The organism is Pseudoalteromonas lipolytica, from assembly GCF_001306915.1.
In the GTDB taxonomy this organism is placed as follows: domain Bacteria; phylum Pseudomonadota; class Gammaproteobacteria; order Enterobacterales; family Alteromonadaceae; genus Pseudoalteromonas; species Pseudoalteromonas simplex.
Genome location: NZ_LJTC01000001.1, coordinates 1 through 57671 on the forward strand (window position 1 = coordinate 1; position 57671 = coordinate 57671).

General features: G+C 41.2%; 52 protein-coding genes and 2 rRNA genes (1 of these 54 running past the window's edge). 26 read left to right on the forward strand and 28 right to left on the reverse strand.

From position 1 onward, the window contains the following. A 23S ribosomal RNA gene (locus AOG27_RS00005) occupies window positions 1-149 on the forward strand; the annotation flags it as partial. A gap of 124 nt (window positions 150-273) precedes the next feature. Then, window positions 274-388, forward strand: a 5S ribosomal RNA gene (gene rrf, locus AOG27_RS00010). A gap of 675 nt (window positions 389-1063) precedes the next feature. Here rrf and AOG27_RS00015 read toward each other — a convergent pair. From AOG27_RS00015 to gpmM, 4 genes are read right to left on the reverse strand one after another with little or no spacing between them, the layout of a single operon-like run. Next, window positions 1064-1822 carry a divergent polysaccharide deacetylase family protein gene (locus tag AOG27_RS00015; RefSeq protein WP_054550969.1) on the reverse strand — a complete coding sequence of 253 codons (759 nt, stop codon included), beginning with the start codon at window positions 1820-1822 and terminating at the stop codon, window positions 1064-1066. Between the two features lie 35 nt (window positions 1823-1857). After that, window positions 1858-3126, reverse strand: coding sequence for a S41 family peptidase (locus AOG27_RS00020; protein WP_054550970.1), 1269 nt, complete (start codon window positions 3124-3126; stop codon window positions 1858-1860). 35 nt (window positions 3127-3161) lie between these two features. After that, window positions 3162-4301, reverse strand: coding sequence for a murein hydrolase activator EnvC family protein (locus AOG27_RS00025; RefSeq protein WP_054550971.1), 1140 nt, complete (start codon window positions 4299-4301; stop codon window positions 3162-3164). Window positions 4302-4304: 3 nt separating this feature from the next. Continuing rightward, on the reverse strand, window positions 4305-5849 hold the full coding sequence (gene gpmM / locus AOG27_RS00030; protein WP_054550972.1) for a 2,3-bisphosphoglycerate-independent phosphoglycerate mutase: 1545 nt from the start codon (window positions 5847-5849) through the stop codon (window positions 4305-4307). 192 nt (window positions 5850-6041) lie between these two features. On the opposite strand from gpmM, the gene AOG27_RS00035 reads away from it, so the two are divergent. The 4 genes from AOG27_RS00035 to gpsA are packed head-to-tail and all read left to right on the forward strand — an operon-like array spanning window position 6042 to window position 8299. Beyond that, window positions 6042-6473: a rhodanese-like domain-containing protein gene (locus tag AOG27_RS00035; RefSeq protein WP_054551326.1), complete on the forward strand. Its 432-nt coding sequence runs from the start codon at window positions 6042-6044 to the stop codon at window positions 6471-6473. A gap of 30 nt (window positions 6474-6503) precedes the next feature. Further along, entirely contained in the window at window positions 6504-6761 is a 258-nt protein-coding gene (gene grxC, locus AOG27_RS00040) for a glutaredoxin 3 (RefSeq protein WP_054550973.1), read from the forward strand. A gap of 41 nt (window positions 6762-6802) precedes the next feature. Next, the gene (secB, locus tag AOG27_RS00045) at window positions 6803-7288 is read left to right on the forward strand and encodes a protein-export chaperone SecB (RefSeq protein ID WP_054550974.1); all 486 of its coding nucleotides are present in this window, start codon (window positions 6803-6805) and stop codon (window positions 7286-7288) included. A 3-nt stretch (window positions 7289-7291) separates the two neighbouring features. After that, on the forward strand, window positions 7292-8299 hold the full coding sequence (gene gpsA / locus AOG27_RS00050) for an NAD(P)H-dependent glycerol-3-phosphate dehydrogenase (protein WP_054550975.1): 1008 nt from the start codon (window positions 7292-7294) through the stop codon (window positions 8297-8299). Between the two features lie 74 nt (window positions 8300-8373). Here gpsA and AOG27_RS00055 read toward each other — a convergent pair whose 3' ends face one another. Next, window positions 8374-10260, reverse strand: coding sequence for a putative bifunctional diguanylate cyclase/phosphodiesterase (locus AOG27_RS00055; protein WP_054550976.1), 1887 nt, complete (start codon window positions 10258-10260; stop codon window positions 8374-8376). 102 nt (window positions 10261-10362) lie between these two features. Further along, a complete protein-coding gene (gene trmL / locus AOG27_RS00060) occupies window positions 10363-10827 on the reverse strand; it encodes a tRNA (uridine(34)/cytosine(34)/5-carboxymethylaminomethyluridine(34)-2'-O)-methyltransferase TrmL (protein ID WP_054550977.1) in 465 nt (154 codons plus the stop codon). Window positions 10828-10928: 101 nt separating this feature from the next. On the opposite strand from trmL, the gene AOG27_RS00065 reads away from it, so the two are divergent. Next, entirely contained in the window at window positions 10929-11837 is a 909-nt protein-coding gene (locus AOG27_RS00065; protein ID WP_082389152.1) for a cation diffusion facilitator family transporter, read from the forward strand. On the opposite strand, the gene AOG27_RS00070 is transcribed toward AOG27_RS00065, so the two are convergent. The 3 genes from AOG27_RS00070 to AOG27_RS00080 are packed head-to-tail and all read right to left on the reverse strand — an operon-like array spanning window position 11816 to window position 14834. Beyond that, entirely contained in the window at window positions 11816-12757 is a 942-nt protein-coding gene (locus tag AOG27_RS00070; protein ID WP_054550978.1) for an alpha/beta fold hydrolase, read from the reverse strand. The genes AOG27_RS00065 and AOG27_RS00070 overlap by 22 nt on opposite strands. Beyond that, entirely contained in the window at window positions 12758-14143 is a 1386-nt protein-coding gene (locus AOG27_RS00075; protein WP_082389153.1) for an ATP-binding protein, read from the reverse strand. Window position 14144: 1 nt separating this feature from the next. Beyond that, complete coding sequence (locus AOG27_RS00080) at window positions 14145-14834, reverse strand: response regulator (protein ID WP_054550979.1); 690 nt, start codon at window positions 14832-14834, stop codon at window positions 14145-14147. 171 nt (window positions 14835-15005) lie between these two features. Between AOG27_RS00080 and AOG27_RS00085 the strand changes: the two genes are divergently transcribed. Beyond that, a complete protein-coding gene (locus AOG27_RS00085) occupies window positions 15006-15533 on the forward strand; it encodes a Spy/CpxP family protein refolding chaperone (RefSeq protein ID WP_054550980.1) in 528 nt (175 codons plus the stop codon). 60 nt (window positions 15534-15593) lie between these two features. Here AOG27_RS00085 and yacG read toward each other — a convergent pair whose 3' ends face one another. The 8 genes from yacG to nadC all read right to left on the reverse strand — a co-directional run bounded on the left by yacG (window position 15594) and on the right by nadC (window position 23818). Next, on the reverse strand, window positions 15594-15827 hold the full coding sequence (gene yacG, locus AOG27_RS00090; RefSeq protein ID WP_054550981.1) for a DNA gyrase inhibitor YacG: 234 nt from the start codon (window positions 15825-15827) through the stop codon (window positions 15594-15596). 73 nt (window positions 15828-15900) lie between these two features. Further along, window positions 15901-17577, reverse strand: coding sequence for a type IV-A pilus assembly ATPase PilB (gene pilB / locus AOG27_RS00095; RefSeq protein ID WP_054550982.1), 1677 nt, complete (start codon window positions 17575-17577; stop codon window positions 15901-15903). 198 nt (window positions 17578-17775) lie between these two features. Next, a complete protein-coding gene (gene coaE / locus AOG27_RS00100) occupies window positions 17776-18372 on the reverse strand; it encodes a dephospho-CoA kinase (RefSeq protein WP_054550983.1) in 597 nt (198 codons plus the stop codon). A 2-nt stretch (window positions 18373-18374) separates the two neighbouring features. Beyond that, on the reverse strand, window positions 18375-19271 hold the full coding sequence (locus AOG27_RS00105; protein ID WP_054550984.1) for a prepilin peptidase: 897 nt from the start codon (window positions 19269-19271) through the stop codon (window positions 18375-18377). 123 nt (window positions 19272-19394) lie between these two features. Beyond that, window positions 19395-20624, reverse strand: a complete 1230-nt coding sequence (locus AOG27_RS00110; RefSeq protein ID WP_054550985.1) for a type II secretion system F family protein — start codon at window positions 20622-20624, stop codon at window positions 19395-19397. Window positions 20625-20687: 63 nt separating this feature from the next. Beyond that, entirely contained in the window at window positions 20688-21488 is an 801-nt protein-coding gene (locus AOG27_RS21445) for an O-antigen ligase family protein (RefSeq protein ID WP_152967101.1), read from the reverse strand. Window positions 21489-22064: 576 nt separating this feature from the next. Next, entirely contained in the window at window positions 22065-22478 is a 414-nt protein-coding gene (locus AOG27_RS00120) for a pilin (RefSeq protein ID WP_054550987.1), read from the reverse strand. 491 nt (window positions 22479-22969) lie between these two features. After that, a complete protein-coding gene (gene nadC, locus AOG27_RS00125; protein ID WP_054550988.1) occupies window positions 22970-23818 on the reverse strand; it encodes a carboxylating nicotinate-nucleotide diphosphorylase in 849 nt (282 codons plus the stop codon). A 187-nt stretch (window positions 23819-24005) separates the two neighbouring features. Here nadC and ampD point away from each other — a divergent pair, with 187 nt between their 5' ends. The 6 genes from ampD to lpdA all read left to right on the forward strand — a co-directional run bounded on the left by ampD (window position 24006) and on the right by lpdA (window position 32816). Continuing rightward, the gene (ampD, locus tag AOG27_RS00130) at window positions 24006-24548 is read left to right on the forward strand and encodes a 1,6-anhydro-N-acetylmuramyl-L-alanine amidase AmpD (RefSeq protein ID WP_054550989.1); all 543 of its coding nucleotides are present in this window, start codon (window positions 24006-24008) and stop codon (window positions 24546-24548) included. A 21-nt stretch (window positions 24549-24569) separates the two neighbouring features. Further along, complete coding sequence (ampE, locus tag AOG27_RS00135) at window positions 24570-25421, forward strand: beta-lactamase regulator AmpE (RefSeq protein ID WP_054550990.1); 852 nt, start codon at window positions 24570-24572, stop codon at window positions 25419-25421. Window positions 25422-25799: 378 nt separating this feature from the next. Continuing rightward, window positions 25800-26549, forward strand: coding sequence for a pyruvate dehydrogenase complex transcriptional repressor PdhR (gene pdhR / locus AOG27_RS00140; RefSeq protein ID WP_036965924.1), 750 nt, complete (start codon window positions 25800-25802; stop codon window positions 26547-26549). Between the two features lie 85 nt (window positions 26550-26634). Next, complete coding sequence (aceE, locus tag AOG27_RS00145; RefSeq protein WP_054550991.1) at window positions 26635-29301, forward strand: pyruvate dehydrogenase (acetyl-transferring), homodimeric type; 2667 nt, start codon at window positions 26635-26637, stop codon at window positions 29299-29301. Between the two features lie 9 nt (window positions 29302-29310). Next, a complete protein-coding gene (gene aceF, locus AOG27_RS00150) occupies window positions 29311-31203 on the forward strand; it encodes a pyruvate dehydrogenase complex dihydrolipoyllysine-residue acetyltransferase (RefSeq protein ID WP_054550992.1) in 1893 nt (630 codons plus the stop codon). A 188-nt stretch (window positions 31204-31391) separates the two neighbouring features. Next, window positions 31392-32816, forward strand: coding sequence for a dihydrolipoyl dehydrogenase (gene lpdA, locus AOG27_RS00155; protein WP_054550993.1), 1425 nt, complete (start codon window positions 31392-31394; stop codon window positions 32814-32816). 189 nt (window positions 32817-33005) lie between these two features. Here the strand turns inward: lpdA and AOG27_RS00160 are convergent, their stop codons facing one another. From AOG27_RS00160 to lptD, 7 genes are all read right to left on the reverse strand, one after another. Then, window positions 33006-35021, reverse strand: coding sequence for a methyl-accepting chemotaxis protein (locus AOG27_RS00160; RefSeq protein ID WP_054550994.1), 2016 nt, complete (start codon window positions 35019-35021; stop codon window positions 33006-33008). A 141-nt stretch (window positions 35022-35162) separates the two neighbouring features. Continuing rightward, window positions 35163-35978 carry a symmetrical bis(5'-nucleosyl)-tetraphosphatase gene (locus AOG27_RS00165; RefSeq protein ID WP_054550995.1) on the reverse strand — a complete coding sequence of 272 codons (816 nt, stop codon included), beginning with the start codon at window positions 35976-35978 and terminating at the stop codon, window positions 35163-35165. 6 nt (window positions 35979-35984) lie between these two features. Then, window positions 35985-36374 carry a Co2+/Mg2+ efflux protein ApaG gene (apaG, locus tag AOG27_RS00170; protein WP_054550996.1) on the reverse strand — a complete coding sequence of 130 codons (390 nt, stop codon included), beginning with the start codon at window positions 36372-36374 and terminating at the stop codon, window positions 35985-35987. Continuing rightward, window positions 36358-37164: a 16S rRNA (adenine(1518)-N(6)/adenine(1519)-N(6))-dimethyltransferase RsmA gene (gene rsmA / locus AOG27_RS00175; RefSeq protein ID WP_054550997.1), complete on the reverse strand. Its 807-nt coding sequence runs from the start codon at window positions 37162-37164 to the stop codon at window positions 36358-36360. The genes apaG and rsmA overlap by 17 nt, the downstream gene beginning before the upstream one ends. Beyond that, window positions 37161-38153 carry a 4-hydroxythreonine-4-phosphate dehydrogenase PdxA gene (gene pdxA / locus AOG27_RS00180; RefSeq protein WP_054550998.1) on the reverse strand — a complete coding sequence of 331 codons (993 nt, stop codon included), beginning with the start codon at window positions 38151-38153 and terminating at the stop codon, window positions 37161-37163. The genes rsmA and pdxA overlap by 4 nt, the downstream gene beginning before the upstream one ends. A 5-nt stretch (window positions 38154-38158) precedes the next feature. Further along, window positions 38159-39451 carry a peptidylprolyl isomerase SurA gene (surA, locus tag AOG27_RS00185; protein WP_054550999.1) on the reverse strand — a complete coding sequence of 431 codons (1293 nt, stop codon included), beginning with the start codon at window positions 39449-39451 and terminating at the stop codon, window positions 38159-38161. A 36-nt stretch (window positions 39452-39487) separates the two neighbouring features. Then, entirely contained in the window at window positions 39488-41734 is a 2247-nt protein-coding gene (gene lptD, locus AOG27_RS00190; protein WP_054551000.1) for an LPS assembly protein LptD, read from the reverse strand. 103 nt (window positions 41735-41837) lie between these two features. On the opposite strand from lptD, the gene AOG27_RS00195 reads away from it, so the two are divergent. Genes AOG27_RS00195 through djlA form a run of 3 tightly spaced genes read left to right on the forward strand, consistent with a single transcriptional unit; the run spans window position 41838 to window position 44388 of the window. After that, window positions 41838-42839 carry an aminoglycoside phosphotransferase family protein gene (locus AOG27_RS00195; RefSeq protein WP_054551001.1) on the forward strand — a complete coding sequence of 334 codons (1002 nt, stop codon included), beginning with the start codon at window positions 41838-41840 and terminating at the stop codon, window positions 42837-42839. After that, complete coding sequence (murU, locus tag AOG27_RS00200; RefSeq protein WP_054551002.1) at window positions 42836-43492, forward strand: N-acetylmuramate alpha-1-phosphate uridylyltransferase MurU; 657 nt, start codon at window positions 42836-42838, stop codon at window positions 43490-43492. Before AOG27_RS00195 ends, murU begins: the two co-directional genes overlap by 4 nt. A 23-nt stretch (window positions 43493-43515) precedes the next feature. After that, entirely contained in the window at window positions 43516-44388 is an 873-nt protein-coding gene (gene djlA / locus AOG27_RS00205; RefSeq protein ID WP_054551003.1) for a co-chaperone DjlA, read from the forward strand. On the opposite strand, the gene AOG27_RS00210 is transcribed toward djlA, so the two are convergent. Together AOG27_RS00210 and rluA are read right to left on the reverse strand one after the other, a co-directional pair. Further along, the gene (locus AOG27_RS00210; protein WP_054551004.1) at window positions 44371-45306 is read right to left on the reverse strand and encodes a DUF3530 family protein; all 936 of its coding nucleotides are present in this window, start codon (window positions 45304-45306) and stop codon (window positions 44371-44373) included. The genes djlA and AOG27_RS00210 overlap by 18 nt on opposite strands. A gap of 80 nt (window positions 45307-45386) precedes the next feature. Beyond that, window positions 45387-46040: a bifunctional tRNA pseudouridine(32) synthase/23S rRNA pseudouridine(746) synthase RluA gene (rluA, locus tag AOG27_RS00215; RefSeq protein ID WP_082389154.1), complete on the reverse strand. Its 654-nt coding sequence runs from the start codon at window positions 46038-46040 to the stop codon at window positions 45387-45389. Between the two features lie 479 nt (window positions 46041-46519). Here rluA and AOG27_RS00225 point away from each other — a divergent pair, with 479 nt between their 5' ends. From AOG27_RS00225 to AOG27_RS00245, 5 genes are all read left to right on the forward strand, one after another. After that, window positions 46520-47179, forward strand: a complete 660-nt coding sequence (locus tag AOG27_RS00225; RefSeq protein ID WP_054551007.1) for a tRNA-uridine aminocarboxypropyltransferase — start codon at window positions 46520-46522, stop codon at window positions 47177-47179. A 956-nt stretch (window positions 47180-48135) separates the two neighbouring features. Then, the gene (locus AOG27_RS00230; RefSeq protein WP_054551008.1) at window positions 48136-49140 is read left to right on the forward strand and encodes a Fe(3+) ABC transporter substrate-binding protein; all 1005 of its coding nucleotides are present in this window, start codon (window positions 48136-48138) and stop codon (window positions 49138-49140) included. 77 nt (window positions 49141-49217) lie between these two features. Beyond that, complete coding sequence (locus tag AOG27_RS00235) at window positions 49218-50852, forward strand: ABC transporter permease (RefSeq protein WP_054551009.1); 1635 nt, start codon at window positions 49218-49220, stop codon at window positions 50850-50852. After that, window positions 50849-51892 (forward strand): ABC transporter ATP-binding protein, encoded by a 1044-nt coding sequence (locus AOG27_RS00240; protein ID WP_054551010.1) that lies wholly within the window; start codon window positions 50849-50851, stop codon window positions 51890-51892. Before AOG27_RS00235 ends, AOG27_RS00240 begins: the two co-directional genes overlap by 4 nt. A 61-nt stretch (window positions 51893-51953) precedes the next feature. Further along, on the forward strand, window positions 51954-52853 hold the full coding sequence (locus AOG27_RS00245) for a Dyp-type peroxidase (protein ID WP_054551011.1): 900 nt from the start codon (window positions 51954-51956) through the stop codon (window positions 52851-52853). On the opposite strand, the gene argR is transcribed toward AOG27_RS00245, so the two are convergent. Then, window positions 52850-53317 (reverse strand): transcriptional regulator ArgR, encoded by a 468-nt coding sequence (gene argR, locus AOG27_RS00250; RefSeq protein ID WP_054551012.1) that lies wholly within the window; start codon window positions 53315-53317, stop codon window positions 52850-52852. The two genes, AOG27_RS00245 and argR, sit on opposite strands and share 4 nt — an antisense overlap. Window positions 53318-53542: 225 nt before the next feature. Between argR and mdh the strand changes: the two genes are divergently transcribed. Further along, complete coding sequence (gene mdh, locus AOG27_RS00255; protein WP_054551013.1) at window positions 53543-54478, forward strand: malate dehydrogenase; 936 nt, start codon at window positions 53543-53545, stop codon at window positions 54476-54478. A gap of 89 nt (window positions 54479-54567) precedes the next feature. On the opposite strand, the gene ispB is transcribed toward mdh, so the two are convergent. Further along, window positions 54568-55539, reverse strand: coding sequence for an octaprenyl diphosphate synthase (ispB, locus tag AOG27_RS00260; RefSeq protein ID WP_054551014.1), 972 nt, complete (start codon window positions 55537-55539; stop codon window positions 54568-54570). A gap of 410 nt (window positions 55540-55949) precedes the next feature. Between ispB and rplU the strand changes: the two genes are divergently transcribed. The 3 genes from rplU to cgtA form a co-directional block, all read left to right on the forward strand. After that, window positions 55950-56261 carry a 50S ribosomal protein L21 gene (gene rplU / locus AOG27_RS00265; RefSeq protein ID WP_036965957.1) on the forward strand — a complete coding sequence of 104 codons (312 nt, stop codon included), beginning with the start codon at window positions 55950-55952 and terminating at the stop codon, window positions 56259-56261. A gap of 16 nt (window positions 56262-56277) precedes the next feature. Next, window positions 56278-56535, forward strand: coding sequence for a 50S ribosomal protein L27 (rpmA, locus tag AOG27_RS00270; RefSeq protein ID WP_054551015.1), 258 nt, complete (start codon window positions 56278-56280; stop codon window positions 56533-56535). A 154-nt stretch (window positions 56536-56689) separates the two neighbouring features. Then, a protein-coding gene (gene cgtA / locus AOG27_RS00275; protein WP_054551016.1) for an Obg family GTPase CgtA crosses the window boundary here: on the forward strand, window positions 56690-57671 show its 5' portion. It continues 173 nt past the right edge of the window; the window shows 982 of its 1155 coding nt (coding positions 1-982); the start codon lies at window positions 56690-56692; its stop codon lies off the right edge, out of view.

Below are 57671 nucleotides of genomic sequence, written 5' to 3' on the forward strand. Positions count from 1 at the left end.
TAAGCGCGAAGCAGGCCTCGAGATGAGTTCTCACTAGACTTTTAAAGTCTCTGAAGGGCCGTTGAAGACTACAACGTTGATAGGCAGGATGTGGAAGTGGTGTGAGCCATTAAGCTAACCTGTACTAATTACCCGTGAGGCTTAACCATACAACGCCAAACGCGTTTTATGACAGCGTAACAGACAGAAGTTAAGTTACTAAAGTAGACAATTACTTGATATCAGAATTCCAGATTTTAGTTAATTGCMAMRGCGATTAACRAACCAAATTTGCTTGGTGACAATAGCGTTTTGGACCCACCTGACCCCATGCCGAACTCAGTAGTGAAACGAAACAGCGCCGATGATAGTGTAGCAGCTGCTATGTGAAAGTAGGTCATCGCCAGGCTCCAAATAAGAGAAAGCCCGATTCAAAAGAGTCGGGCTTTTTTGCGTTTTAGCTTTCAGCCAGGTAGGTTGGGTAGAGCGGAGCGAAACCCAACACAATCCATGTGACCCTCTTCATAACCCATGGTTAAAAATTCTTAAAATCTCTACTGGTCTAACTGGTTGGCGATCTCTAAAATGGCTTATACCAATCCGCAATAATACTTAATCATTTTGAGGGATTAAACCTGTCGCTATCTGCGTTAAAAATTTCTGATTTAGAACAACTAAATAACGAAATTTTTGCCTTGCTATCAACGAGGTTTTCTTGCCTCAAAATAGATCACTTAATTAAGCGAATTGGTATTACTTCACCTTGCGCTAATTCGTCTGTTATTAATGAGCTTTACCTCTTCATTGTGCATGACGAATTACCACGCTGTTGGGTTTCGCTTCGCTCTACCCAACCTACGCCAGACCTTCAAGCTTTACCTTGCTAATAGAAAACTCTGAAGTGCCTCTGGCAGGGCTTTATTGTTTAAGGAGGCTCTGACCTAAACACCCACACCGCGGCTGATAGCTGACGGCTGAAAGCTGATAGCTCTGTGTTTGGTTTCGCTTCGCTCTACCCAACCTACGCCAGACCTTCAAGCTTTACTTTTTCAACTTTCCCCTCGCTAACTCTCGTTTATAACACTCATTCCCCTTGTTTTTGCTCAGCTTTGGCTAGTTGAATGTACTTTGTTTCGACTAGTTGTGAGAGGGGAACAAGTTCGAAGCCTTGCTGTTGTAGTTCTGGGAGGGCTTGTTGTAGAAAAGCAACGGTCTCTGGGTAGGGGTGGGCAATGGCGATTGCGTAGTTGAAGTGTTGAGCTTTGGTTTTTAGCTCTTCTAGTTGGTGTTGTAGCTGACTTTGGGTGACATTGTTATCAAGAAATACATGGCGAGATACATTTGCGACACCATACAGGTTAGCAACATTTTGTGCTTCACTTTGACTCGTTGTACGGCTGTCTAAGAAATACAAACCACGTTTCTTTAATACTTCCATCGTCCATTTCATTGGCTCGGTAAGCTGTGTTAGCTCAGATCCCATGTGGTTATTGACCCCTTTTACTTGTGGTAAAGAGGCTAATGCATGGCCAAGGGTTGTTTGTAACTCTGACTTACTCATAGTATCGGTGAGCGCACCAGGACCAAGTGCTTTAGTTTTATCAAGCGCTTGCATTGGTACATGTAAAAGTAACTCTTTGTGGGTTTTACTGGCGCGCTCTGCAAATATTTGTGAATAGGGGGTATGGGGCAAGATCGAGAAGGTCACTTGCCCTGGTAAGTTTAATATTTCAAGATCGCGCTGATGGTTGCCTATATCATCAATTACTATGGCTATTTGCTTTGCTTGGCAGAATAGCGGTAGGCAACATACGGCGAGTAATAAGCCTTTTTTTAAGTTCACTTTTTGTAATTATTATATCCGTTGTGAGCATTTACTTACTGCATAATAACGAGCTGCTTTGCTGTAAGTTGCTTTTTGTCTTGTCTATCTAGAAGTGAGCTAAAAAGCGCCAATTCTTGGATATTTTTTATTATAACGCCTTGGTCAATTTCTGAAAGCATTGTTTGATTAATACTCACATCTGGAGTGATCCCCTTCCCATCGATAGATTGACCCAAAGGTGTGTAATAACGTGCTGTAGTCAGTTTTAATGCGGTATTACCGTTACCTAGAGGTATCAATGATTGCACTGAGCCTTTACCAAATGAAGTTTCGCCAATTAGCACCGCTCGTTGATTGTCTCTCAGTGCTGCTGCGAGTATTTCAGCTGCAGAGGCTGAGTTTTCGTTAATTAGCACGGCAATAGGAGCGCCACTGAGTATGTCGCCTTTATGGGCTTTAAACTTCTGATTAGCTTCATTAAAGCGACCTTTGGTGGATACGATGGTGCCGTTATCTAAAAACAGATCTGCAACTTCAATCGCCCCTTGTAATGTACCGCCAGGGTTATCGCGTAAATCAATAATTAAACCTGAAAGAGGGAAGCTATTGGTGACCTGCATTTTTGCAAGTTCTCGAGCAACATCGTGCAATGTGTGATTGTTAAATGCGTTGATACTGATAAGCGCAACGCCTGTATCTGCTAAATGGCCATGAACGCTTTGTAAGTTGATTTGTTGGCGCTTTATCGAGAAATTTAGCTCAGTATCTTTCTCTCTTTTTACAGCGACATCGACAGCGCTTTGACCGCTTTGGCGAATTAATTTAGCCACTTCTTCGATACTTTTGTCTAAAATAGATTGTTGATTAATCGCAATAACTTCATCATTTACCTGAAGACCCGCAAGCGCTGCCGGTGAGTTATTAATAGTGTTAACAATATACACTCGACCCTCTTCAATTTTTACTTCTATACCGAGTCCTGTGTATCTACCATTAGTGCTACTGAAGATAGCATCGAGCTCAGTTTCGTCGAGATATTTTGAATATGGATCAAGGCGCTCGAATAACGCTTCGACTTGTAAGTTATCAGGTTGAGTTACAAATGCGTTTTGTAGCTTCAGATCATCAACATAATACGTATGAATATTAAATAGGATTTCGTTTAGTTGCTGATGCTGTAGTGATTGTAACGAGGGTTTTGCAACAGCCTGAAACGATTGCAATATCAGGCATAGCAAGCTGACAAGTAATAGAAAAGACAGCTGAGTAAAAAACTTAGCTGGGGAAAAATGAGCATTGTAAGAGTAAGTTGTGTTTAGCATCAGCTGCTCCTCATAGAGTGCAGCTATTTAATCAATTAAATGCGTCTGCACCATTTTACAGGATTTACTGCGCGTCCTTTGTGGCGTATTTCAAAGTATAGACCAGGATCTGGTTGTCCGCCGCTTTGACCGACTAAAGCAATCGTTTCGCCTTCTCTAACAAGGTCGCCAACATCGCGAAGAAGGGTTTGAGCGTGACCATATAAGCTCATAAAGCCATCGCCATGATCAATAGCGATAACCCAGCCAAAGCCATTTAGCCAGTCAGCGTAAACCACTTGGCCGTTCTGTACGCTTTTAACATTACTGCCTTCTTTGGCGCTGATTAGTACGCCTTTCCAATCTATGTTGCCGTGCTTGCGTTGTCCAAAGCGGTGGCGTAATGCTCCTTTGGTTGGCCAGTCGAGTTTGCCCTTACTACTTTGTAAGCCTAGTAATTCAACTTTTTCGTTTCGCTCTTGTTCAAGCTCTTCAATGGCGGTGATCAGGGTTTGCTCATTTTCTTTTAAGTAATCAATTGAGCTCTTCGTTTCTTTTAACGCTGACTGGAGTTTATTGAGGTTAGTTTTACGCTCTTGCTGTGCATTGACTAGAGCTTGCTGGCGTCTTTTTTGCTCATCATATAAGGCAACTAGACGTTGTTTGGTTTTTTCAAGCTCAGCTTGGTTGTCTGCAATTTCTTGCTGCAGTGCTTTGAGTTCTTCAATTTGCTCAATACGTGCTTTATTTAAGTAATTATAATAACTTAGTGTACGCTCAATTTTGGCTGTGTCTTGTTGGTTAAGCAACATCTTTGAGTAGTCATGACTACCCGCCATATAGGCGCTTTTTAGTTGTGCAGCTAATAAGGTTTGGCGTTGTGCTTGCTGGGCTTTAAGTTGCTCAGCTTTAGCTTGTTGTTCGCGTTGTTGTTGCTCATTTTCTTTAACAGATTGGGCGGCAAGGTTTAATGCTTTGGCATTTTTGGCGATGTCGAGCTCATGGGCGCGCAGATCTTTACGCATTTGGGCAATGGACTTGCGTTGACCTTTAAGCTCAGCCTCTGTTTTTTGTAAAGCTGATTGAATGTCTGATAAGTCTTTTTTGGTTTGATCTTCATTAGCAACAACCGTAGTTGCTACTAATGAAGTCAGTATTAAACCAGTTTTAAGGAAGTGGTTAATACATTTACTCATAGCTTACTTCAGTGTCATGATTGGTTTACCAGTCATTTCACTTGGCTGCTCTAAGCCGAGTAGGTGAAGCATAGTTGGAGCCACGTCACTCAATGTTTTACCATCATGTGGTGTTGCATCACGGCCAACATAGATAAATGGCACTGGCTCACTGGTGTGTGCGGTATGTGCTTGGCCCGTTGCTGGGTTAGCCATTTGTTCAGCATTACCATGATCGGCAGTAATAAGCGCTTCACCACCATGTTCTTCAAGTGCTGCAACTACACGACCAATACAATGATCAACTGCTTCACATGCTTTCACAGCAGCCTCAAATACACCTGAGTGGCCTACCATGTCTCCGTTAGGGTAGTTACAGATGATGGCATCGTATTTGCCGCTAGCGATTGCTTCAACAAGTTTATCGGTCAGCATTTCAGAGTTCATTTCTGGTTGCAGATCGTAGGTTGCCACTTGTGGTGATGGAATTAGTTCGCGAGTCTCACCAACAAATTCATCTTCACGACCACCACTAAAGAAAAAAGTCACGTGTGCGTATTTTTCTGTTTCAGAAATACGTAGTTGAGTTTTACCTTGTTTCTCTAACCATTCGCCTAATACATTTGTTAAAGGCTCTGGAGCAAACGCAATCGGCGCTTTAATGTCTGCTGCGTACTCTGTCATCATTACAAATGCACTTAACTTAGGTGATTTTTTCTTATCAAAACCACTGAAGTCAGCATCAACAAAGGCACGAGTCATTTCACGTGCTCGGTCTGCTCTGAAGTTAGCAAAGATAACAGTGTCGCCGTCATTGATCTCTGCAGCTGCTTGGCCTTCAGGTACAACCGTTGTTGCAGCCACGAACTCGTCGTTCTCGTCACGTGCATAAGCGGCTTCTAGTGCGGTTACACCGTCAGTGTAGCTGTATTCAGCAATGCCACTCACCATAACATCATAAGCAAGCTCGACACGATTCCAACGGTTATCACGGTCCATTGCATAATAACGACCAACAAGCGTGGCTAAACGGCCACAGCCAAGTTCAGCAAATACAGCTTCGATACGCTCAATTGAGGCTTTTGCACTGCGTGGTGGCGTGTCTCGACCGTCTAAGAAACCATGGAAGTAAACTTCTTTTGCCCCGCGCTTAGCAGCTAGTTCGATTGTTGCCACAATGTGGTCTTCGTGACTATGAACGCCACCTGGGCTTAAAAGGCCCATGATATGCACGGCTTTGCCTGCATTTACAGCTTTATCGATATTATCAACAAGTGCAGGGTTACTATCGAACTCACCATCTTCAATGGCTTTAGTGATACGCGTGAAATCTTGGTAAACGATTCGGCCAGCACCTAAATTTACGTGACCTACTTCAGAGTTACCCATTTGTCCTGCAGGTAAACCAACATCAAGTCCCGAACCTGAAATTAATGTATGTGGGCGGGTTGCCCAAAGGTTGTCGAGTACTGGGGTATTAGCAGCAAGTATGGCGTTACTTTCTGTGTCTTCACGGTATCCCCAACCGTCTAAGATCATTAATACCAATGGTTTTTTATGCTCTGTCATTATAGCTCCTGATGATTGGCACTTATATATCACTAGCATACCGTGTTTTATGGTTTTGATCAGCTATCAATATGTCATATTAAAATATTTCACGCCCTAGCATTTTCAATTCAAGCACGTATACTTGCGTGGCAAATTTTAATTAACCCATGGCTATGCGCTGTGGTACCTAAATTTCTTAGTGGAAAACGCATGGATCAATATATTGAATTTATCTCGAATCATCCGGTTTTGAGCATTATCTGGTTGGCATTAGTTGCAATGCTGATCAGCAGTTGGTTTAAAAGTAAATTTTCGGCTATCCGTCAAATCAACCCACAGCAACTTACCTTGCTAATTAACCGTGATGATGGCCAAGTGATTGATATACGTTCACAAAAAGAGTTTAACTCTGGCCGTATTGCAGGCGCAACTCACTTAAATCCGGAAAAAGCAAAGCAATCTGATTTTTCAAGCCTTGAAAAGTTTAAGACGAAACCCATTATACTAGTATGTACCACGGGCATGACAGCCTCAGGTATCGCAACTGCAATGCATAAAGCAGGTTTTGAGCGTGTTTATGTATTAGCGGGCGGTATGGGTGCTTGGCAATCAGCTAGCTTACCAACAACGACCGGTCGTTAATAAGGCTCACTGCCCGATAGAGGAATTATTATGAGTAATGTTGTTCTTTACACAAAAGCATACTGCCCATTCTGCCAACGTGCTTTGGCGTTATTAGACAGTAAAGGTGTAGACTACACGAATATCGATATTGGTGTTCACCCTGAGCGTCGTGATGAAATGATCGACAAAGCAAATGGTGGTTACACAGTTCCGCAAATTTTCATTAATGATGAACATATCGGCGGTTGTGACGACATGATGGCAATTGAAGCGCAAGGCCTTTTAGACGCAAAGCTTAACGCTTAATAAATTTTAAATATAAAAACGAATACAAGTTAGGAATTACAATGAACGAAGAAAATCAAAACGCAGCAGCAGAACAAGCCGGCGCTCAATTCTCAATCCAACGCATCTACACAAAAGATGTTTCATTTGAGACGCCTAACTCACCTGCTATTTTCCAAAAAGAGTGGACTCCTGAAGTTAAGCTTGACTTAGATACTCGTTCTAACAAATTAGAAGAAGGTGTGTTTGAAGTTGTTCTTGCTTTAACAGTAACGGCTTCAATCGGTGAAGAAACTGCATTCCTATGTGAAATCCAACAAGCGGGTATTTTCACAATTGGTGAAGTTGAAGAAGTTCAACTTGCACACATGTTAGGTGCTTTCTGCCCGAACGTACTTTTCCCTTACGCACGTGAAGCAGTATCAAACCTAGTTAACCGTGGTACTTTCCCACAATTAAACTTAGCGCCAGTTAACTTCGATGCACTATTTGCTCAATACATGCAACAACGTGCAGCTCAAGATCAACAGGCAACTGCAGACGCATAAGCTATGAGTACAGCACAATCAGCTGTTACAGTATTAGGGGCGGGGTCTTATGGCACCGCCCTTGCTATTTGCTTTGCCAGAAATGGCCACCCAGTTACTTTGTGGGGCCGCAATAGCGATGACGTTGCTACGCTTGCAGCTGAGCGAAAGAATCAACGTTATGTTCCAGATGTTAGCTTTCCTGACACCCTCCAACTAGAAGCTGATTTAGAAACGGCAGTTAAAGCAAGCAAGATCATTTTGGTTGTTGTGCCGAGTCATGCTTTTGCTGGCACGCTGCAAAAAATCAAACCTTGGTTGTTAGAAGGTGCTGAGGTTGCATGGGCTACCAAAGGTTTAGAGCCAAATACAGGGCGTTTATTGCAAGAAGTAGCGGTACAAGAGCTAGGAGATGATGTTCCTCTGGCTGTGCTTTCAGGACCTACGTTTGCCAAAGAAATGGCAATGGGTTTACCAACCGCTATTTCGGTATCGTCTACCTCTAAAGACTTTGCTAAGCAATTAGCTGACCTTTTACATTGTGGCCGCTCATTTAGGGTGTATAACAATGATGACTTTATTGGAATACAGCTTGGTGGTGCAGTTAAAAATGTCATTGCGATTGGCGCAGGTATGTCTGACGGTTTTGGCTTCGGTGCCAACGCACGTACTGCTTTAATCACTCGCGGTTTAGCTGAGCTATGCCGTTTAGGTTGTGCATTAGGTGCCCGTTCAGATACCTTTATGGGTATGGCCGGCCTTGGTGACTTGATCTTAACCTGTACAGATAACCAATCTCGTAACCGTCGCTTTGGCCTTGCTCTTGGCAAGGGTGAAGGCGTAGAAGCTGCGATTGAATCTATTGGTCAGGTTGTTGAAGGCTATAGAAATACCAAAGAAGTGTATTTACTTGCTGAGCGCACTGGTATCGAAATGCCAATAACGGAGCAAATTTACCAAGTGCTTTATGAAAATAAAGATGTAAAAGAAGCTGCGATGGCACTACTTGGTCGTGAGCAAAAATCTGAATAATTTAGATTGTGCACTTTTAAATAAAAAACGCGATTTATTAATCGCGTTTTTTATTTAAAGTATATTTCTAATCATTAGCTTGATTGTTGCTTTTTTAATTTTTCGTTAATAAATTCGATAACTTGCTCAGCTTTTAATGGCTTACAGTAATAATAACCTTGTTGAAAATGACAGCCCATAATATGTAGCATGTAGGCTTGCTCTTCTGTTTCTACTCCTTCGGCGACCACATTAATATCTAAATATTTAGCTAGTCGCACTATGGTGGCGGTGATATTACGATCTTGGTCGTTTTTATCGATGTCTTTTACGAATGACTTGTCAACTTTTAGCGTATCAATAGGAAAGCGTTTTAAGTAACTGAGTGATGAATGACCGGTTCCAAAATCATCTAGTGCAATATGTACACCTAGTGATTTTATACGTTTCATTTGCTGCTCTGCAAACTCAGGGTTATCCATCATGGCGCTTTCTGTGATCTCGAGTTCTAAGCAATGTGCTGGGACGTCAAATTTAGCCAAATTATCAACGAGTGTTTCTATAAGACTACTTTGTTGAAAGTGTAGGGCTGAAATATTAATAGCTACATTACCAAACGAAATGTTTTGTTTTCGCCACTGTGCCAGTTGATTAAGTAGTTGTTCCATTAGTAATTGGGTAAGCGGAATAATGGCACCATTTTGTTCAGCCAGCGGAATGAACTCATCGGGGTTAATCACACTGCCATCTTCTTGTGGCCAGCGAACTAATGCTTCAAAGCCGTATAACTGATTATGCTGGGCATCAAACTTAGGCTGAAAATAAAGCTCAAACTCATTGTTGTTGATAGCTCTAAATAAAGCGCTTTCTTTGGTTAACTCGGTTGGGTCGAGTGTGTGGCGGTCTTTGTCAAAAAATTGATATGTATTATGGCCCATTTTCTTAGCATGATTCAAAGCACTGGTTGCGCTGCGCATTAAGTATTCACAGTTGTAGGCGTTGTCTGGATAGATAGCAAGGCCGCAACAGGCAGATAGCGAAGTCTCAAAACCATCCAACATAAAAGGGGTTTTGAATTGCTGCAGCACGATGTCTGCGGTCTTTTTGGCGAAGAATACCGTTTTACCTGAATAGAGATAGGGCGGCACAAGAATCGCGAATTCATCTGCGCCGAGTCTTGCAATGGTAAAAGCTGAGTTGAGTGCGCCAGTAAGACGGCAAGCAACTTCTTTTAATAAAACATCTCCAACAGTATGGCCCAAAGAGTCGTTTATTTTTTTGAAGTTATCTAGGTCGATAAATATGATTAGCAAGCTTGGGTATGTGTCGTTACAGGCTTTAATCGCTTTTTCGAGCGACTCTATAAAAATGGCGCGGTTTGATAAACCAGTGACAGTATCTTTGGTTGTAAGCTTGAGCATCGTGCGCTCGTTATTCTTACGGGCTGTTATATCTGAAAATACTCCGACATAGCGAACAGATTTTTTGAAAAAGCGTGAAGTCGTAATTTTAGTAATGGATAAATCAAGGGCGTAGGGTTTGCCATTTTTACGGACATTCCAAATTTCACCAGACCAATAGCCATCATCTATAAGCTCTTGCTTTATAATTGCTTCTAATTGTTGGTCACGGCCATTAGATGTATGTGCTTTAAATCGTTTACCGATGACATCATCCTCGCTAAAACCTGAGATTTCGCTAAATGTTCTATTAACCTCAATGATATTGAACTCATCATCAGTAACCCAGACAGCGTCTTTCGATTTTGAAAGTAACGCATCAACAAAAACCAATCTCTGTTTTTTACGCCGTAGAGCAATACTAATAATTATCACTACTGCAATGAGTAATAACAAGGTAAGTGCTGCGGTGATAACATAACTTGTTAAAGCAATCGGTGGGTTGGAAGTGAAAACTGTTGCAGCACTGGCAAAGTGCTGTAACAGTAAAATGATACAGCACACTAGGGTGAAAATACGCATTACTTTCCATCTAAAGTATTAAATCAGCCCTTTTAGATTAGTATATTAAAAAAGGTCGTGCTAAATAATTAGTGGATAATTTTAAATCACATTTTCAGTGCATTATTGACCGTTCACAAACCCTAATTGACGCCAAGATTCATAAACAAATACAGCCACTGAGTTAGATAAGTTCATGCTACGGCTGTCTTTTTGCATTGGAATGCGTACACGTTGCTCTTTCGGTAATGATTGAATGAGTTCATCAGGTAAGCCACGCGTTTCTGGCCCAAACACTAAACAATCGCCGGGTTGGTATTGCGCTTGATGATGAAATTGGCTGCCCTTTGTTGTGCAAGCATAGACTTTTTTTGGTTGGCACTTTTCAAGGTATGCTTCAAACGAGGCATGGCGCTGTACATGGCTAAACTCATGATAATCAAGGCCAGCTCGCTTTACACGTTTATCATCCCACTCAAAACCAAGTGGTTCAATTAGGTGTAACGCATAACCTGTGTTTGCGCATAAGCGAATGATATTACCCGTGTTTGGTGGAATTTCTGGTTGGTACAACACAATATCAAGCATGTGAATCTCATTTTAAAGGATTTGATCTGCTGCTGAGTATACACGAACTAGAAAGAAAAGATGATATACTCAATACAGTTACTCACTTAAGGTAAGTTGTTGTGCAGCATCGTAGTTACGAGTTTTGGGTTAAAACAGCGAGTCTAGTCACCATTGTTATGGTGAGTTTAATGATTGCTGCAAAAAGCTGGGCATGGCTTGCATCTGGCTCGGCATCAATGCTGGGTTCTTTAACTGATTCGTTAATGGATATCACCGCATCACTGATGAGTTTTTTAGTGCTTGGTTATGCACTGCGTCCTGCTGATGACGATCATCGCTTTGGTCACGGTAAAGCCGAAGCATTAGCAGGGCTTGCACAAGCCGCTTTTATAGCAGGTTCTGGTTGCTTCTTGGCGTTTCATGGTATTGAGCGCTTATTTAATCCGGTAACTTTAAAGCATTCTGACCTTGGTATTTGGGTCAGTATTTTCGCTATTGTTTGTACGCTCGTGGTGGTGTTTGTGCAAACTAAGGTGATCAACCACACCGAATCCATTGCCATTAAAGCAGACTCGATTCATTATAAAGGCGATTTAATCTTAAATTTGGCTGTACTACTGGCAATTGTGTTAGCTAAGTACGGTGTTGCTTATGCCGATCCATTATTTGCTATAGGTGTGGCTGTTTACTTACTATATAACAGTTGGGACATTGCTCGTGACAGTGCTGATCATTTAATGGATAAAGAACTGCCAGATGAAGAAAAAGCAGAGATACTCGCCATTGTGAATAGTCATCAAGACGTATTTGGCGCCCATGATATTCGCACCCGCCAAGGTGGTAAAATTAAGTTTATTCAGATGCATTTAGAGCTGGAAGACTCTTTATCATTATTAAGAGCACATCAAGTTGCTGATGAAGTAGAAGCGTTAATTCAAACGCATTTTGATTGCGAAATGGATATTTTAATGCACTTAGACCCACTTTCAGTAGTTAAGAAAACACGTCAAAGTTCTGCACAAAATTGATAAAAATCACAGAGTACTGCTTGTCTGATCTCGTCGCGTTCACACAATAACTCGTGGCGAGCACCTGCGTAGCTTTTTATTTGTGCTTGCTTTTGTCTATGAGTAAGTGCAAATTGCGCAGCGTTATCGACTACGGTGTCTTGCTCTGCGCTGGCGATAAACAAAGGAATATCGACTTTTTTATCCACTAAAGAGGCAATAAAATCAAACGACGCATTAAGCCAACCATAGGTGACGCCACCTAGTTGTAAATCACCTTCTGCTGCATACAGCTCTCTGAACAGCTTATATCGAATTTCACTACTGGTTAGTTCATTAGCTGCAAAGTCGACGGGTAAATAATCGCTTTGGCCAAATGCGTAACTGCGGCCAAGACCAAGTAAGGATGCAATTTTAGCAGCCAGTTTTGCTACAGGTTTTGGCGTGCCTTTGGTATAGATATCAAACATCGGCGCTGATAAAAAAGCCCCTGCAAATTGATGCTGATAGCGTGATAGGTAATCATAGGCAATGGCACTGCCCATAGAGTGGCCAAGCAAAACCTGCTTACCTTGCCAGTGTTGCTGCACCACTTTTTCTATAAATACAGCAAAGTCATTTGCGTAATCAGTAAAACGGTTTACATAGCCTTTATGAGTATTTTTTAGATGACGATAAGAGCGACCTTGCCCCTGGTGATCAACACTAAAAACCGCAAAACCATTTTGATATAGCTCCCAAAGCAACTCTTTGTACTTAACTAGAGATTCTATACGGCCAGTACTGATAACGATGGCCGTTTTTGCTTGCTGAGGAATAGCATAGCCGTAATAAAGCTTGCCATGAGCGGTGCTCAGAAAGTCTTGCTTTAATTGCTCAGAAAAAAACTGGTTAATATTAGGTAGGTTACTAACAAGACTTGCTTCGCTACTGTAAAACATTTACTCACTCTTAAATGGGAGACGGATGTTTACGCATAGTCCGCCATGTTCTTGGTTTTCAAGTGTTAGTGTACCATCATGTGCTGAGATAGCATTCTTTGCAATTGCAAGACCTAAGCCTGTGCCCCCAGTGTTTCTATCGCGAGCATGCTCCTGACGGAAGAAAGGTTCACATAGCCTTGCTAGGTTTGCTTCATCAACCCCTTTACCGTCATCACAAACAGTGATGTAGATAGCATCTGATTCAACTAAGCCTATTGAGATTGAATGTTCTGCGTATTTAATGGCATTACGTAGTACATTTTCAAGTGCGCTGGCTATTAAGGTTTCATCGCATTTTAAATCGGCAGTTAGTGTACCATTGACAATAAGCTCTTTATTGTTTTGCTTAGCTTCAAATTGAGCATCGTTAAGTACATGATCCACAATCACTTGTAAAGACTGCGTACTCAACGCTAGAGTTTGGCTTTTGGCCTCTAAGCGAGAAACTTGAAGGACATCGGCAATCATTTTATCAAGCTGATTAGCTTCTTTTTCAATACGCTCTAAATAAGCGTGTTGAGCATCATCGGCTTGCATTTGTGCAAGGCCTGTGGCCATTTTTAAGCGCGTTAATGGTGATCGTAGTTCATGGGAAATATCTGCTAGTAATCTTTTTTGCGCGCTAATAAGCTGCTCAAGTTGAACTGCCATGGTATTAAAGTCACGACCAAGTACACCTAACTCATCTTGACGAGTAGGAGATACATCGGCACGAGCTGTTAAATCGCCATGAGCTAGTTTTTTTGCGGTTTCTTTTAAACTATTAATGGGTGCAATTAAGTTGCGGCTAAAGAAGAAACTCAGCATCAAGGATGCAACTAACGCTATCAGTAGTTTAAGCCAAACTGGCATTAGCCATAGGCTGACAAAAAACGGTTTCTTGCGTTTTTCATCGATTTCATAAAGATAAAATTTACCTTCGGGTACATTTAAAGCTACCGGTCCATAAGCTTGGTATTCATCGGTAAAAATAATTTGCGGGCGCATATATTTGGTAAAGTTCAGCAAGCTTAAATCAATGTCTTTTGATACAGGCTCGCTAAGCATTTCAACACCATGCACCTCACCATTTAAGTACAATAACTTATGCTTAGATAAGCGCGGATGAGATAAAACCTCTTGAGTTGGTTTGCCGTGCTTAGCAACAATACGTTCAATACTTTTAGCAGTGTACTCTAGGTTCTTAAGCATGGGTCCACGCAGCTCATCGTTGCCGACATTGCTCGTTAATTGGCTTAAAAAAACCAATATTGTGATAGTCGCTATGACGGTAACCCAAAACCAGGCAAATATTTTTAAAAACAAATAATGGCGAGGATGCTTTAGCCAGCTTGGAGTTTGCATATTATTCGCCTTGTATTAATACATAACCACTGCCACGCATGGTTTTGATTCGTTCATTACTAACGTGTTCTGCAATCTTTTTACGGATGTTGCTGACATGCATATCGATTGAACGGTCAAAAGGGGCAAGGCGTCTACCAAGGACTTGCTCACTTATTTGTTCTTTGCTGATCACCTCACCTGCATGTTGTACTAGCATGGCAAGGATCTCATACTCAGTGCCGGTGAGGCTTAGTACATTGTCTTTAACAGAAGCCTCACGAGTTGCGAAATTAACATTGATGCTGTTAACACTCAATGAGCTGGCCTGTTGGCTCGATAAGCTGTTGATATGCTCGATGCGACGGGTAATTGCTTTAACGCGGGCTAGCAGTTCTCTGTGGTTAAATGGTTTAGGAATATAATCATCTGCGCCTAGCTCTAAACCAAAGATACGATCAAAGTCTTCACCTTTAGCGGTTAGCATGATCACTGGAGTAAGCTTATGTTGTCTTAACTGCTTTAACACTTCAAAGCCATCCATAGATGGCAGCATCACATCAAGCAATATTAGCTCATAGTTATGCTTTATAGCTTGTTTTAGGCCTTCAGCGCCATCATGAACACACTCTACTGTAAAACCTTGTGCTGATAAGTACTCGCTGAGTAATTCGCACAATCCTGTATCGTCGTCGATCATTAATAGTTTCATTCTGACACCTAGCTATTTATTTCTTTAAGGTTATTTTACTCAGTAAATTGTGTAAAAGTGAATCTTTACACAACCTTTACACTGGTTTGCGTTCCTTTGCATTGAATTAGTTATAGTTAACCCATCAGTCGGAAACGACAACAGAGCACAACCCAACAAAAGGTAATGATTATGACTATTTCAAATAAGCTTTCTAAATTCGTACTTGTTTGTGGTTTAGCAGCAGCGAGTGTCGGTGCTACTTCAGCAATGGCGAAAGGTGACTTTAACCGTGGGATGAATCCACAAGCACGTTTTTTACTTTCTGAGCGTGGTATTGATAAATTACAACTTACAGAAGATCAGCAAACGCAACTTAAAGCGATTTTTGCCGAGCAGAAAACACAATTTGCAGCACTGCGTGGTGATAAAGATGCAATGAAAGCCGCTCGTACTGCACACAAAGAGAAAATGGATGCATTATTAGCAGCTAAAACATTTGATGAAAATGCCGCATTAGAACTAATTAATGCGCGTCAAGAAAAAGGCCAGCAGTTTGCAATGCTAAAAATGAAATCTGATCATTCCATTTGGCAGGTTTTAAATGCAGAGCAGCGCGAAAGCTATCAAGAGATTAAAAAGCACCTGCGTAAAAAAGGTCACAAAAAGGGTCACCATGGTCCACGCGGAGAGCGCAAAGGTGAGCGTTCTGAAGGTTAATACCAAATTACTATTAATATAAAAAATGCGGCAAATGCCGCATTTTTTATATTTGACGCTTTATTCTTTAAAGAATGAATCATCGTTTTTAGCTAGCATCGCTTCGATATCTTCAATCATATCTTGGCTCAAATCATTAGCATTGCTAATTGGGCTAGAAATTTTATTGTTCTCAAACGACCACTCACCTAAATCTATTAGCTGGCAGCGTTTTGAACAAAATGGACGATGTGGGCTTTGTTCTGACCATTCTACTTTGGCTTTGCATGTTGGGCAGTCTACAACTGTTGGCATGATATCACTCTTAATTAAGCACTTTCGTCAGATCTTACTGAACAGTTAGTTGAGAATCCAGTAACGAATTCGTTTAGAAACTCGTTACTCGGTTTATTTCAGCCAGAGAGGTAACACCATCGGCGGCTTTTTTTAGGCCTGATAAACGTAGATCATTAAAGCCTGAGCGAAGAGATACTTCAGCGATTTCGAGTGAGTTACCACCACGCATAATAATTTGCGCTATTTCAGGGGTAATTTGCATTACCTCGTAAATACCAACTCGACCTTTATAGCCTTCAGTACAGCTGTCACAGCCTTTTGGTGCGAATAGCTGAACTTCATTGAGTTTGTCATTATCAAAACCTTGGCGAATCAATTCTTCATCAGGCAGTGTTTCTGGTGTTTTACACTTAGGACAAAGTCGTCTTGCTAGACGCTGCGCAATAATAAGACTGATTGAACTTGCGACGTTATAAGCAGGAACACCCATATTTAAAAGACGAGTAAGGGTTTCTGGTGCTGAGTTGGTATGCAGAGTCGATAATACTAAGTGACCTGTTTGCGCCGCTTTTATTGCAATTTCAGCGGTTTCAAGGTCACGGATCTCACCAACCATGACGACATCGGGATCTTGTCGTAAGAAAGCCTTTAATGCATTGGCAAAGGTCATGTCTGCCTTTGGATTAATTTGTACTTGGTTAATCCCTTCAAGGTTGATCTCTACTGGATCCTCGGCAGTACTGATATTACGCTCTGGCTGGTTAAGAATATTCAAACCAGTATAAAGTGATACGGTTTTACCAGAACCTGTTGGACCGGTTACTAAGATCATGCCCTGGGGCTGTTCAAGTGCATCCATGTAGAGTTTTTTCTGCTCTGGTTCATAACCAAGTACATCGATACCTAGCATAGCGCTTGATGAGTCGAGAATACGCATTACGATTTTCTCGCCCCAAAGAGTTGGTAATGTACTTACACGGAAGTCGATACTTTTACGCTCAGTGATTTTAAGCTTAATACGACCATCTTGAGGTTTACGCTTTTCTGCAATATCAAGTCGAGACATAACCTTAATACGCGCCGACAAACGGCTCGCTAAGCTATTGGGTGGACTTGCCATTTCATGCAAAATACCATCGATACGAAAACGTACACGGTAACGGTGTTCATAAGGTTCAAAGTGTAGATCCGATGCACCTTTTTTTATCGCATCCATCAAAATTTTATTGATGTAGACAATAATAGGCGCATCGTCTTTGTCTTCATCTTTGCTGGTTAAGTCTTTAGGAGCTTCGGTTTCAAGATCGCCAAGTTCTTTAAACTCATCTTCACTTAAGTGTAAACCGCCTGCAGCATCAAGTAATTGTTCTATTTTATTTTCGAGCTGAACGTAATCAACAACGACTACTTCGCATGAAAGGCCAGTACTAAATTCAAAGTTTTCAAAGGCACCGTAGTCGGTTGGATCTGAGGCTGCAATATAGAGCTTACGGCCCTTTTTAACTAGAGGTAAAATGTGGTGCTCACGAATTAGTTTATCTTTAACAAGTTCTTCAGAAATGTGTGATACATCAAAATCTTTGATGTCAAAATAAGGGACTCTGAAAAGATCTGTGCATTGCTCTGCTAGCTCATGGCCAGCCATACCACATGTTTTAGAAATTAGCTCCGCAGTCGAGCTGTATTCGCGCTGCTTTGATTTTACGGTCTCTGCATCAATGCGACCTAGAGTGATAAATTTTCGAAGTAGCGGTGAGTTAATATTCATTGCGCACCTAGTTTGATCCTTTATTTGCCACAATCTAACAGAAAAAGTAAAACGGTTACATCAGTCTTGTCTGATTTTGGAAAAATTGCAAAATAAATTAACCATAAACTCAAATGTTTAGCTAGTTAATTGGTACTTTGGTATTGTTTTTCTGTGGCTGCTTTTTTACAAAAATAAGTATTTAAATCAATAATATCGTTAAATTAAAGTCAGGTATTTCTCATGCAACTTTTGTACATCAATTTTTACCTCAGAAAGAAGGCGGTTATTATCTAATGTATCTGTCGCTTTTTGTTGCTTATCTGCTCTGGGCATTTGTGAAGCGATGATTTGCTTAGCTAATTCAACAGAGATATTGTCTCGAGCTGTGGTTCTCGTTATTTGCACTTCAACAGGAACATCTATCAATAGAGTATGATCACAGAATTGATCTAGGCCATTTTCAAAAAGTAGAGGCGCAACTAATATTACATATTGGCTGGTGGCTTGCTGTAATTGAGCGAGCATTGATTCTCGAATAAGTGGGTGCAATAAGTTATTTAGCCATTGCTTTTGTGATTCATCAGCAAAGATAATTGCTCTTAGTTTTGCACGATCAAGGCTGCCGTTACTCGTGAGTATTTCATCGCCAAAATGTTCAGTAATTTTTTTAAGGCCAAGTGAGCCAGGCTCGACGGCTTCTCTGGCGACAATATCGGCATCAACCACCTGAATGCCAAACTCTTCAAACATGGCGCTTACCGCACTTTTACCTGAACCAATACCGCCAGTTAGCCCTAAAACCCAGTTTGCCATAATTAGTAACCTAAATAGTTAAAGTAATAGCTTTGAATTTGCTCACCCCAAAGCAAGGTTAGCCAACCGGCAATGGCAAGGTAGGGCCCAAATGGAATTGGCGTGGTTTTATCTTTACCTTGAATAATGATTTGCGCAATACCGATGATGGCACCAACGACACTTGATAACAGCACTATGGTTAAAATATCTTGCCAACCTAATAGCGCACCAAACACAGCTAATAGTTTAAAGTCGCCATATCCCATACCCTCTTTACCTGTGGCTAACTTGAATAGCCAGTAGACACTCCACAAGCTTAAGTAGCCAATTGCTGCGCCAATAATAGCGTCGCTTGGAGCAATGGTAATATCCATAGTGGCTGCAATCAGTGCCAACCATACTAAAGGAAGGGTTAGTTGGTCGGGTAGTAGCATGTGATCTATATCGATAAAGGTTAAAGCGACTAAAACCCAGGTAATAAATATATAAAGCAGAGCAATCTTAGTTGGGCCAAAAATTACAGCGACAATTATGCTTAAAACTGCTGTGAGCATTTCCACAATAGGGTAGCGTACAGATATTGGTGATTGACAATTTGCGCAGCGACCTTTTAATAATAGCCAACTTAGCACAGGGATATTTTGCCAAGCTTTAATCGGAGCCTTGCATTTTGGGCAGGTTGAATTAGGTTTTACTAAATTAAAGGGGGCTTGTTCTGATTGCTGTTTTGAATTTAGCTCATCGGCCAATACAATACGGCATTCAGTTTGCCATTCTCTTTTCATCATCAGTGGCAAACGATAAATCACCACATTTAAAAAGCTACCAATACACAGGCTTACTAAGCCCACAGTTAAAAAATAAAACCACTGCTGACTTTGCATCGCAGTGGTTATATCAAGAAAAAAGTTTTCCATTAAAATACCTAACATCTGACCATTTAGAGGCCGAATTTATTTCGCTGTGTTGAACTGTTTTTATTATTTATTTTATGTAGCAAGTTATCAACTAGCGTTTTGAGCTTTGCTTACAGCCATGTGTTAAATCACCGACCCTAACTGGAATATAGGCAAGTACATAGCAACAATTAAACCACCAACCAGCACACCTAATACAGCCATAATGAGTGGCTCAAGTAAGCTTGATAAACCGTCAACGGCATCATCAACCTCTTGCTCATAAATAGTTGCGACTTTAGCAAGCATGCCATCAAGTGAGCCAGACTCTTCACCAATGGCTACCATTTGGATCACCATATCGGGGAATATTTTAGAGTTACGCATTGCCCAGTTCATTAAGTTACCCGAACTTACCTCGGCTTTAATCTCTAAAATAGCATACCGGTATACTGCATTACCTGAAGCGCCTGCGGCGGAATCAAGTGCATCGACTAATGGAACACCGGCAGCAAAGGTGGTTGATAAAGTACGAGCATAACGCGCAACAGCTGCTTTATTTAAAATCATACCAATGACAGGCAGTTTTAATATGGCTCTATCGTTAGCATCTCTGAGTTTTTTGCTTTTTAATAGAGCTTCTTTATAAGCAAAACCTGCGGCGATAATTACAATTAGAATTATCCACCAATATTCCTGCATGAACTCAGAAATACCAATCACCATTAAAGTAAAGCCCGGTAACTCAGCACCAAAACCGTTAAAGATATCTTGGAATTGTGGCACTACAAATATAAGTAGGATAGAAGTTACAATGACTGCGACCACCAAAACCGCAATAGGATAAAACATGGCCTTTTTAATTTTCGATTTTAATGCTTCGGCCTTTTCTTTATAAAGCGCAACACGGTCAAAAATTTTATCAAGGGCACCCGACTGCTCACCTGAGGCCACTAAGTCGCAATATAAATCATCAAAATAGCGCGGATGTTTACGGAGCGCTTGAGAAAGTGGCACACCGGCTTTGACTTCATCGCCAACTCCTTCCATCAACTTGGCCACACCTTTGTGCTTTGCTCCTGATGATATGAGCTCAATCGCTTGTATTAAAGGCACACCAGCTAAAAGCATAGTAGCGATTTGCCTTGTAATTAAAGCAATATCCTTAGGAGTAACTTTTTGTACGCTTTTTATACCAAATAAAGGTTTTGGTTTTCGTTTAACTTTAGATGGTGTGATGCCTTGTTTGCGTAACTGAGCTTTGATAAGGGCTATACTACTGCCAGTTAGTTCTCCTTCCAGCTTCTTGCCTCTAGCATTAACACCTACCCATTGGAAGGTATCTAGGTCTTTATCTTCCTGTTTCTTAGCCATGGATAAAACCCGTTATGTTGTAATGTATTAAAATATTATTTTGAAAATCGAAAATTATATAATTCATAATCTATGAGCTATTGACCAAAACCTTGGTCCAAAAATATAACCAGTATCAGGATTCATTTTTTGATAGGTTTCTAATGCTACCCAGCCATAAAAATACCACACTGCAGCAAATATGATAGCAAAAATAATTAATTTACACTTTTTAAACGTCAGTAACACCTTAACTTTACGCGAAGTTCTAGCTATTAATAGACCCCAAATAATATATAGTAATGTCTGTGAAACAGGCATCACATGTACACCTGATAATAATGAATATAAAAGGCCAGAAAAGAAAGAATAAAGAAGAGCTTTTGATATGGCATCTTCCTTATTTACCGTAAGATAAAAGACTGCATTTTTAATTGTTATATAAATAGCTGACGATAAAAATATAAAAGCTAAAAAGCCCCATTCATTAATTATTTCTATTACAGAGGAATGAGGGTGACTCATTGGCGGTTTGCCTGGTAATGAAGCTTGAAATACGCCAGGACCATTACCTATAAAAAGTTGTTGCCAAGTAAATTCAGAAATAACTTTTTGCCATATAAATAATCTACCTGAAGAGCTTGTATTTACAGGTATCTCACCAGAACTAAAAAGTATAGTGAGAAAGTAATGGAGCAGTAAACCAACAAATAGACAACCTAATGTAATTTGGTAGTTTTTTCTTTGATGCTTATCAAAAAGTTGTGTTAGCAAGAAAATGAAAGTAAAGGTTAATAATGCACCTCTAGCATGACCTATAAAAATCAAAAGAAAGTTTAAAGTAAGAAAAAAATATACTACACGCCTGATGTCTCTATATTTCAAAAAGTATATAAGTAACGGTATTATTAAAATCTGAATTTGATTAAAAAATCGAATGTTAATAAAGTTTTGATATATAACGAATGGGCTCGGTTTTACTTGGTCAACGATAGAGAAGATCACATTTAAGAAGCAAACTAATACAAGGATACTATGTATTGTTATTAAAGAAGCTATAAAGTAAAGGCTTCTTTTTTCGCTTTCTTCATTGAATACTATGAATAAGAGAAAAAATAGTAGCACAAAGTGAAGCACATAAAAAAAACTAAAAGTAGCTTCGTTAGAAAAAGCAGATGAAATAAGCCCCATTACAATAAATAAATATACTAACTTGTTTATTGGGGGAGGGAATAATAGCTGTTTATTTTTAATAATCTTTATTAAAAAAAGTATAGACGTTAAAAAAAGTAAAATTATCTGTAGTGATCTTTGATGATTATGATAATCAAAAGAGAGTACCGGAACAAATGGAAGAAGCGTTAATGAGAAATATAATGTACTAAAAATTAATGTAAAAGGAAGCTTTATCATTTGTTAAAATAAAAGCGCCTTTTAAAGGCGCTTTAGTAGATTCATATACTATGAATGAGGGCAGCTCTTAGGAGCTAAATCTTGTGCATCACCAGTTAAATTCGTAGTAGCGCAAGACCAATCACCATCATCGCTTCTTGTCCAAGTTAAAACTGCACCAGAAATTTGTGTTGGAGCGTTTTGGATAGTGCAAGCAATTGATGTTGCATCAACTGCGATATTACAATTAGTTGTTGTGGCGCTTAGTCCTGCATCTGCCAGAGTTGGTGTCGCTGTTCCGCTATTTTTAGCGATCTCAAAACCCGTTTTACCAGCGGAAATCTCAGCTAAACCTGCGGTCAATTTTGATGTGGCTTGATAATTTGAGTATGCAGGAAGTGCTACTGCAGCCAAAATACCGATGATTGCAACTACAATCATTAATTCAATTAGGGTGAAACCCTGTTGGTTTTGTTTTGTCATTTGTTCCTCTCCTAAAGGATATGATGATTTTGTAAGTTTAGCTGTAACTTCAGCGTTGTAAACCAAGGCTCAATTTACAGGATAAATCTTACAGTTTTAATTAAAACTTCTTTAAATAAAGCTTGATCGATAACATAAAACTCTTAGAACTTCCTATGTTCTGAAAACATTAATTAACTTTAGCATTATTCAATGATTTTGAAAGCTATTTTCCTGTTAGCTAGAGGTTTTTTCAGAACTTTCCTACTTTAGTTTGAGACAGGTCAAGCTAATTCAATTATTGCACTGTTTGATATGGCATCCTTGCTAATACTTTGAAGAGTGAAACTAAAATGTGTGTAAGAGCCTAGGGTGCAGACATACTAAAGAGTGATATTTTGCCGTATAAATGTTTGTTTTTTGTTACTATTACAAGCTTTGTACGTATTTAATGCTTTTTTTATTTCGTTGTCAACGGATTAGGTAAGCATTAAATACGTGGCTAGCTATTTTTAAGCACTAAAACGCATTGAAAGGTCGATTGATTGTAAATTTTTTGTAAGTGCGCCACTTGAAATAAAGTCAACGCCAGCCTGCGAATAGGCTTTTAAGGTTTCGAGTGTCATGTTGCCAGATACTTCGAGCTTTGCTCGCTTGTCTGTCAGCAAGACTGCTTGTTGAATTTGTTCGACTGTAAAGTTATCAAGCATGATGATATCAGCACCTGCTGTGATTGCTTGCTCAAGCTCATCAAGTGACTCCACCTCAACCTCAACTGGTTTTGTAGGGTGATTGATTTTTGCTTGAGCGACGGCTTTATCAATGCCACCACAGGCAGCAATGTGGTTTTCTTTAATTAGAAACGCATCAAAAAGGCCGATGCGATGATTCGCGCCGCCGCCACATTTTACAGCGTATTTTTGTAGCGCACGTAAGCCAGGAATTGTTTTACGTGTGTCGAGTAACTGCGTAGTCGTGCCCTCAAGCTCTTTTACGTAATGAGCTGTTGTTGTTGCTGTACCTGAGAGTGTTTGTACAAAGTTAAGGGCTGTGCGCTCTGCAGTTAAAATTGCGCGAGCTGAGCCTGATGCTGTAAAAAGTGTGCTATTTGCAGCTACTTTGTCGCCGTCATTTACAAGTACTTCAACGTTTACTGTAGGATCGACTTGGTTAAAAACTTCTAAAATAATGTCTTTACCACAAAATACGCAGTCTTCACGGGTAATTACCTTGGCATTGGCTAGCTCGTTTTCTGGAATTAGTTGCGCGGTAATATCACCGTCATTTGCGCTTTGGTAATTTAAATCTTCATCAAGGGCAAGTTTTACCAGTTGGCTAATTAATGTGTGTGGGACTGACATGTCGAAAGCTCATTGTTTATTAATAAATTGGCGAAATTTTACTATGTTTAACCCCTCAATAGAAGACAAAGATTGGCTACAGTAAAGTATCCCCACTGTTACTTTAAGTGATTGAATCAAAGCAACTAGACCCTGAGATTTTAACCCTTTACACTATTTAACTTTATTGTCATCGTTAGTTTTTAATATGCATATAAATGAATTGGGTCAATTAAACAATGTGTTACAAAGGCCCTGTACACATTACGATGAACGCCCAGAAGGCGAGGTGTCATTGCTTGTTATTCATAATATCTCATTGCCAGCAGGGCAGTTCGCAACGCCTTATGTTGATGATTTGTTCATGGGAACAATTGATTGTACGGCGCATGAAAGCTTTGCTGATTTAAAAGGCTTAAGAGTGTCTGCACATTGCTTTATTCGTCGTACCGGTGAAGTTATTCAGTACGTGCCTTTTGAGAAACGAGCTTGGCACGCCGGTATCTCAACGTTTGAAGGTAGAGAGCGCTGTAATGATTTTAGCGTGGGCATTGAGCTTGAAGGTACAGACACCAAAGCGTATACCCAAGCCCAATATAATGCATTACACTTAGTGACTAAGGCGTTGATGGCAAAGTATCCTGAGATAAACCGTTCGCGCATTGTTGGCCATTGTGATATTGCACCGGGCAGAAAAACTGACCCTGGTGCGAGTTTTGATTGGCAATACTATTTTGATTTAGTGTTTTAGTTAAAGGATATAGGTAAAGGCATGATCTTAATTTCAATAATTATTGCTTTGGTGATTGAGCGTTTAGGAGCTCGAGCAGATTATTGGCAAATCGGTTTTTATGCCAATAGATATCTTAAACACTCGCAAAAACAACTCTCAGAAAAAGGCTTATTTAATTCGCCAATTGGCTTTTTGATTTGGTTAATGTTGCCTGTCGTTGCCGCAGGTTTAGTCTATCAACTCTCTGATTTTATTATTTGGCAGCTGGCAGTGAATGTTGCTGTGCTGCTGATTTGTTTTGGCTGTGCTAAACAACGTGCTTTATATAAGTCTTACTTAAATGCGTTAACCCGCAACGACCAAGAAGCGGCTACCTTATATGCATTACAAATGGGTCAAAAGAAAACAGAAGATGATCCTCAAGGTGAGACTTTTGGCCAAACTCTAGCTTGGTTAAATTTTCGCTTTTATTGTGCAGTCATTTTTTGGTTTGTGGTTTTAGGTTTGCCTGGCGCGGTTCTTTATGCGCTAGTTCGAACCTTTGCTGACAAAGTCAGAGACGACCATAAAGTGGCGTACGCTAAGCGTTTTAAACTGATCCATAGCTTACTGTTTTGGCTCGATTGGTTTCCAGCACGTGTTGCTAGTTTTGGTTATTTAGTGATTGGTAACTTTAATAAAGGCACCAGTTGTTGGCTCAAGTATGTGCTCGACTTTTCAGTGAGTAACCGTAAAGTTGTTACGCAAACCGCACTTGCCGCTGAGCAAATAGAGCAACAACATTTTGGTTGTACTTATGAAGCCACTTGCATGATGAAGCTTGTAAAACGAAATGTATTGTTCTTTTTAGTGATCATCGCAGCGCTTACCTTATTTGGTGGTTTGGCGTAGGCGCGATTTTATATCGCGTTTAAATTTTTGGTCTTTGTGGTTTTTGTCGTGGGATGACCCCGCTGCTACAAAGCTACTCAATTCAACTAACACCGAAAACCTGATCTCTAAAAGTTTTTGTCGCTCAATCTGGTCTGACCATTTATTTTTTATTGTTTTTTCCTTCAGAAAAAGACACTTTAATCCATACTGTTTAATCTTTAGACGAATTACGTTAGGGTGTAACTAGGCGCTGAACGTAGTGAAATTGACAGAAATACGGGTTTTTGATAACGTATGCGACAAATTTGGTATGACCAATTTACCTTTTTGGTCAAAGCACAAGGCTAAATACCCGATATTTATGGGGTTAGCGCATAACAATGCGGACGTTAATAAATGTCTTTAAAGATTAAAGCAGCAAAATTATCTGATGTAATTTTACAACAACTTGAGAATATGATTCTTGAGGGGTCGTTAGCGCCAGGCGAAAAGCTGCCTCCTGAACGTGAATTAGCGAAACAATTTGAAGTATCGCGACCTTCACTGCGTGAGGCGATTCAAAAGCTAGAAGCCAAGGGGTTAGTAACGCGTCGCCAAGGTGGTGGAACGTTCGTAAAAAATCAGCTTGAAGAGGGGCTCACTGATCCGCTTTTTGATTTGATTAGTAAGCATCCAGAGTCACAATTTGATTTACTTGAATTTCGTCATGCCCTTGAAGGAATTGCAGCATATTATGCAGCTATGCGCGGCACAACGAATGACTTCAAAAAAGTAAAACAAAGCTTTGACAACATTGCGCTCGTTAATGACGACATTGTGCAAAAAGCAAAAGCAATTAATGCATTCCATTTTAGTGTGGCAGAAGCGTCTCATAACGTTGTACTGCTACATTTAGTACGTGGTATGCAGGCCTTGTTAGAGCAAAATGTATTACAGAATTTAACTGTACTGTTAAAAAAACCACAGATCAGCCAACAGCTCGCAGAACATAGACGACTGTTGATGGATGCGGTTATTGAAGGAAACCCAGAGCAAGCACGTCTTGCTAGTAATGCTCACTTAGCCTTTATCGAAGAAGCCTTACTTGAGGCTGGCAAAGAGCATTCGCGGATTGAACGTAGTTTAAGACGCACCAAACAACATTAAGCAAGTGATTAGCTAAGTTTAGTTAACTACTTAATTTTAAGATTTATTAAAATAATTAGTATTTTAAACATAAGGAAACCTCCATATGTCTGAAGTCAATAAAATTGACGTAGACGCGCTAGAAACACAAGAGTGGTTACAAGCCCTTGAGTCTGTTGTGCGTGAAGAAGGTGTTGAACGTGCTCAATTCTTACTTGAGCAAGTGTTAGAGCAAGCCCGTTTAGACGGTGTTGATATGCCTACTGGCACAACCACTAACTACGTTAATACCATTCCGGTAGATCAAGAACCTGCTTACCCAGGTGACGTAAACATTGAACGTCGTATTCGTTCAATCATTCGTTGGAATGCGATCATGATCGTATTACGCGCGTCGAAAAAAGATCTAGACTTAGGCGGCCATATGGCGTCTTACCAGTCTTCAGCTGCATTCTATGAAGTATGTTTTAACCACTTCTTCAAAGCACCAAACGATGTTGATGGCGGTGATTTAGTTTATTACCAAGGTCACATTTCTCCAGGTATCTATGCACGTGCATTTGTTGAAGGTCGTTTAACTGCTGAGCAGCTTGATAACTTCCGTCAAGAAGTTGATGGTAAAGGTCTTCCTTCATACCCACACCCTAAGTTAATGCCTGAATTCTGGCAGTTCCCTACGGTATCTATGGGTCTTGGTCCAATTGCTTCAATCTACCAAGCTCGTTTCTTAAAATACCTAGATGGTCGTGGCTTAAAAGACACTAAAAACCAACGTGTATACGCTTTCTTAGGCGACGGTGAGATGGATGAGCCAGAATCACGTGGTGCAATCTCATTCGCTGCGCGTGAGAAGCTAGATAACCTATGTTACCTAATCAACTGTAACCTACAGCGTTTAGATGGCCCGGTAATGGGTAACGGTAAGATCATTCAAGAGCTTGAAGGCCTATTCAAAGGTGCAGGCTGGAACGTGATTAAAGTTGTATGGGGTAGTGGTTGGGATATCCTACTTGCTAAAGATACATCAGGTAAATTACTGCAGTTAATGAACGAAACGATTGACGGTGATTACCAAACATATAAAGCAAAAGACGGTGCATATGTTCGTGAGCACTTCTTCGGTCGTTACCCAGAAACAGCAGCACTTGTTGCTGATATGACTGATGAAGAAATCTTCGCACTTAAGCGTGGTGGCCATGAGCCTTCAAAACTTTACGCTGCATTCAAAAAAGCGGAAGAAACCAAAGATCGTCCGACTGTGATCCTAGCTAAAACTGTAAAAGGTTACGGCATGGGTGAAGCGGCTGAAGGTAAAAACATCGCGCACCAAGTTAAGAAAATGGACATGACTCATGTTGAGCACCTACGTTCACGTTTAGGTCTACAAGATTTAGTTTCTGATGAAGAAATTAAAGACTTACCATACCTTACTCTTGAAGAAGGTTCTGAAGAGTACAAGTATCTTCACGCACGTCGTGAAGCGCTACAAGGTTACACACCAAAGCGTATTCCTAAGTTTTCTGAAAGCTTAACATTGCCAGAAGTTGACGCGTTCAAGCCACTACTTGAAGAGCAAAAACGTGACATCTCTACAACAATGGGCTTTGTACGTGCACTTAACGTGTTACTAAAAGACAAAGGCATTGGTAAAAACATCGTTCCTATCATCGCTGATGAAGCGCGTACATTTGGTATGGAAGGTTTATTCCGTCAAATCGGTATTTACAACCCGCATGGCCAAAACTACACACCACAAGACCGTGACATTGTTTCTTACTATAAAGAAGCAACATCAGGTCAGGTACTACAAGAAGGTATCAACGAGTTAGGTGCAATGTCATCATGGGTTGCTGCTGCAACATCATACAGCACTAACGATTTACCAATGATCCCATTCTACATCTACTACTCAATGTTTGGTTTCCAACGTGTAGGTGATATGGCGTGGATGGCTGGTGACCAACAAGCACGTGGTTTCTTACTAGGTGCTACGGCAGGTCGTACTACACTAAATGGTGAAGGTTTACAGCACGAAGATGGTCACAGCCACATTCTTGCTAACACGGTTCCTAACTGTATTTCTTATGATCCGACATTCGCATACGAAGTAGCGGTAATCATGCAAGACGGTATCCGTCGCATGTACGGTGAAGACCAAGAAAATGTGTTCTATTACCTAACGCTAATGAACGAAAACTATCATCAACCAGCAATGCCAGAAGGCGCTGAAGAAGGTATTCGTAAAGGTATCTACAAGCTTGAAACTGTGGCTGGCGATAAAGCGAAAGTACAGTTACTAGGTTCAGGTACTATCATGATTGAAGTGCGTAAAGCGGCACAAATCCTGAGCGAAGAGTATGGTATTGGTTCAGATGTATTCTCTGTAACATCATTCAACGAGTTAACTCGTGACGGTCAAGACGCTGAGCGTTTCAACATGCTTAACCCTGAAGCAGAGCAAAAGACTGCTTATATCACTAACACATTAACAGATGCCGTGACTGTTGCTGCAACAGACTACATGAAGAACTACGCAGAACAAGTTCGTTCATTCGTACCAAGCAGCAACTACAAAGTGTTAGGTACTGATGGTTACGGTCGTTCTGATAGCCGTGAAAACTTACGTCGTCACTTCGAAGTGAATGCTGGTTATGTTGTGGTTGCAACACTATCTGAGCTTGCTAAACGTGGTGAAGTTGAGAAGTCAGTAGTTGTTGAAGCAATCAAGAAATTCGACATCGACACAAACAAAGTTAACCCGCTATACGCATAAGAGGTTCCAATGAGTATTGAAATTAATGTACCAGATATCGGTGGCGATGAAGTTGAAGTAACCGAAATCCTTGTTAGCGTTGGTGATAAGGTTGAGGTTGACCAATCGTTATTAACGGTTGAAGGCGACAAAGCATCAATGGAAGTACCTGCTGCACAAGCAGGTACGGTTAAAGAAATTAAAGTAGCTGAAGGTGATACGGTAACTACTGGTTCACTTATCATGATCTTCGAAGGTGAAGAACAAGCTGCGGCTCCTGCAGAGGCTAAAGAAGAAGCGCCAGCTCCAGCAGCTGCGCCTGCAGCTTCTGCTACACAGGAAGTAACTGTGCCAGATATCGGCGATGATGAAGTTGAAGTAACTGAAATCATGGTTGCGGTAGGTGACACGGTTGAAGAAGAGCAATCTTTATTAAGCGTTGAAGGCGATAAAGCATCAATGGAAGTACCTGCTCCAATTGCGGGTACGGTTAAAGAGATCAAAATCGCGACTGGCGATAAAGTGAAAACGGGCTCTCTAATCTTCGTTTTTGAAACAGCTTCAAGCGGTTCAGAAGCGCCTGCTGCAGAATCAGCACCAGCTGAAGCAGCGCCGGCAGCAGCGGCATCAAGCACTAAAGAAGTTAACGTGCCTGATATCGGTGGTGACGAAGTTGAAGTAACCGAAGTGATGGTTGCTGTAGGCGACAAGGTTGAAGAAGATCAGTCAATCTTAAACGTTGAAGGCGATAAAGCATCAATGGAAGTACCAGCACCATTTGCCGGTACTGTTAAAGAAGTTAAAGTAGCAGCTGGGGATAAAGTATCAACTGGCTCACTTATCTTTGTATTTGAAGTAGCGGGTAGTGCACCAGCTGCAGCGGCACCTGCTCCTGCAAAAGCTGAAGCAGCGCCTGCAGCAAAAGCGCCTGCGGCTGAAAAGCCTGCATCAGCACCTGCAAGCAACGAAGGCTTTGCAGATAACAAAGCGTATGCACATGCATCGCCTGTGGTACGTCGTTTAGCACGTGAGTTTGGTATTAACCTAGCGAACGTAAAAGGCACGGGTCGTAAGAATCGTGTTGTGAAAGAAGACGTACAAAACTACGTGAAAGACCTTGTGAAGAAAGTTGAGTCAGGTCAGCTATCTGCAGGTAAAGGTAATGCCGGTGGCGGCGAGCTAGGTCTTATCCCTTGGCCTAAGGTTGATTTTGCTAAGTTTGGTGAAATCGAAGAGAAAAAACTTTCTCGTATCCAGAAGCTATCAGGTGCTAACTTACATCGTAACTGGGTGCAAATCCCGCATGTTACACAGTTTGACGAAGCTGATATCACCAGCCTTGAAGTATTCCGTAAAGAGCAAAATGCGCTTGCAGAGAAGAAAAAGCTGGGTGTTAAAATCACACCACTTGTATTTGTGATGAAAGCAGCGGCGAAAGCATTGGCTGAATTCCCAACGTTTAACTCTTCACTGTCTGAAGACGGCGAAAGCTTAATCTTGAAGAAGTACATCAATATCGGTGTTGCTGTTGATACGCCAAACGGTTTGGTTGTTCCAGTATTCAAAGATGTTGATAAGAAAGGCATCATTGAGCTTTCTCGTGAGTTAATGGATATTTCTAAGAAAGCACGTGACGGCAAGCTAACTTCATCTGATATGCAAGGCGGTTGTTTCACAATCTCAAGCCTTGGTGGTATTGGTGGTACAGCGTTCACACCAATTGTAAATGCGCCAGAAGTTGCTATCTTGGGTGTATCTAAGTCAGAAATGAAACCTAAGTGGAATGGCAAAGAGTTTGAACCTAAATTAATGGTTCCATTATCAATGTCATACGACCATAGGGTTATTGACGGTGCACTAGCAGCACGCTTTACTGTGACGCTAGCAAGCTACATGAGCGATATTCGTCAACTAGTGATGTAATCGTTTCACAGTTTATAAGAATCAAATCCTAGCAAGTTGTTTTTTGCTGGGATTTTTACCATTGGCAATGATACAATCTTTGCTATAGAACAATCTTGGTATAGATATCTGCTCTCCCTTTCTGCCTTGCAGAAACATGGCAGTTAAACATAGGGGCAGTGTCCCGTTCAAACATTTAAGGTAATAGCATGAGCAACGAATTAAAAACTCAAGTTGTTGTACTAGGCGGTGGTCCTGGTGGTTATTCTGCGGCTTTCCGTGCTGCTGACTTGGGCTTAGAAGTAACATTGGTAGAATCTCGCAACACATTAGGCGGTGTATGTCTAAATGTGGGTTGTATTCCTTCAAAAGCACTTTTACACGTAGCTAAAGTGATCGATGACGCTGCTGAAATGTCATCTCACGGCGTTACTTTTGGCAAGCCTGAAATCGACCTAGACAAAATCCGTTCTTGGAAAGAGTCTGTAATCGGTCAATTAACTGGCGGCCTAGACGGCATGGCTAAAATGCGTAAAGTGAAAGTGGTTAACGGTTACGGTAAATTCACTGGCAGCAACACCATTGCTGTTGAAGGTACTGACGGTACAACAACAATCACGTTTGACAATGCTATTATTGCAGCAGGTTCTCAACCAGTTAACTTACCTTTCATCCCTGAAGATGACCGCGTAATTGACTCAACAGGTGCGCTAGAGCTTAAAGACGTTCCTGAGAAACTACTTGTTTTAGGTGGTGGTATCATCGGTCTTGAGATGGGTACTGTATACCGTGCACTAGGTTCTGAAATCGACGTTGTTGAGTTTGCTGATCAATTAGTACCAGCAGCTGATAAAGACGTTATCAAGATCTACCAAAAATACGTTAAGAACAAGTTCAACGTAATGCTTTCTACTAAAGTTGTTGGTGTTGAAGCGAAAGAAGACGGTCTATACGTTTCATTCGAAGGTAAAAATGCACCAGCTGACGCAGTACGTTACGACAAAGTACTTGTTGCAGTAGGGCGTACACCTAACGGTAAGCTTGTTGATGCTGATAAAGCAGGTGTTAATGTTGATGAGCGTGGTTTCATCAATGTTGATAAACAGCTTAAAACAAACGTTGGTCACATCTTCGCTATCGGTGATATCGTTGGTCAACCAATGCTTGCGCACAAAGCGGTACACGAAGGTCATGTTGCTGCAGAAGTTATCTCTGGTCAGAAACACTTCTTCGATCCTAAGTGCATCCCTTCAATCGCATACACAGATCCAGAAATCGCATGGGTTGGTGTAACTGAGAAAGAAGCTAAAGAGCAAGGCTTAAGCATCGAAACTGCTGTATTCCCTTGGGCTGCTTCTGGTCGTGCAATCGCTTCAGCACGTACTGAAGGTCAAACTAAGCTAATCTTCGATAAAGACTCAGGTCGTGTTATCGGTGGTGCTATGGTTGGTATCAACGCAGGTGAAATGCTAGGTGAAATCGGCTTAGCAGTTGAAATGGGCGCAGACGGTGAAGACCTAGCGTTAACTATTCACGCTCACCCAACGTTAAACGAATCAATCGGTCTAGCTGCTGAAATCTTCGAAGGTTCAATCACTGACCTTCCAAACAAAAAAGCAGTTAAAAAGAAGTAAGTTCTTTTGACTAATCGTTTTAAAAACCCAGCTCCGGCTGGGTTTTTTGTTTTTAACCATCAGCACATTTTAGTAATTCGCAATAAGACTGAATCAAAAGCCAGCTGTTAACTTCGTTAAGAATTACTATAAAAAAACCGCGTTTGCTTTCACAAACACGGCTTCTATTCTTCATTAGCTTGTAGCTTACTATACTTTAAACGCATCTACCGATAAACGCAGTTCTTCAGCCAGTTTTGCTACTTCAGAGCTTGAGATATTAGTTTGGTTTGCACCTTCAGCTGTTTGCTCTGCGATTGCTACAATCGACTCTAAACGTTCACTGATCTCTTGAGATACTTGCTGTTGTTCGTGAGCGGCTGTTGAAATCTCTTCACTTACATTATGAGCCTGTGCAACGGCAGCAGTGATTGAATCAAGGGCCGTGTTTGCAAGGTCTGATTGCTCAACACACGACTCAGCTTGTTGCTTACCTTTCGACATAGCCGATACAGCAGCCTCAGCGCCAACCTGAAGCGATTCAATCATTGCTTGGATCTCTTGGGTCGACTCTTGAGTCTTGCTTGCTAGAGAGCGTACTTCATCAGCAACTACGGCAAAGCCTCGGCCTTGTTCACCGGCACGGGCTGCTTCAATGGCTGCATTAAGCGCAAGTAGGTTGGTTTGCTCAGCAATGCCACGAATAACATCTAAAATGCCACCGATTGAAGCGCTGTCTTTATGAAGTTGGTTGATAACTTGCGATGCATCATCGACTTCACGAGCTAGTTGCTCAATGGTTGCTTTATTTTGTGATGAAATGCCTTTGACACGATCTGCTTCTTTATCAGCGTTCTTTATTTCACTAAGAGCTTGTTGTGCACTGCTACTTACCGCTTGTGATGTACTGCTCATCTCAGTTGTTGCCGTTGCCGCTTGTTCAACTTGTGCTTGTTGATTACGTATAGCTTGGCTGGATTCTTCAGTGATTGCCGATGTCTCTTCAGAAGCAGCAGCTAGCTGTGTAGAGCGAGAGATTATACCTTGGATAAGCGTACGCAAACTTTCAATTAGCGTATTACAGCTACGTGATAGTTCACCGAATTCGTCTTTAGCTGAGTCGTCTAGGCGCTGTGTCATGTCACCGCTTGCCACAATATCAAGGATACGGTTTACTTCAGAAAGGGGCTTGGTTATACGATTAACAGTCACAGCAGCAACGATGATAGCAATTAAAGTAGCAATCACCATGGCAACCCAAGTCCAAATAGTTGCTGTTGAGACATTACCGCTGACATCTTGCTGCAAGTCAAAAGCCAGCACTGTAGCTTGGTCAACTAGTTCTTTTAATTGCTTTAATGCTTCACTAGTAGAGTTTTCTGCGTTTGCTAATTCAGCTTCTGTTTTAGCAATTGCATCAATTAAACGTTTTTTATTTGCAGATAAACTGTTATTACCACGAACATTATCTGAAAGCGTTTCAAAGTAGCCGTTTAAATCATTATACAAACCGGCGTTATTATCAATAATTGCTGGGCGAATGAGCCCTAAACTACGCTCAACTTCTTCTAAGTAATAAACCTGTTCATTTTTTACGATGTCTAATGTGTTGAGAGTTTTCACCGTTAGCATATCAGTGCTGTTAGTGACGACTGATTGGAAGTTGTTTTCCATGTTATTGGCGGCTTGATAAGCACGTGAATGGTTTTCTTCAAGTCCATCTATATCAATAATATCAAGCACCACTGAATTTGCATCTTCAGCACTGATTTCGATGTTTTCAAGCTGGATGCGTAGTGTTTTATTTAGCTCAAGTTGAGTTTGTTTATCTGCAAACAGGTTGTCGACAGACTTAACAAAGCGCTTATAAGTTTGCTCAACTTGTTGGCTGCTTTGTTTTAGCTTTGGATCGTTGCTAACAATTTGTTGAAGCTCTTGGTAGGAATTATCATATCGTTTTTTTTGTTGGTTGAAATTTTTTCTTAATGTCGCCAGTTCATCTTGCGCACTAGTATAAAAACTTGCCTGAGCTGACTTACTCATTAAAATAAATTCAACCTGTAACTCATAACTCTTATCGAGAGCTGGCAGCGAAAGCTGGTTAACTCGCTGTGTTGATTGATCTATGTTGGTAATTTTTACCAACGAGTTACCACCAATAAAAAGCAGGAGTAACGTAATAACAATAAAGCCACCCCAAATGCGCTGTCTAACGGTCAAGTTCATATGCAATTCCAGAAAATAGTACTAATCAACACTTATCGGCAAGGTTGCCAATTAGTTAAGTATTTAAATTTAATTAGCTTTAAATTAAATTTATTTTAATTGTTATAAATCTAACAGATGTTCAGCTATTTTTCAGTTTATTTAGATAAAAGAGTGGGATTTTTCGACGAAATAGTCTTTTGTGTTGAGTTCCATTAGGGTCATTGCGCCACCCCAAACACAGCCTGTATCAAGTGCGTGGATGTTTTCTTGTTTGACTTTACCTTCTAAAGCAGCCCAGTGGCCAAATGCAATATGCTGTTTTAACTTAGAAATATCAGGGTGATCGAACCAAGGTATTATTGAGCTGTCTTCACTAATACTGGTTTTGTTTGCAAAATCGAGTTCACCTGTAAGGTTTACGAACCGCATCCGAGTGAAATAATTAACAATATAGCGAAATTTAGCTTCACTACTTAAATTCGATTGCCACTGTAACGGATGGGGATCGTACATATTGGCGAAGTAATGAGTTGCATCAGCTCCTTGATAGCATTGCTGGGCAAAACTAGCACGTTTCAATGCTTTTTTTATTGACCAGCTAGGATTTAGGCCAGCATGACTTATCAGCATGTTATAGCGTTCAAGCCAAATAGCTAATGGCTGTTGCTGTAAAAAATGAATATATTCAGCGCGTTTTGGACTATTAAAAACATCGGCCAGCTTATCTTTGGGGTTTGCAGGTTTATTTAGATAATGACAAGCGATAAGGTGTAAATCATGATTACCAAGGGTAATAGTTACACTGCCTTGCATAGTATGAAGGCGCTCGAGACAGGCGAGTGAGTCAGGACCTCGAGCGACTATATCGCCGACTAAGTAAAGGTGATCTTGGCTTGGGTTGAAGTTGACCCGTTTCAATAACGCATCAAATTCACTATAACACCCCTGTAAATCACCAATTGCATAATCAGCCATCGTTATTTAGTGCAATATGTTTGGGCGAGCTAAACGAAACACCTCGATTGGTGCTTCGAATTCAGTCCCAAATTCGTTACGCATGGTGTAATGACCTTGCATTGTCCCAACTGGGGTATCAAGCACAGCGCCACTGGTGTATTTGTAGCTTTCACCTGGGGCAATGGTTGGGGTTTCACCAACAACACCTTCACCTTGTACTTCCACTTCTTTACCGTTAGCATCAGTAATTAACCAATAACGGCTCAAAAGCTTAGCACTGCATAAACTGTGGTTTTTAATGGTGATAGAATAAGCAAAAACGTATTTATCTTGTTCAGGCTCTGATTGACCTTCTACGTAGAAGGTCTCAACCGACACCTTAATTGGAGAACCTAGATTACTGCTTGTTGTCATAAATCCAATTAGCTATATCAATAAATTGTTGTAAAGACAGGCTTTCAGCACGCAGCGTGATATCAATGCCGATGCTTGTTAGTTCTTCAGCTGTAAGTAAGTTAGATAAACTATTACGCAGAGTCTTACGGCGCTGATTAAAGGCTTCTAAGCATACTGTGTTAAGAAGTTTTGTACTTTTAGCTGAACGCTGTTCAGGCTTTTTAGGGATCAAACGAATTACTGCTGAATCGACCTTAGGGGCTGGCTTAAAGCACTCTGGTGGTACATCAATCACTGGCATTGCGTGACAGTAATATTGTGTCATTACACTCAAGCGGCCAAAAGCTTTGCTGCCTGGGCCTGCGACCATGCGTTTAACCACTTCTTTTTGCAGCATAAAGTGCATATGCTCAACATTGTCTGCAAATTCAAATAAATGGAATAACAGCGGGGTCGAAACATTGTAAGGTAAGTTACCAAAAATCTTTAATTTTTCGTCTGACTTGATCAAAGAGCTAAAGTCGAACTTCATTGCATCGCCTTGATGCACTGTTAACTTTGGCCCTAAAAATGGGTGGCTCGTTAAACGTTCTGCTAAGTCTTTATCTAACTCAACAACCGTTAGGTGGCCACTTAAATCAGCGACTGGCTCAGTGATAGCACCAAGACCCGGGCCGATTTCTACTAAATTATCTTCAGGTTTAGGATCAATGGCCGTGACGATTTTGTCGATGATCATGTCATCGTTTAAAAAGTTTTGACCAAAACGCTTACGAGCGCGGTGTCCTAAATGTACTTTATCTGTCATTGATTCTGTGCTTTTTCATGGGCGAGCTTAATTGCTTCGCGGATCGCTAATTCAAAACTACCTACATCAGCAGTACCTGTGCCGGCTAAATCGAGAGCCGTGCCGTGATCTACTGAGGTGCGAATAAATGGCAGGCCAAGAGTGATGTTGACCGAATTGCCGAAACCTTTGTATTTTAGCACAGGTAATCCCTGATCGTGATACATTGCAAGCACTGCATCTGCTTGCGAAAGATATTTATCTTGGAATAGGGTATCAGCAGGCAATGGGCCAATTAAGTTCATACCTTGGTTATTTAATAGCTCAAGAGTTGGCGTTATAGTGTCAATTTCTTCAGTGCCTAAATGACCATCTTCGCCGGCATGTGGGTTTAAGCCACATACGAGAATGCGTGGCTTTTCAATGCCAAACTTTGTTTGTAAGTCATGATTTAATATTGTGGCTACTTTGCTTAAACGCTCAACGGTGATTGCGCGCGATACATAAGCAAGCGGTATATGGGTCGTAACAAGTGCCACACGCAAGCCTTCAGTTGCTAACAACATCACCACATCAGCAGTATTTGATTGCTGTGCAAAATACTCTGTGTGACCGCTGAACGAAATCCCCGCTTTGTTGATAATCCCTTTATGAACAGGGCCTGTAACAACAGCAGCAAAAGTACCATCCATATTTTTTTCACTGGCAATGCGCAGTGTATCCAACACATATTGACCGTTAGCGTCATTAAGTACGCCCACTTCAACGTCTGTGCCTAAATCTACTTGGTGTAAGTAAACGCTGCCTGCAGGGGCAATGCTTGGTGCTTGGCTATCATCGAAGTCAATTAAATTGATATCTAAACCAAGCAACTTAGCGCGCTGTTTTAATAACGCGCCATCAGCAATCACCACCAGTTGGGCATCCCACTGGTGCTGCGCTAACTTGATAAGTAAATCAGGGCCAATACCAGCTGGCTCACCTGGGGTAATTGCAATTCTAATGGTCATAATTTTTATTCTGTTGGGAAAATATCAACGTGTGCTTGCTCACGCATTTCTTGCTGCCAGTTGAAACTTTCTTCTTTAAATTTACGATTAAACAGTAGTTGGTGAGCGCGGTTACGTTTAGCTTGCTCTGTTTTATCTGCTACACGCTTATCAAGTAGCTGTACAATGTGCCAACCAAACTGAGTTCTGAATGGCTCACTGATTTCATTTTTATCTAGAGAAAGCAGGGTATTTTTAAATTCTGGTACATAGGTGCTTGGGTCAGTCCAGTCGTACTCACCACCTTTTAGTGCTGAACCTGGATCTTCAGAGTACTCTTTAGCTAGTTCTGCAAAGTCAGCTTTACCATCACGAAGATCTTTTGCAAAGCCTTTAAGCATGTCACGCGCTTTTTCTTCGCTTAAAATAATTGATGGTTTAACTAAGATATGGCGTGAACGAACTTCTGTTGTTTCAACAACTTGACGACCACGAACATCTTGCACTTTGATGATGTGGAAACCAGCACCTGAACGAAGCGGACCAACAATGTCATCTTTTTTATGACCTTTTACAGCTTCTGCGAATAGCGATGGCATTTCGTTGATGCTCATCCAACCAAGCTGACCACCCTCAAGTGCCTTTGAGCCGCTTGAAGATGAAATAGCAATACGCTTGAACTCTTTGCCTTCTTTTAAAAACTCAATAACTTTCTCAGCTCGCGTTTTAGCGCTCGCAATTTCATCCGCAGTAGCATCACTAGGAATATCAATCAAGATATGGCCAATGTCATATTCTTCGGCATTTTTACCTTGTGTTTCCATGATTTTTAACAGGTTATCAATTTCTTGCGTACTGATATAAATACGGCGATCCACGTTCATACGAGTTACTTGTTGCGTGGTGATCTCTTTACGGATTTCTTCGCGATATGCAGGGTAGCTGTCTCCAGCCGCTTCAATTGTCCGACGTAAGTCAGCAATACTGCCACCTTGCTCACGCGCCATATTTTCTAAAGTTTGGTCTAATTGCGAGTCTGAAATCTCAAGACCCATACGCTCAGCAAGTTGCATCATTAGTTCTTGGCTAACTAAACGCTCAATGGCTTGAATTCGCAGTGTATCATCAGAAGGTAATTCTTGACCTTGCTCTGCAGCCTGAGTCTTTACGCGATTAACAATGGTGTCTACTTCACTTTGTAAGATAACACCTTGGTTAACAACGCCCACCACTTTGTCAATTTCAACTGGTTTTGCGAAAACGTTTTGGCATAGGCCAACTGTTAATAATGCTGATGCAAATAATTTTTTTAAATTCATACTTTTTCTAATACTCTTGCTAATAGTACTGCGGTACTAGTTATTAAGAAAATACGGTCTACGATAGCCAAAAATACCTTGTTGTAATAATTTTTGTGCATCATAACGGCTTTTGCTTCCAAGCCCTTTTAACACAATATTGAAACCAATACTTGTGTCAAAGGTTGCTTGCTCTTGACCAATCGCCTGGTTCAAATCAGTTTCGATTTGACGACGGCCTGTGATTTGAAACGCCCAACAGCATGATTCATACTGAAGACCGCTGAAAACCTCAATACTACGACCGCTCTCTAAATCACGGTGGTAGCTGCCAACAAACTGCCAATCTTCTGATAGCGGAATGCTGGTAAATAGACCAACTTGCTCGATTGTATTGCCTGAGACATCATTTGCATAGCGATGGTTCAATTGCACGAGCTGTTTATCGTCACCTTTATAATCTAAGGTGATATTTGACTGAATAATTTCTTTACCATCAGTGTCGTACTGGATACCACCTGATAAATACCAACGACGGTGCCAATGTAACATGGTTTGCGCTGCAAACAAGGCATTGTAGTTAGTGTCGGAGTCGATACCTTGTGATGTAGGCTTGGCATCATTACTTAAATAAAAAATTTGTCCGGCACTGAAGTTAAATACTTCTTCATTTTCACTACTAAATAAGCGTGTTGTTGCACCTAACGTAAATTGGTTTGCAGTTGCTATCCGGTCGATACTTGAAAAACGGCGATCTCTAAATAAGCCAAAGAAATCGTCTTGTAATTTTGCTGTATCGTAAAGACCAATATTTGATTGGTCTTTATTTGGCGTATATAAGTACTGAATTTGTGGTTCAAGAGTTTGAATACCATCTTTAAAGAAAAATGCAGTATCACGCTCAAAATTTAATTGGCTGTATAAACGCACTTTAGGTAGGGTTCGAGTGACATTTTCATCAAACTCGGTACCAGCTAAGTCACCATGTTGGTTGTATTCAGTATGTAATAAGCTGAACTCAGATAAAAATGACCATGCGTATTCTTGATAACCAAAACTTGCTTTAGGCTCTATATGAACACGGCTTGCTTCATCAATTACAGCTTCATCATTAGTGAAATAACTGAGCTCACCATCAAGGGTTAAATCAATGCCATAAAAATCATATGCATCAGTTTGCGAAAAACTAATTTGTGGCAGCGCCGCATATGATTCACGGTGATCACCAAGTACTTCAAAACTTTGCAACTTGATATTGGTTCGCCAAGTGTCACCTAAGTGGGTTAGAGAGCCGGTGCGGTACAACTGAGTATCGGTGCGAGTCGCATAACCAGAGTTTAAATCGGTTAAGTAGTTATCATCACTGACGTTTGTTATGTCGATATTAGCACGCCAGTTTTCACCTAAATAACTTTGCTGTTGCCAGTGGAACAGGTAACGAGAGTCTACATTTGGCTCTTCGTCATCTTTGTCTAGGTACTCAACAGCAACTAAGCCATTATTTTGCTCAGTTAAATAACGAAACTCCCCAATCATTTGTAAACCGCGTTTAGACATATAGCGCGGTGTTATAGTCGCGTCGTAATTTGGTGCAATATTCCAGTAATAAGGAGTAATGGTTTCGATACCATAGCGGCCTGAGCTCGAGAAGTTAGGTGTTAGTAAACCTGACTTACGACGGTCATCTAATGGGAAAGTAAAATAAGGAACATAAAGTACTGGGGTATCAAACACTCTAAGCACAGTATTATGTGTTTCGCCCCAACCTTCTTCTCTTGATAAGTCGATTTCGTCAGCTTCGATGGCCCACACAGGTGTTTCACCCGGACAGGTAGTAAAGCTTGCGTTCATCAGGTTTAGGCCAGACTCATTAACTGTTAGTTTTTCTGCGCCGCCATGACCAAGTTGATCAGTAAACTTATAGTCTGCGCCTAGCAAGCTCAATTCAGAATTGTTTAAATCTGCATTGAGTCCAGAGCTATTAATTTGGCTTACTTTATCGCGATAAACGATAGGACCGGTTGCATTAAGTAACCCACGTTGTTTGTCAATCAGTGCACTTTGTGCGGACAAATTCATCGTTAGGGTGTTAATATCTACATTACCGGTAAATTCTGCGCTTTGGGTACCCAATAGTTCAATATCATCGGATTTGATATCGATCGTATTAAGTTCAAGGCCAGGGAGCGGTTGCCAAGCTCTGGTTTGCATTGAAGTGCCACAAAAATTGTGTGCCAGTTCAGTTTCGGCGAACGATGGTGCGCTAAGTACGCTTAGCATCATTATGCCCCAGGTTTTGCTCATTTAATGACCTTAATGCTCTTTGGTTGGATATAAGCTAGACATAATAAAGGAAAACAATGGCAAATACAGTAATTGACTTAGTGAAAAATAGATATCTTACTAAATGAATCGTTATAAAAGTTTACAGCAGTTTTTAAATCCTCACTTTAAAGAGGATGAATATCAATTAGCCGCCATCACTGGGGATGCGAGTTTTCGTCGGTATTTCCGCGTAAATACAAGTGATCAGAGCTATATTGTCATGGACTCAGATCCAGATAAATTAGATAACACGCCTTATATAGAGCTCAATAAAGTATTTTCTCAGCATGGGTTTAAGTTACCAAAAATTCTTCAGGCTGATGAAAAACAAGGCTTCTTCTTGCTGAGTGATTTAGGCAATACTCATTTGGCTGATTTACTGGGCGACGAAGACCGCACTTTACACTACAAACATCTAATAAAGTTAAGTGCACAGTGGGCGCAAATCCCGCCTGCCCAATATATGAAAGTATTTGATGGCGAGTTTTTACAGTTTGAGCTAAGTATTTTTAGAGATTGGTTAGTCGATAACTTTATCGGTGAGCAACTCTCTGCTGATGAGCAGAAAATGTGGCAACAAGCCTGTGAGTTATTAATTAATAATGCCCTTGAGCAACCAATTGTTACGGTGCACCGAGACTTCCATAGTCGCAATATTATGCGCACAGGGCAGCAATGGGCAATCATCGATTATCAAGATGCCGTACAAGGGCCGGTGTGTTATGACCTTGTTTCATTATTAAGAGATTGCTATTTCAAGCTACCAGAACAAGAGCTCGACTACCTTTTACATTACGCTTATGACGAATTTAGCGAGCAGCAGCTATTGCAAGACACTTCGTTTGCGATGTTTAAACGTTGGTTTGACTTAACCGGCGTGCAGCGTCATTTAAAAGCTGCGGGCATATTTTGCCGCTTAAAATTACGTGACGGTAAGTCTGGCTATTTGAATAATGTACTGCCAACCCTTACATACATCAGTAATGTCAGTAAAGAATACCCAGAGTTAACAGCCCTTGGTCAGTGGATAGAGCAGATAATTATGCCACAGACTAAGCAGCGTTTAACGAAAGAGTCCAAATGAAAGCAATGATCCTAGCTGCGGGGCGTGGTAAACGCATGATGCCGCTAACCGAAACGCAACCAAAGCCGATGCTAAAGATTAACGGCAAGCCATTATTAGAGCATCATATTAATAACTTACGTCAAGCCGGGGTTACCGATATTGTTATTAACCTTGCCTGGCAGGGCGACAAAATAACAGAGTATTTCGGTGATGGTTCGCAGTTTGGTGTATCGATCACTTACAGCCAAGAGCAGGCTGGGGGGCTTGAAACCGCCGGGGGGATCATTCAAGCATTGCCGTTATTGGGCGAACAATTTATTGTCATCAATGGTGATGTGTTTACTGATTACGATGTGACTTCGTTAATGCAGTTGCACCTGCAAGCCGGTGAGGCGCATATTGTCCTTGTTGAAAATCCTGCGCATAATCCTGATGGTGATTTTGCACTGAGTCATCTAAGTCCTGATAGTCAAAAGTATACTTTTTCCGGTATAAGTCGTTATCATGCTGATTTCTTTAAAGGTCTCAGCACAGGTATTCGCCCGCTTGGGCCAATCTTGCGCGAAAAGCTCAGTGAGTACCAGGTTTCGACTGAACTTTATTTGGGTCAGTGGGATGACATTGGCACACCAGCCAGACTCGACGAAATCAATCAGCGTTTCGCTTTGTAAAAACAACAGAGGTTTGCCAAATTATGTGGGGAAAAGTACTCGGTTTTTGTTTTGGCTTTATGTTTGGCAAATTTATAGGAGCCTTACTGGGCCTTTACCTAGGCCATATGTTCGATCGCAGCTTAAAACAAGACTTTGATAAAGCCGGTGGTTTTTCTGGTTTGTTTAAAGGCGATGATATTAACGAGCGCCAAGCACTTTTCTTTTCTAGCTGTTTTGCGGTGATGGGGCATATCGCCAAATCGAATGGACGCGTTAGTGAAACGCATATTCGTGCTGCAAGTTTGTTTATGGACGAAATGGGACTCTCAGGCGATGAGCGCAGAGAAGCACAAGATGCCTTTCGTAGTGGTAAAGAAAGCGATTTTTCATTAAAAGAAACCGTTCATGACTTTAAAGAGCGCTTTGCTCGACGCCATGATTTATTGCAACTGTTCCTCGAAATACAAATTCAAATGGCCTTTTCTGATGGTCACCTTGCAGAGCAAGAAAAGCAGCTTTTGCAAGAGGTGAGTAAGCAGTTAGGTATTTCACGTACTCAGTTTGCAATTTTATTAAAACGCTACCAAGCCGAATTTGCATTTCGTCAGCAACAACAGCGTTTTTATGAACAACAACGTCAACAAAGTCAGCAAAATCGCAGCAGTCATAGTGAACAAAGAGGGCACAGTGTGCCACCGAATAATAGTATGAATCGTGCCCAAGCGTTGGCTCTTTTAGGCTTAAACAATGATGCTTCTGCGAGAGATATTAAAGTTGCTTATCGAAAGCTCATGGCTCAGCACCATCCCGATAAGCTGGTATCGCAAGGTTTACCAAAACATATGATGGAAGTTGCGGTAAAGAAAAGCCAAGATATTCAAGCGGCTTATGAGTATTTAAAAAAGGCGGCGTAAAAATCCGTCGACTTCTTTGAGCAGTCGCTGGTGCTGCTCCGGCTCTGAAGGCACACCAAATAACTCTCTTTGTCGGTAGTCATATTTTGCGTGTTTTCTTACCCAACGTTTTCTGTCTTTAACACTTTGCAGCGTGTCAGGGTTGCCCTCACTATAGAAAATATCCAGTAGCGGTGGGCTGATAGTCGAAAGCGTCGCATTGAGATGCTGGTTACGAACACTGTTAGGTAAATAACTACCTAGGCTAATAAAAGCGTTTAGTTCGTTATTTGGAAAGCTCGCATAATGTTCAATCAAGAGCCCCGCACTGGCACCTTGTGCTACTACAATAATGTTGCCGCCTTCATCCATGGCACTGTTATACAAGGCATTGAATCTGGCAATTAGCTTTAATTTATAATCATCAAGTACGGCTTCACTAATATTAGGTTCACCTGTAACAAAATGCGGCGCTTGTTGTGTTTCGGCTGGTGGAGCAGGAGTTGATTGCTCATCGCCTTGTTGACTACTTTGTGTTGTTGACTCAGCTTCAGAGCTTTCAGGTGACTCGGGCGTTGTCACATCGACAGGGTGCCAATCAATGTCAGGCATGGTCATGGCAAGGGTTGCATAGCCAATTTCGTTTAACTGCTTGCGCAAAAAGTTAATACCAGCATTATTAGTGGGTAAGTGCTGCCAATCAGGAATGATTAGCACAATTCCGCGTTGACTGGCTGCCATCGATTGACGGTATAAACTAATGAACTCATCTTCACCGGCAAGCAGAGTGCGTACTTCATCGCTTGGTAAAAAGCGCTGAATATCGTTAGTGACCAAGCTTGACCAAGGGGTAGGTTTAATAAAATCGGCAGCATTCACATTGCCCATCAACGCAAAACAGGCTGCGTAAGCTAAGCGATGTGCGGGTTTTAAATTCATGCCGATATTACCTGAGTCTTTAATTAAATCAGTGATTAATTAACTATCGGCAGTCTTTATTAAATATTTAGCGAATTGTCTTAAAACTCAGGAGCGGCTTCAAAAATCAGTGTTTCACCGCTTGCAGGGTGAGCTAAGGTAAGCATTTCGGCATGCAGTTGTAAGCGGGGAGACATGGCGAATGCCTCGGGGTGAGCATACAACTTATCGCCTAAAATAGGGTGACCTAATGACAGCATGTGCACACGTAGTTGGTGAGAACGCCCAGTAATAGGGGTCAGCTCGACACGAGTTGCATTCTGTTCATGCTCAAGTACTTTAAAATGGGTTAATGACGGTTTGCCATTGTCGTGATCAACCATTTGCTTTGGGCGGTTCGGCCAATCACAAATAAGTGGTAAATCTACAGAACCAGTTTCTTGCTCAAGCTTACCAAATACACGAGCAATGTAGCGTTTCGCGGTTTTTCTATCTTGAAACTGAATGCTTAAATTACGATGCGCTTCTTTATGCATAGCTAAACAAATAATGCCAGAGGTCGCCATATCAAGGCGGTGAACAATTTTTGCCGTTGGGAAAACGCGATTAATGCGAGCAATAAGGCAGTCGGCGTGTTTTGGGTCTTTTCCCGGCACAGTAAGTAAACCACTTGGTTTATTCACAATAAGTAAGTCATCGTCTTGATAAACAATACTTAAATAAGGTGTCATTGGGGGATTATAATTGAGTAACACAGCCAGCCTCGATGATATGCAAGGGCGCTATTTTAAAGGAGTATGAGCGCTTACACAATGCCAGAGCTGGTTTTCGAGTAGCAGCTAAGATACAGTAAATTCAGCTATGGAGTTTTAAGAAAAGGACAAACAAATGTTTCGCTTTGGTTTATTTCGCAGTAAGCCTTGTTCACGATGTGGCTTAGAAGTAAATTATCTTGAGCCAGAGTGTCCGCACTGTAAAGGCTTATCAGATTTACAGGTCGTGTTTTTGAAAAAGTCCCACAGAGATGATTTACGTAATAAAAATAGCGATTTAATAGCCGTTTTTTGGAAGCTAACCCTTGTTGCATTTTTTATAACACTACTTCTCTTCATTTTTTAGAAATAGCTTGCTCTTTGGGCTTGCAGATATCTATTCCCCTTATTTTTAGCTACAATACGCGCCGTTTAATTATCTGGTAAATACAGTGGCTACTATCTCAAATAATTCCGTGTTAATGCTTCGTGCTCAGCAAATGACTGAGTCTCGTCGTGAATTTAAAGCGCGAGGAGCAAAGTTAACGCGTTGTGAGCGATGTTTATTAGCCGAACACTATTGTATTTGTGATGGTGTTGAACAGGCAAAGTGTGATGCCGCGGTTTGTTTACTTATGTACCATAATGAGAGTTTTAAGCCGTCAAATACTGGCCGTTTAATTGCTGAAATCGTGCCAGATAACCATGCCTTTAAATGGGATAGAACAAATCCAGATGAAGCCTTATTAAGCTTATTGGCAGATCCTCAGTATCAGCCAATGGTTATTTTTCCTGCTAGCGATGTAGACGACGAAGAGCGGGTGATCACCGAAGTAACCCCTGTTGAAGGTAAGCGTCCATTGTTTATCTTTTTAGATGGTACTTGGCGCGAAGCAAAGAAAATGATCCGTAAAAGCCCTTATCTAGATAATTTTCCTGTGCTTTCAATTACACCTGAAAAGCTTTCGGATTATCGATTGCGTGTTGCCCCGCATGAGCATCAACTAGGTACTGCTGAGGTGGCTATTATGGTTCTTGCTCTTGCTGGTGAAGAAGATGCAACTCAAAAGCTTGAGCAACATTTTATTAAGTTTAGAGATGCTTATCTGCTTGGTAAGCGAAATAAGGGACGCCCGGAGTAATAGTACCAATCCGCAATAATACTTAATCATTTTGAGGGATTAAACCTGTCGCTACCTGCGTTAAAAATTACTGATTTAGAACAACTAAATAACGAAATTTTTGCCTTGTTATCGACGAGGTTTTATTGCCCCAAAATAGACCACTTAATTAAGCGAATTGGTATAACTCTTTACTAAATTGTAGGCAAAAGAAAAGCGCGTACTATCTCTAGTCGCGCTTGCGGAATCTTCTTAATTTTTTGCATCCTGCAATTGAATCTAATCAACTCCCTAAACTTTGCCAATCCATGCGATTACACTTTACTTATTGGTTCTGTGTAATATAAGGCAATCCCGCCTTGTTTCCTTGTTAGTCCTTTACATCCTTGCTGGTAATCACTTTACCATTCCCTTACGTGCCATCCCGACACTATCCCTTTCTTTGCAAATCCGTTGCGATGCCCTAACGGCCTGTCCTTTATTCCACTTTTTGAACTTCCTGTATAACAACATCCTGTTGTTATGCCATTCCACATCATCCTGATGCTGTCCGTAGGTTGTCACTCCATTGCGTTACTCTTCCTGAGCCTGTCCTTGATTCCTTATTCTCCTAATGAACCTTATTCCGCGGTATTATGAGTAATGCTTCCTTATCCATCTACTCATTAAGCTTCTTGCTTAGTTGATGTAAGTAATTATAGAGAAATAGGCAAAGCTGAGTAGGTCAAAATCTTACTTAATCTGTTGGTTATTTTATTGTCATTTAATATATTTCATTAAATTTCAGTTGGTTAAGTGTTTTTGTGCAGTGTTTGCTGGTGCTTTTTACTCAATAACTGCCATGTGGGTGAGATATGTCTTACATGCAAATTCCTAAATGGCAGCTATGTTGATTGAAATATAAGTTTAAACGGGTGCACTTTGCCCTAACTCTAGGTAAAATATTTTGATAATTGTTATTATTTAGGTGCTATAAAATGAAAAAAACAGCCTTAGTATTACTTAGCGCATTATTAAGCGCGCCTACATTTGCTGCAGATGTAGTAAATATTTACTCGTTTCGTCAACCATTCTTAATTCAGCCTATTTTGGATGATTTCACTAAACAAACAGGTATTAAAACCAATGTGGTTTTTGCCAAAAAAGGGCTGATTGAACGTGTAAAGCGTGAAGGTAAACATAGCAAGGCTGATTTAGTATTAACCTCAAATTTTAGTGCGCTGATTCAATTAGAAGATTTAGGCTTAACGCAATCAATTAATAGTGATGTAGTTAATGCGAATGTGCCAAGTACTTTTCGCGATTCCGACGGTCAATGGATAGCACTTACTAAACGTGTACGTAATGTTTACTCTGCAAAAGAGCGCGTTGGTGCGCTTGGTGAGTTAACATACGAAGATTTAGCGGACCCAAAATACAAAGGTAAGATCTGCACTCGCTCTGGTAAACATCCTTACAATTTAGGTTTAGTTGCTTCTATGGTTGCTCACCATGGCGAAGCAAAAACTAAGCAATGGCTTGAGGGCGTAAAAGCCAATTTAGCACGTAAACCGCAAGGTAATGACAGAGCGCAAGTCAAAGCCGTAAAAGAAGGTTTATGCGATCTGGCGTTAGGCAACAGCTATTATTTTGGCAAAATGATGCAAGATGAGCAGCAAAAATCATGGGCAGAAGCGGTATATATTAACTTCCCTAACCAAACAAACCGTGGTTCTCATATCAATGTATCGGGCGTTGTTATGACCCGTTATGCTAAAAACCCTGAAAATGCCTTGAAACTGATTGAGTATATGACCGACAATAAGGCGCAAAATATGTATGCTTCAGTGAATATGGAATACCCTGTAAAGCAAGGGGTTGCATTATCAGAGATGGTTGCATCATGGGGTGAGTTTAAAGAAGACAGTCTACCTCTTGATGAGATCAGCAAATATCGCCCTGTGGCACTGAAGCTGATTGATGAAGTAAAGTTTGATTTATAACGAGAACATTCCTCGTTACACAATTTTATAAAAGCTGTTTTTTAACAGCTTTTATTTTATCTGGTATTAATCCACTTATGCATGTGAAGTTTTCGCTGTCGCGTTGGCAGCTTATAGCCTGGCTTATTGGCCTGTTGCTTGTTACGCCATTAGGCTTTTTATTATTTGAATCTCTGCAAGGAGATTCAGATGTATTTCAGCACCTTTTCGATACCGTGCTGTGGGATTATACCCGTAATACTCTCATACTCATTGCAGGGGTAGGGCTGTTAAGCTGTGTAATAGCATTGCCGTTAGCTTGGTTAACTGCATATTGTGACTTTCCTGGGCGTAAGCAATTTGAATGGGCGTTAATGCTGCCTTTAGCAATGCCAACTTATCTTATCGCCTACGTGTATACCGACTTACTTGATTATGCAGGGCCTGTACAGATCGCACTCAGAGACTGGTTTGGTTGGCAATCACCAGACGATTACTGGTTTTTTGATATTCGTACATTGACTGGGGCTATTTTTATGATTGCCTTGGTACTCTATCCTTACTTATACCTAATTTTTAAAACGGCACTCAGAGAGCAGTCTTTTAAACTAGTGCAAGCTAGTCAACTAATGGGGCTATCACCATTACAAAGTTTTTTACGCGTTAGTTTGCCTCTTGGTCGTGGGGCGATTGTGGCAGGGGTTACATTGATCAGTATGGAGGCTATGGCTGATTTTGCTACTGTTAACTACTTTGCTGTGAGCACACTGACGACCGCTGTTTATGATACATGGCTTGGTTATTACTCATTAACCGCAGCGGCGAAAATCTCAGGTATTATGTTACTGATTTTGTTTTTAACCATCATGGTTGAGCGCTTTAGTCGTCGCAATCAAGCTGTGTATGAACGTCAGTCAAGCGTAAACAGCGCAACTTTGTATCGCTTAAAAGGCGGTGCGGCATGGGCTGCAAGCTTGGCTTGCACCGTTGTGCTGGTATTGGCTTTTATTCTGCCGGTTGGAGTATTAGTTAAATATGCCATTGTCTATGCAGATGAAGCATGGAATGGGGCATTCTTTAATTACGCTTGGCAAAGCTTTAAAGTGGCTGTAGTGGTGAGCATTGCAACTATCCTATTGAGTTTATTGGTATTGTTTTATCAACGCATTGCGAAGCAAGCTTACCCTTTGATCCCTGGGCGTTTAGCAAGTACTGGCTATGCCTTACCTGGTACTGTATTAGCGATTGCTGTATTGCTCCCATTAACTCAGCTAGATGATGCATTAAATAATTGGCTTGAGCCTTTTGGTCTATCACCAGGGTTACTTTTAAGCGGTACTTTATTTGCGATGATTTTTGCTTATGTTGTACGTTTTTATGCGATTGCGCATGGCGCGCTTGAAAGCAGTTTTTTACGTATTAGCCCATCACTTGATATGGCCAGCCAATCAATGGGCAAAGGGCCCATGCAAACCCTTTGGCGAGTACATTTACCGCTATTAAAACGCGGTATTTTAACAGCTGGTTTGTTAGTGTTTATTGAGTGCATGAAAGAGTTACCTGCAGCTCTATTACTCAGACCTTTTAATTTTGAAACCCTAGCAACTCATGTTTTTCAATATGTTAGTGATGAGCAATTGGAGCTTGCGTCAATTTCAGCCTTGTTTATCGTGTTAGTTGGGTTAATCCCTTTGTATTTCGTTAATCGTTCGATGGAGCAAAATCACTCATGAGTCATTTGATAATTAAAGACTTAGCTTATCAGTACAATGCGACTCAGGTGTTGAGTGAACTAAACCTCAATGTTGAACAAGATGAAATCGTCTGTTTGCTTGGCGCAAGTGGCTGCGGCAAAACCACCACCTTAAAGGCAATTGCCGGGATTTTACAGCCTGATCAAGGCTATATGAGTATTGATTCAAAAGTGGTCAACGATAGTGGGCTGTTTGTTGCACCGGAAAAACGTAATATTGGCATGATGTTCCAAGACTATGCGCTGTTTCCTCATTTAACGGTAAGCGACAACATTGCGTTTGGTCTTAGCAATATGAGCAAAGCGCAAAAGCGAGAGCGTGTAGGTGAAATGCTTAGCCTTGTTAAACTCGATGGTTGTGCACAGCGATATCCGCACCAGCTTTCTGGTGGCCAACAGCAACGTGTGGCAATAGCCCGTGCACTTGCTTACAAACCAAGTTTATTATTACTTGATGAGCCATTTTCGAATATTGATACACAAGTGCGTTTTGAGCTTATTGCCGATATACGCCGCATTATTAAAGCTCAGCAGGTTTCTGCGGTATTTGTTACTCACTCAAAGGAAGAAGCTTTCGCATTTGCTGACACGCTTGCGGTTATGCATGGTGGAAAAATAGCCCAACAAGGCTCTCCTGAGCAGTTATTTAGTCAACCTAACTCAAAGGTGGTTGCAGAGTTTCTTGGTACGGGCATATACTTAACGGCAAAAGTATTAACGCCAACTGAATACGAAACGGCGTTTGGTGTGGTTCACTCATTGACACCGAACAATGCAGATTGTCAGCAAGGTCAAGTGTATATAAGACCGCACCATATTCAGTTGTGTGAAGCTGCGCACAGTGACGCAAACAGTTTAACTATTTTGCACAGGCGCTTTATCGGTACGCGTTATGTATATCGAATTAATATTGCAGGGCAAGAGTGTGAAGTTGCTGCAGAGCAAGACCGCGTGTTAGCTGTTGAGCAACCTGTAAAAATAAAAATAATGCCGCACACAGTCAATTTTTTTCATGATTAGTAATAAATAACAATCTTGAATCCTTGGCTTTGTGCAAATAACGAGAAGCTAAGGATTCACTATGGCGCAAGCGCAATCTGGGATTTGTGCTGAAGCAAACTTACATGGTTTGCACCTGTTTTTTAATGTTTACGATGGCCACGATGAGTCATTACGTAAAAAACTAAAACGCGTTAGCGTCATTCAAGATGAGTTTGCTGATCAGTTCTCAGAAGCCATGCTATCGTGCGTGGTTGCCCTTGGTGCTCAGTATTGGCCGCATATCTTGCCCGAGTTTATTCCTAGTCAATTGCAAAGCTTTCCGAATGTAACTCACAGTGATCATGTGATGAGTGCCCAGCCATTTGATTTGTTTGTACAAATTCGCTCAGACCGTGAAGATGTAAACCATCTATTTGCCCTGCAAATCCTAAAATTATTAACACCGGATGTTGAGCTGGTGGAGCAGGTCCGTAATTTTCGGTTTTTAGATGGACGTGATTTTAACGGCTTTATTTATGCAGGCGATACACCTCATGGCCGTCAAAAGCGTAGTACAGCACTTATCGATAAACCGGGGCACTTTGAAGATCAAGGCAGCTATATTCATGTTCAGCGCTTTGTGCATGATTTGAGTGTCTGGCAGCATTTATCGCTGTCTGAGCAAGAGCAAATCATGGGGCGCACGCGTCTAGATAATACCTTGATTGTGCCTGCTGTAGAAACCAGTCATGCGGTACGTAGTGAATTAAAAGATGAGCATGGCCAGCCACTATTGCTAAACCAAAGCATGCCATTTGGTGATGTGCATAAGCAGGGAATTTTAATGGTTTCGTGTGCTGCGCAAGGGGATGCGTTTGAGCAGGTATTAAAGAGTCGCTTGGGGCAGGGCGATTGCTATGATCATTGGCTCGATTTTACTCAAGCCGATATGGGATCTGCGTTTTTCGCCCCGTCAGTAAACTTCTTAAAGCAGCTTTAAACGGTATCGAATAAAGTGCGTACGCGATCAAGCGTCACATCGATTTCAGAAATCTTCGCAGGGGCGATAAAAATAGTGTCGTCGCCTGCAATAGTGCCTAGTACGCCATCTGCTTTACCGAGTGAATCAAGTAAACGAGCAATTAATTGTGCTGCGCCTGGACTGGTGCGAATAATGATCATCATTTCGTTATGCATAATATCAATAACAAGCTGACGCAGTGGGCTTTTCGCTGTTGGCACACCCATTTCAGCCGGTAAGCAATAGACCATTTCTTGTTTTGCATTACGAGTACGTACCGCACCAAATTTGCTTAACATGCGAGATACTTTACTTTGACTAATATTATCAAAGCCTTGCTCTTTTAATGCTTCGACAATCTCACCTTGTGAACCGAAGTTTTCTTCTTTTAATAGCGCTTTAAACGCTTTGATCAGTGCTTCTTGTTTGTCTTGTGGTTGCATGTTGCCGTTTCTTTATTCATAAAATGTAGGGTAATTCTACACAACTCTGCATATTTATGCAGTATTAGTTTACAAAGTCGTCCAAAATGCTGTGTCTTTACAGCCAAGTTTACAACTATGGTCGAAATTATACGCGAAATAAGCAGGATAAATTTGTTTTTAGTCGCTAATTTCATTATCTTTAGGGCCACAAATATTTCCTACCTCAAATTACGGAGAATTCCAATGAAAGTTGCTGTTTTAGGCGCAGCTGGCGGTATCGGCCAAGCATTGTCTTTATTATTAAAAACAAGTTTACCTGCAGGTTCTGAATTATCGTTATACGATGTTGCCCCTGTTGTTCCTGGTGTAGCGGTTGATCTTTCTCACATCCCAACAGACGTTAAAGTTGAAGGTTTTGGTGCTGACAGCTTAGACGCAGCATTAGCTGGTTGTGATATCGTTCTTATCCCAGCGGGTATGCCACGTAAGCCAGGCATGGACCGTGCGGACCTTTTCAACGTAAACGCAGGTATCATCAAAACATTAGCTGAAGGCATCGTTAAAAACTGTCCTAAAGCGTTAGTAGGTATCATCACTAACCCAGTAAACGGCACTGTGCCAATCGTTGCTGAAGTATTCAAAAAAGCGGGTACTTACGATGCAGGCCGTGTATTCGGTATCACAACGCTTGACGTGATCCGTTCAGAAGCATTTGTTGCTGAACTTAAAGGTTTAAGCGCAACTGACGTTAAAGTTCCAGTGATCGGCGGTCACTCAGGTACGACAATCCTTCCTCTTCTATCTCAAGTTGAAGGTGTTACTTTCACTGACGAAGAAGTTGCGGCATTAACTCCACGTATCCAAAACGCAGGTACTGAAGTTGTTAACGCTAAAGCGGGTGGCGGTTCAGCGACTCTTTCTATGGGTGCTGCAGCAGCACGCTTCTGTATGTCTTTAGTTAAAGGCTTACAAGGTGAAGAAGTAGTTGATTACGCATACGTTGCAGTTGAAAACGGTGACGCAGCATACTTCGCACACCCAGTTCGTCTAGGTAAAAACGGCGTTGAAGAAATCCTTTCTTACGGTGAGTTAAGTGCATTCGAAGAGCAAGCTAAAAACGACATGCTAGCTACACTTAACAAAGACATCCAAGAAGGTGTTGATTTCATCAACGGTTAATTCCGACAGATGATAGGCGATTTTTTAAATCGCCGAAAACAAAAAAGCCTGCAAATGCAGGCTTTTTTAATGGCTCGAATAAATAGTGTTTAGTGATCGCGGGCAACGGCGATACGGGCCAAACTCTCTAAGGCTTGTTTGTACGGTGTATCTGGTAAGAACGCAATACAAGCAATTGCTTTGTCAGCTTCTTGCTCAGCTTTTTGCATTGCAAACTCAAGGGCTTTAGTGTCAGCTAATGCCGCTAGAATGCTTTCTAAATGGTCCATACCATTACCAAGCTCAATTGCTTCACGTACTAGCTTAACTTGCTCTGGTGTGCCTTTTTGCATTGCGTAGATAAGCGGTAGGGTAGGTTTACCTTCAGCTAAATCATCGCCAATGTTTTTACCAAGTTGCTCGGCATCAGCGTTGTAATCAAGTACATCATCCACTAATTGGAATGCAGTGCCAAGATGCATACCGTATAAGTTTAATGCTTCAAGGGTTTGTTTGTCTTGCTCGGTAATAATTGCAGCAAGGCCGGTTGCAGCTTCGAACAATTTTGCCGTTTTGCTGTAAATAACCTGCATATAGCTTTGTTCTGTGGTGTCAGGGTCATTACAGTTCATTAGCTGTAATACTTCACCTTCAGCGATGACATTGGTTGCATCCGCTAAAATTTGCATGATTGGCATTTTACCTAGGCCAACCATAAGCTGAAATGAACGTGTATAGATAAAGTCACCGACCAAAACGCTCGCTGCATTACCAAACTCTGCGTTGGCTGTAGGCGTACCACGGCGCAAATGTGACTCGTCGACAACGTCGTCATGCAATAAAGTGGCGGTATGAATAAATTCGATGATAGTGGCAAGCGTAATATGGTCTTTGCCCTCATAACCAAGTGCTTTTGCCGCTAAAATGGCCAACATAGGACGAACGCGTTTACCGCCACTGTTTACTATGTATAAACCGAGTTGGTTAACCAATGCGACATCTGAGCGCATTTGGGCATGTATAAGTTGATTGACGTCATCCATTTCATTTTCGATTAACGTCTGGATAGCTTTTATATCCATTGATCTCCGAGCCAATATTTATGGGTATACGGGGCTGATTGTACAACAAAAAAAGCGCTTGCTCGATATTTTGTGATGATTCAGTAAAAAAACACTGTAAAGTTTTTTATTTGAGATCAATTTTGCCAAGATAAATTTATAACCTTGATTAATAAGTGATCAGCTTTTTGAATTTTAAAGGTGCCTATTATTAGCGTAATTTAATTGTCATGAGATCGTAAAAACCGCTTGGCATGTGGTGTTTTTAGGATAGAATAGGGGAAAATATTGAATTGCTCTCAATGCAGCTATTTTTTATTCATTTTATCGAAAAAGAGGCTTGCTAGTTTTTGCACATTAGCGTAAACTTCGCGCCCTATTGAAGAATATTTTAGTTGCGTCGATTTGAGGGCGCACAGACGGAGTTAATTATGTACGCGGTTTTCCAAAGTGGTGGTAAACAGCACCGTGTGACTGAAGGTCAAACAATTCGTCTTGAGAAATTAGACGTTGAAACTGGTGCAGCAGTTGAATTTGATTCAGTACTTTTAGTTGCTGATGGTGAGAAAATCGAGATCGGTGTACCGTTCGTAAACGGTGGTAAAGTAACAGCTGAGGTTGTTTCACACGGTCGCGGTGAGAAAGTTAAGATTGTTAAATTTAGACGTCGTAAGCATTCTCGTAAGCAAATGGGCCATCGTCAATGGTTCACTGAAGTTAAAATCACTGGCATTAGCGCTTAATTAGAGGTACTGAGAAATGGCACATAAAAAAGCAGCTGGTAGTACTCGTAACGGTCGCGATTCAGAAAGCAAACGCCTAGGTGTTAAGCGTTTTGGTGGTGAATCAGTTCTAGCGGGTAGCATCATTGTTCGTCAACGTGGTACTCGTTTCCACGCTGGCGCAAACGTAGGTATCGGTAAAGACCACACTATCTTCGCAAAAGCAGATGGTAAAGTTCAATTCGAACAGAAAGGTCCTTTAAACCGTAAATACGTAAATATCGTAGCTGAATAATCATCTCGATATTTGAAAAACCCCGCCTTTGCGGGGTTTTTTGTTTTAAGGCACATAATAGTGCGTATAAATATATACCTAAGCTAAGCCTGCAATCAGAAGGGCTTAGGTATATAATAGAGTTATTAACAAGCCAATCTTAAAGTGAGTAATCATGAAGTTTGTAGATGAAGTAGAAATTCGTTGTGACGCGGGTGATGGCGGCAGCGGTGTCGTATCTTTCCGACGTGAAAAATATGTACCAGATGGCGGTCCTGATGGCGGCGACGGCGGCGATGGCGGCAGCGTTTATCTACAAGCCGATGAAAACTTAAATACGTTAATTGATTACCAATTTGAGCGTTTTCATAAAGCAGAGCGCGGCACAAATGGTCAAAGCCGTAACATGACAGGTAAAAAAGGCGCTGATTTAACGCTTAAAGTACCTGTTGGTACACGTATCATTGATGTTGACACTGAAGAGTCATTAGGTGATTTGACCAAGCATGGTCAAAAGGTTGTTGTTGCAAAAGGTGGTTTCCATGGCTTGGGGAATGCACGTTTTAAATCAAGTACAAACCGCGCTCCACGTCAAAAAACACTAGGTACACCTGGTGAAGTTCGCAGCTTACGTCTAGAGCTAATGCTACTTGCTGATGTTGGCTTACTTGGTTTACCAAATGCTGGTAAATCAACGTTTATCCGTAGTGTTTCTGCAGCTAAACCAAAAGTGGCAGATTACCCGTTTACGACGCTTATTCCTAATCTTGGTGTAGTACGCCCAGATGCGAATAAGTCATTTGTAATTGCTGATATCCCAGGTCTAATCGAAGGCGCTTCAGATGGCGCAGGCCTTGGTATTCGCTTCTTAAAACACTTAGAGCGTTGTCGTGTATTACTGCATATCATTGATGTTATGCCTGTTGATGGCACAAATCCGGTTGATAATGCCTTTGCGATTATTAATGAGCTACACCAATACAGCCCTAAACTTGCTGAAAAGCCGCGCTGGTTAGTATTTAACAAAATTGACCTATTACCAGAAGATGAAGCTGAAGCCCTGTGTAATGAAATTGCCGAAGAGCTAGGTGAAGAGGTTAATGTTTACCGTATTTCTGCTGCGAATAAACAAAATACTCAAGCATTGTGTCATGACA

What these genes read in the sequence shown, in the direction of transcription:
- AOG27_RS00020 (WP_054550970.1), bottom strand. Translation starts at nt 3,126, where the DNA reads ATGCTAAACACAACTTACTCTTACAATGCTCATTTTTCCCCAGCTAAG.
- AOG27_RS00025 (WP_054550971.1), bottom strand. Translation starts at nt 4,301, where the DNA reads ATGAGTAAATGTATTAACCACTTCCTTAAAACTGGTTTAATACTGACT.
- gpmM (WP_054550972.1), bottom strand. Translation starts at nt 5,849, where the DNA reads ATGACAGAGCATAAAAAACCATTGGTATTAATGATCTTAGACGGTTGG.
- AOG27_RS00035 (WP_054551326.1), top strand. Translation starts at nt 6,042, where the DNA reads ATGGATCAATATATTGAATTTATCTCGAATCATCCGGTTTTGAGCATT.
- grxC (WP_054550973.1), top strand. Translation starts at nt 6,504, where the DNA reads ATGAGTAATGTTGTTCTTTACACAAAAGCATACTGCCCATTCTGCCAA.
- secB (WP_054550974.1), top strand. Translation starts at nt 6,803, where the DNA reads ATGAACGAAGAAAATCAAAACGCAGCAGCAGAACAAGCCGGCGCTCAA.
- gpsA (WP_054550975.1), top strand. Translation starts at nt 7,292, where the DNA reads ATGAGTACAGCACAATCAGCTGTTACAGTATTAGGGGCGGGGTCTTAT.
- AOG27_RS00055 (WP_054550976.1), bottom strand. Translation starts at nt 10,260, where the DNA reads ATGCGTATTTTCACCCTAGTGTGCTGTATCATTTTACTGTTACAGCAC.
- trmL (WP_054550977.1), bottom strand. Translation starts at nt 10,827, where the DNA reads ATGCTTGATATTGTGTTGTACCAACCAGAAATTCCACCAAACACGGGT.
- AOG27_RS00070 (WP_054550978.1), bottom strand. Translation starts at nt 12,757, where the DNA reads ATGTTTTACAGTAGCGAAGCAAGTCTTGTTAGTAACCTACCTAATATT.
- AOG27_RS00075 (WP_082389153.1), bottom strand. Translation starts at nt 14,143, where the DNA reads ATGCAAACTCCAAGCTGGCTAAAGCATCCTCGCCATTATTTGTTTTTA.
- AOG27_RS00080 (WP_054550979.1), bottom strand. Translation starts at nt 14,834, where the DNA reads ATGAAACTATTAATGATCGACGACGATACAGGATTGTGCGAATTACTC.
- AOG27_RS00085 (WP_054550980.1), top strand. Translation starts at nt 15,006, where the DNA reads ATGACTATTTCAAATAAGCTTTCTAAATTCGTACTTGTTTGTGGTTTA.
- yacG (WP_054550981.1), bottom strand. Translation starts at nt 15,827, where the DNA reads ATGCCAACAGTTGTAGACTGCCCAACATGCAAAGCCAAAGTAGAATGG.
- pilB (WP_054550982.1), bottom strand. Translation starts at nt 17,577, where the DNA reads ATGAATATTAACTCACCGCTACTTCGAAAATTTATCACTCTAGGTCGC.
- coaE (WP_054550983.1), bottom strand. Translation starts at nt 18,372, where the DNA reads ATGGCAAACTGGGTTTTAGGGCTAACTGGCGGTATTGGTTCAGGTAAA.
- AOG27_RS00105 (WP_054550984.1), bottom strand. Translation starts at nt 19,271, where the DNA reads ATGGAAAACTTTTTTCTTGATATAACCACTGCGATGCAAAGTCAGCAG.
- AOG27_RS00110 (WP_054550985.1), bottom strand. Translation starts at nt 20,624, where the DNA reads ATGGCTAAGAAACAGGAAGATAAAGACCTAGATACCTTCCAATGGGTA.
- AOG27_RS00120 (WP_054550987.1), bottom strand. Translation starts at nt 22,478, where the DNA reads ATGACAAAACAAAACCAACAGGGTTTCACCCTAATTGAATTAATGATT.
- nadC (WP_054550988.1), bottom strand. Translation starts at nt 23,818, where the DNA reads ATGTCAGTCCCACACACATTAATTAGCCAACTGGTAAAACTTGCCCTT.
- ampD (WP_054550989.1), top strand. Translation starts at nt 24,006, where the DNA reads ATGCATATAAATGAATTGGGTCAATTAAACAATGTGTTACAAAGGCCC.
- ampE (WP_054550990.1), top strand. Translation starts at nt 24,570, where the DNA reads ATGATCTTAATTTCAATAATTATTGCTTTGGTGATTGAGCGTTTAGGA.
- pdhR (WP_036965924.1), top strand. Translation starts at nt 25,800, where the DNA reads ATGTCTTTAAAGATTAAAGCAGCAAAATTATCTGATGTAATTTTACAA.
- aceE (WP_054550991.1), top strand. Translation starts at nt 26,635, where the DNA reads ATGTCTGAAGTCAATAAAATTGACGTAGACGCGCTAGAAACACAAGAG.
- aceF (WP_054550992.1), top strand. Translation starts at nt 29,311, where the DNA reads ATGAGTATTGAAATTAATGTACCAGATATCGGTGGCGATGAAGTTGAA.
- lpdA (WP_054550993.1), top strand. Translation starts at nt 31,392, where the DNA reads ATGAGCAACGAATTAAAAACTCAAGTTGTTGTACTAGGCGGTGGTCCT.
- AOG27_RS00160 (WP_054550994.1), bottom strand. Translation starts at nt 35,021, where the DNA reads ATGAACTTGACCGTTAGACAGCGCATTTGGGGTGGCTTTATTGTTATT.
- AOG27_RS00165 (WP_054550995.1), bottom strand. Translation starts at nt 35,978, where the DNA reads ATGGCTGATTATGCAATTGGTGATTTACAGGGGTGTTATAGTGAATTT.
- apaG (WP_054550996.1), bottom strand. Translation starts at nt 36,374, where the DNA reads ATGACAACAAGCAGTAATCTAGGTTCTCCAATTAAGGTGTCGGTTGAG.
- rsmA (WP_054550997.1), bottom strand. Translation starts at nt 37,164, where the DNA reads ATGACAGATAAAGTACATTTAGGACACCGCGCTCGTAAGCGTTTTGGT.
- pdxA (WP_054550998.1), bottom strand. Translation starts at nt 38,153, where the DNA reads ATGACCATTAGAATTGCAATTACCCCAGGTGAGCCAGCTGGTATTGGC.
- surA (WP_054550999.1), bottom strand. Translation starts at nt 39,451, where the DNA reads ATGAATTTAAAAAAATTATTTGCATCAGCATTATTAACAGTTGGCCTA.
- lptD (WP_054551000.1), bottom strand. Translation starts at nt 41,734, where the DNA reads ATGAGCAAAACCTGGGGCATAATGATGCTAAGCGTACTTAGCGCACCA.
- AOG27_RS00195 (WP_054551001.1), top strand. Translation starts at nt 41,838, where the DNA reads ATGAATCGTTATAAAAGTTTACAGCAGTTTTTAAATCCTCACTTTAAA.
- murU (WP_054551002.1), top strand. Translation starts at nt 42,836, where the DNA reads ATGAAAGCAATGATCCTAGCTGCGGGGCGTGGTAAACGCATGATGCCG.
- djlA (WP_054551003.1), top strand. Translation starts at nt 43,516, where the DNA reads ATGTGGGGAAAAGTACTCGGTTTTTGTTTTGGCTTTATGTTTGGCAAA.
- AOG27_RS00210 (WP_054551004.1), bottom strand. Translation starts at nt 45,306, where the DNA reads ATGAATTTAAAACCCGCACATCGCTTAGCTTACGCAGCCTGTTTTGCG.
- AOG27_RS00225 (WP_054551007.1), top strand. Translation starts at nt 46,520, where the DNA reads ATGCTTCGTGCTCAGCAAATGACTGAGTCTCGTCGTGAATTTAAAGCG.
- AOG27_RS00230 (WP_054551008.1), top strand. Translation starts at nt 48,136, where the DNA reads ATGAAAAAAACAGCCTTAGTATTACTTAGCGCATTATTAAGCGCGCCT.
- AOG27_RS00235 (WP_054551009.1), top strand. Translation starts at nt 49,218, where the DNA reads ATGCATGTGAAGTTTTCGCTGTCGCGTTGGCAGCTTATAGCCTGGCTT.
- AOG27_RS00240 (WP_054551010.1), top strand. Translation starts at nt 50,849, where the DNA reads ATGAGTCATTTGATAATTAAAGACTTAGCTTATCAGTACAATGCGACT.
- AOG27_RS00245 (WP_054551011.1), top strand. Translation starts at nt 51,954, where the DNA reads ATGGCGCAAGCGCAATCTGGGATTTGTGCTGAAGCAAACTTACATGGT.
- argR (WP_054551012.1), bottom strand. Translation starts at nt 53,317, where the DNA reads ATGCAACCACAAGACAAACAAGAAGCACTGATCAAAGCGTTTAAAGCG.
- mdh (WP_054551013.1), top strand. Translation starts at nt 53,543, where the DNA reads ATGAAAGTTGCTGTTTTAGGCGCAGCTGGCGGTATCGGCCAAGCATTG.
- ispB (WP_054551014.1), bottom strand. Translation starts at nt 55,539, where the DNA reads ATGGATATAAAAGCTATCCAGACGTTAATCGAAAATGAAATGGATGAC.
- rplU (WP_036965957.1), top strand. Translation starts at nt 55,950, where the DNA reads ATGTACGCGGTTTTCCAAAGTGGTGGTAAACAGCACCGTGTGACTGAA.
- rpmA (WP_054551015.1), top strand. Translation starts at nt 56,278, where the DNA reads ATGGCACATAAAAAAGCAGCTGGTAGTACTCGTAACGGTCGCGATTCA.